Here is a 57,671-nt window from a genome sequence, read left to right as displayed (position 1 = left end):
AGAACCAGAAATGGGTCGAATTGGTAGCGAAACAACAGTTCTACTATACGAATCTGATATTGACGAAGTGGCGATCGCCAAAGAACAGGGATTGAATTAGTTCACGATTTCGTAGGGGCAAAGCACTCAGCAAACATTCTCTCAATAGCTACAAAGATTTGCGCGAATGCTTTGGCTCCTACAGGTGAGTGTTTGCCGCACCAATGTAATTCAACAGGCTCATCTCATTTAGACCGGACATAACAATTTCCCGCAACAAACTTTAAAGGAGATCCCATGTCATTCATAGAATACGCTTTTGTCTTTGCTCTAGTTCTGACCGTACTGCCATTTTCGATCGTGCCAATGGAGGTTTCCCTCAATCAAGACGAAGACGTTGAAGCTTTTTGCCTCTGGGTTTGCCTCGCAGGCTTGATGGCAGGCTTGCCCCTTATTGTGACGACGATGGAGCAGGTTGTTTAGCTTCTTGGCTGAGTTTGTAGTCCAGTAATTTTACTTAACTTAATGAATAAAGTTTGGGTGAAGTACCTTTGGGTTTGGGCATAATTGAGTTTGCTAGCGAGTAACTGGCCGATTCATGACATCCGAACCCTTTTTGACTGTTGACGACCAGCCCATTTCTCTTGGGCAAGCCATTCGATATTTACAGACGGGCAGAAAATTCGACGCATTCATCGGCGAAATCATTCGCCAGTTTGTCGTTGACCAGGAATTACAAACCCGTGAAGACCTTAAAATCAATACGGCCGCAGTTGAGCAGGCTGTGATTGATTTTCGCTTGGAGCAGCAGCTTACTGATCCAAAGCAGTTTCAGGAATGGCTCTCTAGCAATGGGATGGATTATGAGACATTTCACAATCAGGTCTCTTCTGGGTTTAAGCTGCGAAAGCTGAAAGAAGATGTGGCGTTACCCAAGCTGCAAGAATATTTCATTGAGCGCAAAATTTTCTTAGATCGGGTTGTGCTGTCCCGCATCATCGTCGTCGATAAAGAACTGGCTGAGGAACTGAGAAGCCAAATTCTAGAAGAAGGCGCAAAATTTGAACAGCTTGCTAGGGAATATTCCCTGACCGATGACCGCATCGTAAACGGCATGGTCGGTCCAATCAGCCGAGGGACAATGCCAGATACGCTTCGGGCGGCAGTTGATTTGGCGAAGTCCGGAGAAATTGTCGGACCACTGGGAATGGAAGATCGGTGGGGATTATTTCGCGTGGAAGAATTTCTTCCAGCCTCACTTGACGATCTGCAATTAAGGCAAACCCTGATAGACGAGCTATTTGAACAATGGCTGATGGACAAAATTCAGGGATTGCCGATTAAGCTACAGGTGGGCTCATGATTACTGATGACCAGCTAGCCAGCATTCCGTGGGATTCTCCCCCGCTGAACTGGCTATCTGCCGAACAGCAAATTCGACTTAAAGATCAGGCAAGGACTCGCTATTGCGGGTTAGGAGAGGTGATCTGGTCTACAGATACACTTGGAAGCCAGTTTCTAGTGATTTCGGGGAATGTTCGCCTGATTCCTGATCAGGGCAAACCAACGGTGCTGAAGTCGGGTGACTGGTTTGGCGATTTTCCAGAACTAACTGACCAGTGGAAAGCTAGAGCTTCCAGTAAAGAAGTCGTCCTAATTCAATGGGATGCTCAGGTCTGGAAGGCGATCGCTACTCCTGAAATCAAACAATTCTGGCTAACGCTGCGATCGCGCTATCAGCCCGAATTTTCGACCGCACCGCAGCCTGTTTCTGGCTATCCCTTTGTATCGGCAATCAACACCGCTGCTGCCTGTCTGACGATGTTGTGTCAGCACCTAGAGACTCCGGCTCAGTTGGAATGGGTGCAGCGTCAACTCCGAGGACAACGCCCTAAAGATCTGGCGGACACAGGCGAAAAGCTGGGGCTGCAACTGCGACGGGTTTTAGTGAGCAACTGGCAAGACCTGCGGCAGCTTACCCTGCCGGGGCTGATTCGGTGGCGGCAAGAGCGCTGGGTGGTGGTGTATGCAGTGAGGGGCGATCGCCTCGTCATTGCCGATCCAATGAATCCTAGCCAGACCTGCGAAAGCATTCCCAGAGCGATGCTAGAGGAAGTCTGGGATGGGCAGCTCTGGCAGGTCGAACTTGTTCAAAAGCAAGAACAATTCAGCCTGACCTGGTTTTTGCCTGCCGTCTGGCGGTTTCGCAATCTGCTAGGGGAAGTGCTGCTGGCTTCCTTCACCCTGCAACTGCTGGGGCTGGCGACTCCGGTGATCACGCAGGTGGTGATCGATAAGGTGATGGTGCAGGAAAGTTTGGCCACGCTGGATGTGATGGCAGTTGCCCTACTTGCCGTTGCCATCTTCGAGGCGCTGCTGGGCACCCTGCGGATGTTTATCTTCACCCATACGACCAATCGGCTCGATTTGGGGCTCTCTGCCCAGCTTTTCCGGCATTTGCTGCGGCTGCCACTGTCCTACTTTGAGGCGCGGCGGGTAGGAGACACGGTCGCTAGAGTGCAAGAACTGGAGGAAATCCGTCAATTCCTCACCAGCACTGCTCTGACCGTTATCCTCGACAGCATTTTCTCGGTGGTGTACCTGGCGGTGATGTTCTACTACAGCGCTCGCCTAACCGGAGTAGCGTTAGCAGTGATCCCACTATTCGCGATTTTGACGCTGATTAGCACCCCCATCCTGCGAAACTGGCTGAATGAAACCTTTAACCGCAGTGCTGACAGCCAATCTTTTCTAGTGGAGACGGTAACGGGGATTCACTCGGTTAAGGCTCACGCGGCAGAAAAGACATCGCGCGATCGCTGGGAAGGGCTCTACGCCCGCTTCATTCGCACGGGATTCAAAGCCACCACCACCGCTAACATCAGCAACCACATCGGTGACTTCCTCACCAGTTTCTCGGCACTGCTAATTCTTTGGTTTGGTGCAAGGCTAGTGATCAACCAGGACTTCACCATTGGTCAACTGGTTGCCTTTCAAATGCTCTCCGCTAGAGTCACAGGCCCTCTGTTGCGCCTGGTGCAGCTCTGGCAAAACCTCCAAGAAGTGCTGCTTGCCGTTGACCGCATTGGCGACATTCTCAACGTCGCCCCCGAAGCAGAACCCGGAACGGGTTTGGTGTTGCCGCCGCTGAGAGGACAGGTCAACTTTGACCAGGTATTTTTCCGTTATCAGGCGAACCAGGAGCCGATTTTGCGTGGCGTTTCCTTTGACGTAGAACCCGGCATGTTCGTTGGCATTGTTGGACGCAGTGGTTCTGGTAAAAGTACCCTCTCCAAACTGATTCAGCGGCTCTACCAATCTGAGTCAGGGCGAATTTTGATAGACGGGTTTGACATTAAAAGTGCAGACCTGTCCTCGCTCAGGACTCAAATTGCCGTTGTGCTGCAAGAGGATTTCCTATTCAACGGCTCCATTCTGGAAAACATCACGCTGGGAAATCCTGAAGTAACGGCAGAGCAGGTGGTAGAAGCTGCTCGTATGGCTGTTGCCCATGATTTTGTCTGCGATTTACCCGATGGCTATGAAACGGGCGTAGGGGAACGGGGCACTGCCCTTTCTGGTGGACAGCGTCAAAGAATTACCCTGGCACGGCTGTTTCTCTCTCAGGCTCCGATCCTGATCCTGGATGAAGCCACCAGCAGCCTTGACGCAGAAACCGAGCAGCAGGTGCTAGAAAACCTCCAGCGCGTCTCCAAAGACCGCACGATGTTCTTGATTGCTCACCGTTTTGCACCGCTTAAACGAGCTGACCTAATTCTGGTAATGGAAAAGGGTGTCATTGCTGAACGAGGAACGCACGACTCATTGATTCAGCAGAAGGGACTGTACTGGTCGCTCTACCAGCGCCAACAGATGTCTATCTAATCCATTACTTCTTTCCCTCGTTCCCAGGCTCCGCCTCATAATGCTCAACTAGAGGTGCCTCCTCACGAGGCGGAGCCTCGCGACTAGCTGGGAACGAGGTCGAACCTTAACTAAAATTTTAGGAACGTTCGACATATTGCTTCAGCTCTTGCGCCATTCTTCTTAAGCCTTGCTGTTCATCCTGGCGAATGAAGGGAAAAAACAGACGGGTTAACGGTCCAGAAAAGTTTTCTCGGTGAATGTATTTGGTGCGTTTGCCAATATCTAGTAGCTCAAAGACATGCTCGTTGCGAAATCCGGGAGCAGAGGAAAGCCACTGGAGACACACTTCCGGCTGAAGTAGGGTAATCGTAGGTTGAAACTCGGTTTCCTCCTCGCGGGAAACTCGCTTGAGCGATAGCCAGACCATTTTGCCTTGCTCGAAGGGCTGAACCGGATCACGATCATAGAGAAAGGTATTCCACCGAAGCCAATCTTGCTTGTTGAGCAATGCTTGCCAGACTGCTGAGCGGGGCGCGTCAATCTCGATTTCGACGTAGAGACTTGGCATACAGGTGAAATTGATCTACTCGGTGTGACGGAGTACAGTCATGAGTTTATCGCTAGCCTAAGCTGTGAAGGGCTTGCGTACAGCATTAGTCTTTGAGAAATTCCTGGGTAGAGCAATCAGGAACAGGCTCAAAGCTGTAGCATTAAAGTCCTGACTAGATCGACTCGTATTTTTTATCCAAGGAGAGCAGCGGCAGCAGTATGGTCAGCCTGACACCCAATCCTAGTTTTAGTCTAACGATTCGTTTTCAGCTTCCTAATCGGGCAGGAACGCTGGCTTGTGTAACGCAGGCGATCGCCGCTGCTGGAGGCAACATCGGGCAGATTGACCTAATTGAGCAAAATCGTAAAACTCTGGTTCGAGACATTGCAGTTGATGCCTACAGCACTGAACATGCTGAACGGATAGTGGCAGACGTGAAAGCGCTCACAGACATCAAGGTAATCAGCGTTTACGATCGCACCTTCAACCTACATCGCGGCGGCAAAATTAGCGTCCAGAGCCGGATTCCGCTAAAGACTCAGGGCGATTTGGCGATGGCTTATACACCGGGGGTGGGGAGAATCTGTACGGCGATCGCTCAAGATCCAGAACAGGTTTATGCACTGACGATCAAAAGCAATACGGTGGCGATCGTCACCGATGGCAGCGCTGTATTGGGATTGGGCAATTTAGGTCCAGAAGGTGCTTTGCCCGTAATGGAAGGCAAAGCCATGCTGTTTCGCGAATTTGCTGGGATTGATGCTTTCCCCATCTGCCTAGATACACAAGATACCGATGCGATCGTTGAAACGGTAAAAAATATTGCGCCTGTGTTTGGTGGGGTCAACCTGGAAGACATTAGCGCCCCTCGCTGCTTTGAAATCGAAGCTCGACTTCAGCGAGAGTTAAACATTCCGATTTTTCATGACGACCAGCACGGCACCGCTATTGTCACTCTGGCAGCTTTGTTCAATGCGCTGAAGTTTGTGCAAAAGCCGCTAGAGCAGGTCCGAATTGTAATTAACGGAGCAGGCGCAGCAGGGGTGGCGATCGCCCGTCTCTTGCACAAAGCCGGAGCTACAGCAATTTGGATGTGCGACTCACGCGGCATTATTTGCCACAGCCGCACCGATTTAACTGCGCAAAAGCGCGAGTTTGCTGTTGATCAGAGCGGTTCCTTGGCAGATGCAATGGTTGGCGCAGATGTATTTTTGGGAGTCAGTGCGCCTGGAGTGTTATCCCCAGAAATGGTGCGATCGATGGCGAAAGACCGGATTGTATTTGCAATGGCAAACCCGATCCCGGAAATTCAGCCAGAACTCGTAGAAGACGACGTAGCGGTGATGGCAACTGGACGCAGCGACTACCCCAACCAGATCAACAACGTGCTGGCGTTTCCTGGAATCTTTCGGGGAGCGCTGGATTGCCGAGCCGCGGCAATGACCACCACGATGTACCTAGAAGCTGCGATGGCGATCGCCTCTCTGATCAATCCCTCTGAACTTGACTCCGAGCACATCGTCCCCTCGGTGTTTGACGAGCGAGTTGCCCCAACAGTCGCCGCTGCTGTCCAGCGAGCTGCCCGTCAGGAGGGCATTGCTGCCAACTAGCAACGCTGGAAGGGGCGTTCCGCGAAACGCCCCTACGGGATGTCTAGGGGTATGGATTGGGTTGGAAAATTGCTCCTTACCAGCCCCAGGTTCCGGCACTGCCTTTGAATGGACCGACGATATCCTTGGTAATCCAGCCGCCGTAGAAGTCACCGGGCTGGGGCTGCACCTGTTCGCCGTCCACATAGCAAGCTTCCATACGGCTAGGGTAAACCGCTACGTAGTCTTTGAGCGAAGCAAAGCGGGAAGTGGGAGATGGATAAAACCATGCCGCATCCTGAGCCTGCTTATCGTTGACTTGAATCGTGTAGTAAGCTGCCTGTCCCTTCCACTCACAAAAGGTTGAGCGCGAAGTTTGCTTGAAGTACTGCTGCTGAATGTCTTCAGGCGGAATGTAGTAAACCGGCGGGTGACTGGTTTCTAATACCCGCTTGGCGCGATGGGTATCGGCGATCGCCACACCGTTAAAAATAATCTGAATGTGTTTGGTTGAGTCTTCTAGCCGGGGAGGACGGGGATAATCCCAAACAGACTCCTGCCCAGGACCGGGGGCAATACGTTCACGCGACACTGAATTCTCCTCTGCATCATCAAGATCAAAGCTCTGCTAGCTTTTCTTGAATCATAGAAGGCAATCTGTGTCCATCGCCATCTTGCAGCGTGTTCATTTTTTGATTAAGTTCTCGAATCCGTCGAGACAGCAAGCGAATAATGTTCACCGCAATGCCAGGGGTTTCATCGATCGCTTCATAGAGCTGCTGTTGGGTCAGCATCAAGCATTCGCAGGGTTCTAAAGTGGTGACTGAAGCGGAGCGAGGTTCTGCATCAAACAGCGACATTTCGCCAAAACTGTCTCCCTGCTGAAATCTAACAATTTCGTGATTGCCAATGTGAACCCGCACTTGCCCAGACACCAAAATATAGAGCGATCGGCCCTCTTGCCCCTGTGTAAAAATGGTGTGCTTGGTTGGGAAAGATAGCTCATCCATGATGGAAGCTAACCGGACGAGAAAATCATCCCGTAGCTCTGTAAAAATTGGAACTCCCCGAACAAACAGTAGACGATCAACGCTAGTCAGCATAGAAAACCGATATTAAAACTTCCCTGGGCAATCTTGCTTGAACCAAGCCACACCGCTTTCACCTTTCCCTATAGATGCATACCCCCAAAAACGGCAAGTGAGACAAGCGGTCTGCCACTAGCTTGCCCATTTTCAAGCTTTTTTTGTCTGTCAGTCAATGTCGTGGCGATCGCCTAGATCGGCTCAAGCCCAGAATGACCGGGCAACCGTACCGCACCATTTGACTGCCCCTCAACACCAGAAATTGCAGCGTTCAATGGCTCAAGCCCTAATTCTGCCATCATTTGGCGTACTTGAGCTGCAACCAAACGATCTGGATCGTTCTGCAACAGCGGCAGCAGTTCTGGCAGCACTCTGGGTGAAGCAACTTTCAGGTAAGTTAGCACAGCTTCCCGCACAAACCCTGTCGGGTGGCGCAAGCAAGACAGGGTTTGCTCTGAAGTGACGCTCCAGCGAGCTTGACGGGCCAGGTGAAAACAGCAGGATAGCGTCCAGTCTGACAAAAAGCTGCGTAGCTCCAATAAGTGCCGTAACCGCTGACTGGGCGACATCGGCGTGTAAGGCATAATCTCTGCTAAACTTTCCAGCTTCTCAAGTGTAGAGCGGCGATCGAGGATGCTCAACAGGGCTCGTTTACTGGGAATGTCGAGGGTATTATCCAAAATTTCCAGCCCTCTTGCCATGCTGTCGTGGGAGTCAGACTGGAGGTTAAAGGATGCTGCCTGAATTGCGCTAGAAGGATAGAGAAACCGCATCAGCAGAAATAGCCGCTCGAATGCATCGACCTGAGCATCATTCAGCGATCGCCGCAGCAAATCTGCTTCGCGCCCAGACACTCTTTCTGGAGTCAAGTCCAGCAGGGCTGCGTAAACTTGCCCAATGAACAGCAATTCCTGATTAATTAGATTCTCAACCCCGCTTCGCCCTAAGATATCGGCAACTGCATCAATGCCAATCTCTTGCGGTAGCTTTAGCAGAATTCGCAGAATGTTGCGACGAGTTGCTCCCCAGGCAGTCATCAGTTGAGCGACCAGTGCATTCAATGCTTCTATCGTGCCAATTTGACCAATTGCCGTCAGCGCATAGGTTCTGATTAGCTCCGGTTTGCGAACGTCTTCTGCCAGTTCGATTAGCATTGGGATCGCATCATTTTCTAGACGCACCAACGCCCGCATTGCCGCCTCACGGGTAGATTTGTAGTGCAATCCGCGCAGGAGTGAAGGATAGTACTCCTCTAAGTGAGTGGCGGCGATCGCCTCCAGCAAAGCGCACCTCACCCGCAACGACTGATCCTGCAGTAGCGGTCTGATATACAGCCGCAGCGCTTGCAAATAAACTGCCTCACCTAGCGCCCGACAGCCCATCACCCGTTCTCGTTCCCGCATATGGGTCAACATTCGTCGCAGCGTATCCGTTGCTTCTGCCTTTTGACGAGGATTGCCACGCCTGAGCATGAGAGAAGCGGCTGTTCCTCTCACAACTGGATCAACCTCCGACTTCAGATAAGGTCGCAACTCCTGCATATCTGGATCGGGTTCCGTCAGCCAGACATAGCGCAAAGCAACTGCCAAAACTTCTGGCTGCAAGTCAGATTGCTGAATCAGCGCCCTGACTCGATCCAGGTAAATCGGATTGGGAAAGTTGAGCATTGTCTCCAAACTCTGACGCTGCAAAGCAGGAGACATATTTGGCAGAAGCGGAGACAGCACCTCGCCAACATTTTTGGGATCGATATGGGCGAGTAACTCAATGCAAGAATGTTTGTCCGCCTCAGTACCAGGGCGATCGAGCGCTTCCACAACCGCCCGCTTAAATGTTCGCAAATCTACATCTGATAGGCTCAACTGTCCCCGTTCTGCACTGAGTACCAGCAGCCCCAGATATCTAGAGCGCAACAGCAGAACGGCTCCCAGCCAGACCCCTGCAAAAATAAAAATTTGAAATAGAAAGACTCGGCTCTCCAGGTTTTGAAATAGATTAGCGTCTACGTTAGGAAAAAGCCGCTGACAAAGCCAGATGGTAATTAAGATTCCAGCGCCAGTTAAGCCTGAAGAAATCGGTTCAGCAATCCCCCGAACTGTAGACTGAATGCGACTGCGAACCGTATCGGGAATGGGTTGAAAGAGAACCGGGCCAATGCTCGCTAGCAGCGTGTAGCGCAGCAGTTCATCTAAAAACTTGAGAATGATGACGCCCCAAAATAGCCGCAGCAAGTCGATGGAGGAGAGAAAGCTGAGCACCGTGAGCAGGGCCGGGGGGAGAATGGCGATCGCAAACACCCCCAACCGCTCAATTGCTCGCCCTGAAATAAACCACTGTGTAATCAGCTCAAAGATGCCGAGAATGCCGCTAAATAACGCTAAAAAAGCCGCAATATCGGAAACGCTCAAGTTTTGCTCTAGCTGACTGAGATATTGAAAATCAACCAGCAGCGACAAAATCTGCGCCATCACAAAAAAAGCGACGATCAAAATGACATAGCGCTGAAGCGGACCTCGTAGACGACGCGCCGTAAAGTCATGTTGAGTTTCCTGCAATCTACGCTTGGGAGAGTCAGGAAAGGCTTGCTGGTATGCCTCACTGAGATAAAACAAGATCCCCGCCCCAACCAGCAGCATCAAACTTGCCAACAAAATAACGTTAGAGAGTCCGATCCAGGACTGCAAGAGTGGCAAAGAAAATCCGCTCAACACATCAGCCGCCAAAATACCGCTGCTGATTAAAGGATAAGTGCGTTTAATTTCCCGGATGTTAAATAGCTGATTAGCTGTAATGGAAGTGTTGAGTTCATTTAGAACATAGATTGCTTCCAGCCAAAGCCGCATTAAGAAGATGGTATACCCGCCCAAAAAAGCTGGATTCAGCCCTAGACGAAAGACAAACAGCGGCATCGCCATTAGCACCGCAATGATTACGATCACCCGACGCAGCGGCAAAAACTTCTGCATCAGCGAGTAGACAAATCCTAAACCCGTCCCAATTCCGGCACTGGCAATATAAATCCAGGGTAGGGAGTCAGCCCCGTATTCACCCAAAAATAGTGCTGCGGCACTAACCTCCAGCCAGAGAATACCAATAGACGTAGCGGTGTAAAAAGCAAACATGAGGAATGTTCGCTCGCTTTCCTCTGGACGGAGGTTAAACCACTGTAACCACCTCCATTGGGCTGCGTTTTGACTCGCAGCAGACCACCACCCATTCAGATTCATGCAGTCTTGCCCTGCCCTTACAGCTTTTTGTCAATGCTTATCATATAAGCACGCCTTGGAGCTTTCACAGCTATTTTCTGATGAACAAATTTGGACGTGGAAGTCAAACTCCCACGTCCAAAATCCCTATGGTTTCACCACTTCCTGTGTCGCCAGGTAAGCAGTATTCCTACTTCTTGGGAGAGAGCATCATCATCATGTTGCGCCCTTCACGTTTTGGAGCCTGCTGAAGTTCAGCAACTTCTTGCAAATCGGTTGCCATTCTCATCAGCAGGGTTTCTGCCAGGTCACTGTGCTGGATCTCCCGACCCCGGAACATGATCGTAGCTTTAACTTTATCGCCTGCTTTAAGAAACTTTTCTGCCTGGTTTACCCGAACGTGATAGTCGTGATCTTCAATCTTGTATCGCATTTTCACTTCTTTTACGTCAGAAGTGTGCTGCTTCTTCCGGGCTTCCCGCGCTTTCTTTTCCTGCTCAAACTTAAACTTGCCGTAGTCCATGATCCGGCAAACTGGCGGGTCTGCTTTGTCACTGACAAGCACCAAGTCCAGCTCTTTTTCCTCTGCCATTTTCAGGGCATCGCGGGGCACCATAATTCCTAGCTGCCCACCATCTGTATCTATAACCCTAATTTTTGGAAAGCGAATTCGTTCGTTAATAGTCGGTAAGTCTCGGTTTTGCTTGATCAGAGCCATGTGCAATTGTGTTAGCTGTCCTTTGTTAATGTTTTGCGGTTGCGAGAGGGAACTTACTAGGGTTTGCGATAAAACGAGATAACAAACATATTAGATCGCACAGCAGAAAGTGGAACTATAGATTTGTTACCCGCATTCTACTCGGAATTGCAGGGTGTCTGCCTACTACAAATGGGGGAGGGACAGGTGCAGAGTTTGAGCGGATTGCTGAATTTGTTTTTGGAGTTGGGCTGTTCGCTTTGTCAACGGTCTACCCCGGGGGAACTGTGCCAGGGGTGTCAACGGCAAATTCAACGATGTCAGGGCAGTGACGCTCAGTGGCAGGAACCACTGCCCTTGTTTGCGTGGGGGGTGTACGGTGGGGCGCTGAAACGGGCGATCGCCACCCTCAAATATGACGACCAACCTCGTCTAGCACGCCCTTTGGGACATTGGTTAGCTCAGGCTTGGCTAGAGTCATCCCAGCAAAAGATGCTGCGTCAAAAGCCGACGGTCGTGCCTATTCCAATGTACGCTGCCAAAAAGCAGCAGCGGGGGTATGACCAGGCTGAACTGCTGGCAAAACATTTTTGCGAATTCGCAGGTTTGCCTCTGCAGCGGCGAGGTCTAGAGCGGATTCGCTCGACGGAAGCGCAATTTACTCTTTCTGCAACAGCCCGCGAGGAAAATTTGAGCGACGCATTTCGGGTGGGTAAGGAGCTTCAGCGCCATCGCTCATCTGCGGTGCTGTTGCTGGATGATGTCTATACGACGGGGGCAACGGCTCGCTCTGCAATGCAAATCCTGCATCATCATGCGATCGAAGTGGTGGGGTTGGTGGCGATCGCTAAACCCATCATGGAAACCCAAAACAAGCTTGAGCATAAAACTCAAAGCAGCCTATGAGGGGCGCATAATCGGGCGAGTTGGCGGCAATTCGGTAGAGCCAAACACGGGAGTCGGGTCGAGTCCAGCAATTTGCTGAAACTGAGATGGGGTAATGGTGCTAACAATCGGCTGATTTTCCCAAGTTTTGAGTTTGTTATGAGACTGAGTTAAAAACTCAACCCCTCTCAGCATTGGAACGCTTGACCATTGATCGACCAGCGTTTCAACCAAGGCTAGCTCGACCAGGGGCGGTGGATAAATTTGCAGAAGTTCATCCAGATAGGTATTGAATCTATCTACTTCATTGCCGCTCAGCTGATAGCTACTGATGATGTATTTTACGCGCTGCTGGCTTAGCTGTTCCCGAATCTCCATTAAGACCTCAGCCGGAGGGTTTGTCTTTGCTTGTTTGGCGGAGTTGCTATTTCAAGGCGATCGCCAAACCTTGCTTTTAAGATCGTACTCCTAAGTAGATCAAATTGGACTAAATCGACTGAGATTGTACTTGTCTCAATAGATGAAACGTGGGTTTTCTTAAAGTCATGGGCAAGAAAGATAGAGCCAGTCCCACTAAAGCTTTAGGACGAGAAGCAGATTGACCAACCCGCACTAGCGCCTTTCCGGCTTGTGTCTCGCCCGTCTCGATCAGACGCAACCCCAAAAGAAGCTGAGATTCAGCAAGACGCGATCGCCTAATCTGCTCTAGTTTTTCTGACTCAAATTGAAAATTCTCCAGGTATTGGATTTTGTCTTTTAAGTAGGGAATCGCTCGTCCAATGCCCTGTTGCTGAGCATGAAAGCGATATTCCATTAGCCGTTCTGGTAAGTAATAACCCTTTTTACCTGCCAGAGCCAAACGCACCAGCAAATCATTGTCTTCGCAGTTTTGAATATTAGGACGCATGTAGCCCTGTTCTGCTAAAACTTGCCGCCGAAACAAGGTTGCGCCAATTTGAAAACTTTGCTGCACAAATACAACTTCTAGTAAGTTTGGGATGATCCCAGCTGATAAATTGGTGCGCCCCCACTTCTGGGAATTGTCGTCTGTCACTTGCGGATCTCGCGCATTATTAATGTCGATTACCCAGTGATCGGTACCAACAAAATCTACGTCGGGCTGTTCGTCTAAAATCGTCGCAGTTCGTGCCAGGAAGTCAGGCGTGAGGCGATCGTCATCATCAAATTTAATAAAATATTCACCACTGGCAGCTTCAAAACCAGAGCGCATGTTATTGCTCTTGCCAATGTTTCGAGGATGCCGAACGTAGTGAATTCTACGGTCATCGATTTGAGTCACGATCTCAGCCGTGGTGTCGGTTGAGCCATCATCACAAATAATCAGTTCAAAATCCTGGAGAGTTTGCTGAAGCACGCTTTGAATGGCGATCGGCAGCAGTTTCTCTCGATTGTAGGTAGGAATACAAACACTAACTTTAGGCATCTGTTTGAATTGTGGACAGATTAATGAAAGGGGGATCAACAGTCAGACTATGGTTGGTCAATCGCTCTGGTTTTGCAGCTTAAGTCTGATCGCCAGGTTCCTCACGTATATTAGCCAACCCAACAGACCCGATTCTTTAGATGATTGCCGAGAAGCCTTGTGGATTAAGCAACAGAGTTTAATCGGTGCTCGTAAGAATTCTACGGTCGCATAGCCTCGCTCCTAGGCATACAACCCTGGTTGTGCAAACCCAAAATTAAGCTGAGGAACCTTCCCTAGTGGGGATGCGGTCTTAGCAAATGTTAACTAAGTTGAGAAGAATTTAACGTCAGTGGCAGCTTTAAGCCATTCAAGGCAATCAGTTTTTCTAACTAAAGTGAGGTAACTGATGCAGACCCAGGAATTTAAGCACTTTGTCGTCACTCGGATGAACGTGGACTGGCAGATTTCGCGTCCTAGAAGCGATCGCAACGAGCCAGAGTTCCTCAGCAGAAGGTTTGCCTTGTTCGAGCAGATCTGCCTTCCGTCCATCACAGCACAGACCAACAGGAATTTTACCTGGCTGATGCTTCTAGATGCAGCCTTACCGACTCAGTTTAAAGAGAGAGTTGAAAAATATTGCTCGATCGCTCAGCTTGTTCCCATCTACATAGAGAGCCGGGAGACATTGCTAAACTCGGTTAGGCAAGTAGTTAGAGAACACACAGATCAGAATTGCAAGTACTTGATTACGACTAGCTTAGATAGCGACGATGCAATTTCGAAAGATTTCTTGCAGCTAGTTCAAAACCAATTTAGGAAGCAAGAATTCGAATTTATTAACTTTCCGTTCGGCTATTTGTATCGAGTTAGTGAACAGAAGCTTTATCTGAGAGAATGGTTGACTTCGCCATTCCATACATTGATCGAATCCTATCAAGGCGATTTCAAAACCGTTCTTGAATACGGTCATACTGAAATTAGCAACTATAAAACTTACCAGATTGTAGCTGAACCTGTTTGGTTAATGGTGGCTCATGGTAATAATGTGCGAACCAACTTTGATGTCAGTGCTGCATGGCAGCCCGTTAACCGCCTTGGTTCAAATTTTGCAGTTAACCTGGATTTCCCTAAAAGCAGCAGGCTCAAGAGTCTAAAGAGGATGACTGTAGAGATTCTGAATGTTGTGAGAAGCAACAAGGAATGGGATACTTTGAAGGTCAAAACAAGAAAAATTTCTAATATTATTTCTCCCTCTACAGTGCGTACCTTGAGGAAGGTTAAATTCAATTTTTCCAGGCAGGTATAGTACTAGAAGCGTTTACCTGAGTTTTTGAGAAATTTTTTGGATGTAGCGACCCAATTGAGTCGGAAAGTTGACCGCTTGTAAATGTTTGGGCTCTTGATCGGGTTGTTTTAAGAAACGGTAATGTAAAAAGATTTCTCTGTAGCATACATCGACATCCTCTCCTTTGCTCAGGCAGAAAAAGTCTTCTGGAGAGTAATTCATGTAGTGCAAGCGATGAATTGGCTTTAAGCCTTGTTCATTGTAAAGAACGTTATTAATGTTGACGAAAGGATCGGCATCAGCACAGTTGCCAGTCCGTTCCTGCGCGTTGGGACTGAGCGTAAAGTTAAATTGGGAGCGATCGCTTCTCAAGGTCAAATAGTTAAACAGAAAAGCATCATCCCACCATCGAGGAACCCAAGATACTTCCTGGCAATCAATCAGTTTTTGCTTTAGAGCTAATAGTTCTTGCTCCGCAAAAATGCCTCGTTTTGAGCCAAAGAAACTAGAGCAGTGCAGTTTAGTTCTAACCTGAGTTTCAGGGTAGCAACCTGTTTGAGTTGCTAATGCTAAATCAAGGGCAGTCTGCCCCTCTGGTTTGTTATGTTCCCAATCGTTAAATACAAAATCGTAGGTATTTAGCTTTTCAAATATGTCGTCAATCGGCTTCATCGCTAGACTGTCTGCGTCGTAAAATACGAACTGGTCGAACGGTCCGTCAAAAGTAACAAATTTGCGATGCAGCCCTATATTTTTTGCTGGCAAACGAGTTAGCCATTGAGATTGGGCGATAGGATGGGCTGTCCAAACCTGCCGAGCAAAGTCTTCCCAGCGTTGAATTGAGTTCCAGTCTTGAAAAAGTTTTACATTAGGTCTGAATTCTATTTCTTGAGTGATTCTCTCAATCTGATGATCAAAAGGAATAACCAGAATAGGAATATTTGAACTAACGTTTGCTTCGATGCTATTAAGCAGGGCAATGAGTTGGTCATAGACCCGATCATTTGCCAAGGTATAGAGTCCGCGCGATTGCATAAATCCTTTTCTAGAATGCGAAATGCATTAGTTAATTGAAGACTCAAGATGAATTTGAATTGAAAGATTCAAGCTGGTTACTCTTTAAGGTTCCCAATTCTAATTCTGTCTGCTTGTTCAGAAGCTATGGGATGGATTCCTTGAACTGAGGCTAGTTTTTGCTCGTGAGCCGCCAAAGCCAAGTTCTACCTCGTTCTTGATAAGCAGGTTGGACAGATGCCTGCTGCTGTGCTGCGAGTTGCGATCGCAAGGACTGCGAATAGGTCATTAAGAAAACATCACTAAAGCCTGCTCGAACCTGGGGCACGTTCGGATCGACGGTCAGTTGAAGCGTCACGTTTGGATTCAGTAAGCGGCTTAGTGACAAAATTTCACCCGCCCCCATTGAGGTATTTGCAATCAGCAAGGGGCGTGGCGATTGATTGATGATCTTAGCGATAGGCGGATTGTAGTAGCTGATGACTTTGTTCCAGCCGATCGGGGTTTTAGCGCCAATGCTGCAAGAGAGGATGCTGAGGGCGATCGCCCCTGCCAAAACAGCCAGCGCTAACACTTGCTGCCATGAACCAAAAGCATTGGATTCCAGTAGGTTTACCAGGCAATAAGCAACCGCGATTTGAATGCCCAAGTAGCAGGGAATGGCGTATCGCGTAGCGGTGGATCGCTGACCGCCCCAGATCAGATCTGGCAGCAGAATTGTCAAAGCAGTCGTGCCAATTAGAGTGAAAACAAATAGCCAAACCCAAATTGGGGTAGATTGCCAGAGCCAGTAGACTGCACCGATTTCCAACAGCAGCACAAAACCATAGACACCGAAAATACTGGCTGTGTAAGCAAACTGAGAATGAAGTTTGAAGTCTGCATCGAAAAAGATGCGTCTCAAATTCAATGCCCAAACTCTGGCGATCGCCTTCCAGCTAGACGGTCGGTTTGCCCAGGCAGTGGTGGTTTGCACAGAACTGTGGCGGGTGGCGACTGCCCAAATCCAGGGCACGAATGTGAGCAAGGCGACGATTGAAGCCAGCAGATAATGTTCCAGAATTGGAGTCCAGCGAAATTGCTCCACTCCGATCACGTAAATGCCGTTCCCGATCGCCACCAGCCCTGAAAACAGAAATGTATACAGCCCCAGAGAAAGCGTCACAGCGTAAAGCGCCCAGCTGGCAAAGCTATCGACTCGCATCGCGTAAAGCAACGCAGCGCTGGCTGCCAAAATTAGCACTGTCCACAGGCTGTACTGCCTGGCTTCCTGGGCAAAGACGACATGCAGTGGCGAGATCGCAACCAGGGCGATCGCTAACCACGCTACATCCATTGACCCAAATAGCTCCAGGCAAAGCCAGTAGAGACTGGGATACACCAGCAAGCTAAAAATTACAGACAAACTTCTCACTTCTGTTACCGAACTGCCCACCCATTGCGCCCATAACCGGATCAGCGTGTAGTACAGCGGCGGATGCTGTGGCTCTTCTTGGGCGAGTCCTCGAATCGTTCCCCAAATGCCTTTTTGAGCATTGGGATGCTGAAAATTTTGCAACTCTTGCGGCGTAATTTCCTTGCCGTGAAATGCCTGCTGCATCACCTCTGCTTCGCTGTAGCCAGAGATTCGCAGAGACGTGAAAGCTTCGTCGTACCAATAGAGTTTTTGCCCTAAAGCTGTGCATCGAAAGAAGATGCCTAGAGCGAGGATGGCGATCGCACCAAGTTGAATTTCAGTCATGGAAGGTTTGGATTTCTGAAGCATTGCTGTTCACACAGGTGACCCAGTCGCTACGATTAGCTACGATTGCCCTGGTGAAATTGATATCTATCCCAATAATTCCCCTGATGAAGATCCTGATGCTCTCTGCAACGTTCCCTTACCCACCCACACGGGGAGGAACTCAGGTCAGAACGTTTAACCTAATCAAGTATTTGAGCCAGCGTCACGATATCACCCTGATAACACAACGTTCCCCTGATGTAACTGACTCTGAGATAGAGGAATTGCGGCAGGCAATCACAGAATTGGTAGTTTTTCCGCGCCCTCAAGCCGCTGCTAGGCAAAGCATCGGCGGCAAGTTAAAGCGCTTCGGCACCTTTTTGGCTGAGGGAACGCCGCCCAGCGTTCTCTCGATTTATTCGCCTGAGATTCAGAATTGGGTGGATCAGGCAGTACAATCAGGCAAATTTGCAGCCGTGACCTGTGAACATAGTGTAAATGAAATTTACGTGAAGCCAGAATGGCGATCGCAACTTCGCACTATCGTCAACATCCATAGCTCGGTCTACGGCACCTGTAAAAATCAGCTTGAGACGGGCACCTCTGAGAATTGGCTGCGCGATCGCCTTAATCTGCCGCTGCTGCACCGCTATGAACGGCAATATTGCGGCAAATTTTCTACCATCGTGGCGACCACTGAGGAAGACCGAGATCAGCTTCAGCGGTTTAGCCCGAAGACACCGATCGCTGTCATTCCGAATGGCGTGGACTTTTCTGCCTTTCCCTATCGTGCTGCTGATCCGGGAGGGCATCGGCTGATTTTTATCGGCGCGATGGACAACACGCCTAACATTGATGCGGTCTGCTTTTTTAGCCAGGAAGTGTTTCCTAAAATCCAAGCCCTTTACCCCGATGTGACGCTGGAGTTGGTGGGTGCCCGTCCCGTGCCGCAGGTGCAGCAATTGGGCGATCGCTCTGGTGTCACGGTTACTGGGAAGGTTCCCTCGATGGCGGAATACCTGCACCGGGCAACGGTCTGTGTGGTGCCCATGCGAACCGGGTTTGGGATCAAAAACAAGACGTTAGAGGCAATGGCGGCTGGGGTACCTGTGGTAGGCAGCGATCGCGGCTTAGAAGGACTGGCAGTAGATGGCGAAACTAATCCTCTAACGGCTTTACGGGCCAACCAGGTTGAGGAATACGTCAACGCAATTAGCCGCCTATTTGAGAATCCAGAATTGCGGGGTCAATTGTCCAAAAATGGTCGATCGCTGGTCGAGAACACCTATACTTGGGAACAAGCCGGACAGCGCTATGAGCGGGCAATTGTTGAAGGGTAGAAATCTACGCAGTTTTGGATGGCGAAACGACCGCATGACTTAGATTCAGCTTCAGAGGAGCGGCAAAAGCATCAGCCCGTTCCTCCTAAGCGTTCAGGGGGACAGGAGAGAGGCGATCGCGCCTCTCATCCGGTTAAGGTGAATGTGCTGGTTTCTAACCAAAAACGCTTAACTCAGGGAACTCTGTCTGCCCAAAACGGACAATCTACAGAACCAACGAGCAGCACACCTACCCCACCCGCCAAGGTGCCCGTCAAGGTGAACGTGTTGGTGTCGGCTCAATCCAAAAAATCTTCCAAGAAAGCTCAATCGCCCCGAAAGGCAGAACCAGAGTGGCTCGAAGAAGAGGAACTGGACGAAGAGCTAGAGGATGAAGCGGGCCGTCTTGCCATTAACGTCTTAGTTACGCCTAAACCGAAACGAGGATCAAGGATCAAGTCTGCCTTGCTCGTTTCCTTTGTCCTGCTGGGTATGGCGGGAACCGTTGTGGGCGGAGGTTGGCTGGCGGTGCAGCTCATCATCAACCCTGGGTCAGTCAGATGGCTAAGCTGGATGATGCCAGAGTGGAATCGTCACGCACTCCAGCGAGAGGTCATTCAAACGCTGGCTGAGATTGAAGCAGAAGCGACCGAGGCAGGGCGATCGCTAGGCACTCCGCTCTACCTCCCAGCAACGGTAGGGTTGCCGCAGGATTTGCTGATCCCAATTTTGGCGGAATCTGATCACTGTGGTGGCAGGGGGGCGATCACCTCCGTTCCGTCTGGCTGCGGCAGGCTAGTCGAAGTTAGAATTTATCGTCCGCTTTCAGCTAGGGAGGGAGCGCGCCCTGGTTCCTTTCAACTGATGAGCCGGATGTCGGTAAGCGGCCCTGAAGAATTTTTTGTGCTTGACCCGTTTGTTACCTCGCCGACGGCTGTCCCTGGCTCTAATCGGATGATGCCGCTCAGCACTGTCACTCTAATCGAAGGCAATGCTACAGAGCCGGGAATTTGGCTACATCTCAGCGGCGAACGGATGCGGGGCAGCACACGCATCGTCTATGGGCAAGTGGTGCGCTACGATCCGGCAATTCCGCAGCTCTATTCTCTAGTGGAATGGACAAGCCCCGCTGGGAAACTTCCCACCTGGCAGCAGATTACGGGCAGCGAAGCTACAGAACTGGTTGTTAACCAAACGGTTGGGCTGGAACCAAGCTTTAAGGTTTATCAGGTAGAGAGGCTGCAATCGTCCACGGAACCGATTCGCCTGACACCAATTTTGTTGGAACAAGCTGCTCTTGATAGTCGGACTTATGAAAATGGGCTGACTCTGGCGCGAAGTGGGCTGTGGTCAGCGGCACTACAAACGCTGGAATCCCTTAAACAACAGATCGATGCAGCGAGCTGGTCAGCACCAGCGCAGGCTCAGCTAGACCTGATTGCGCTCCATGCCAACGCCACCAAAGCTCAAGCAGAGCGTGATTGGGCTAGCCCCAGCCAGCAGATTTTGGCACAGCTAATTGACGGACGTTGGGGCAACGCACTGCAATTACTGCAAACCACGATTCGCAACGGTTACGATTTGTCGAGTCTGTTGGAGGTTGACTCTGACCGGATTTGGCGACGAGTTAATGCTGCTCTTCAGGTTAACCGCAACCAGCCCGATGTCCAGATTTGGGGCGCTCTAGTGCTAACGGCTCAGCGCGATCGCACCGCTGCGATCGCCTGGTTGCGCCAACAAAACCCGTCTCCAGATACCAATACCCGCGTCCAGCAAGTCCTGAATCTGGTTAATCCCCAATCGGCACCAACGCTTACAGCCAGTCATGACAGCCGCATGATTGGCTCTGCGACCCAGGTTTCTAGCATCAATGCGGTAGATTGGCTGCGCCCCCAAGCTAACAGTCCACTGACCTTAACGGGGCAGCAAGTTTGGTATCAGATCCAGCTTGCTAATTTTCATGATGGGCAGCGCTGGCGGCGATCGCCCTTTTCTGACCTGAACTTACCTTCTACTGGAGCGGCTCAGCGGCTCTGGAGCCTATTGGGGCTAACGAATAATTCGCCCATTCAAATCCTGGTGTGGTCAGCCGATGGTCAGCCTCAAACGATTGAAGCAACCGTCAAAGCGGCTCGTGTTAGCGGCGGCAACCTGCAACTGCTGGCAGCAGGTTCACCGCCATCTAATGCAAATTCATCTGCTGGGCAAGCGCTTTCTCCATTAGCCATTACCCTATCCACCGTCAGTTGGTTGGAGACAGGAAACTTGCTAACGCTGAACGAGTTAAGCCAACAGCAACCCGACGGAGGGTCAGCGCTACTGACCAATCTTTGGCAGGAGTTGCAGCGAGCAGGTCAGGTTCAAGCTACCGATCTGGAAGACCCGGACTTGCTGCAAGAGGTAGGGCAGTGGTCGGTCGAGTTGATAGATTTGACTGGAGATGGACAGCTTGAATCAGTATTTACCTTCAAGCCCAGCCTGCTAGCTGCTTCAAGCTATGTCACCGCTAGCGCTCAGGCGGCAGATCAGAATGAAACTCGAACGCTGATTTTTTCAGCTCAGGGGCAGTTAATTTATAGCGAACTGAGTACCGACGCAGCTCAATTTTTGGTGGCGATCGCCAACCCCGGCGACGGCACAACGGCTTTATTGGTTGCGAATGGTCAAACCTACAGACTACAACGCTGGTCAGCCCAAAATCAGCGGTTTGAATAGAAAAGCTTAGCTGCTTAAGCTACGTTTCCTAGAAAAATTGCCATTGCCATAATTGCAATGGCTCCAGAGGTCAGCAAAACCACAAATAAGGTTGCCTCAATGAAGAAGCTGCCTTCAAAGCTATTCTTGAGAACGGTCACTGCCCCCACTAGCCCAACTAAGAGCAAAATTGAGGCCAGTTGGGTAAAGTCTTCCCAACGATACGCAATCAAAGGATCATGATCCATCACTACGCCATCACTCGTACTGTTAAATTCAATGAGATGTAACCGGATTGTTGAATCCAGTTATTCAACCTGGCAATCTAGTTTTACCAGGTATGCAGATCCTAGATCCTAGTTTGCCTATCGTCCAACTGACTACCTCCAGTTAGTTAAAAAGCGCCTTTACCACCACCGGATCGGGGACACGCTCTCCATCGGTGCGGCGAATTGCGCCAAAGCCAGAGTCATATTCCCACATCGCCCAGCCAATTTGAGATTGCTCTAGCAGCGATCGCACATCTCGCAACCATGCCTCACGCCCCTCTACGGGTGCAGCCCGACGATAAACGCCAAACTCATTACAGGTGACGTGCACCTGATGGGATTGCCCCCACTCTGCCGCCCGCTGGAGGCTTTCCTTCAGTTTTGCTGCATTCCATTCCTCCTCTCCGTAGTCCATCAGCCAGTCCCGAGCCGTTTCGTTTTCGATCTCAGGTAGGATAGCAGCGATCGCCTCTGCATCTGCTGGGTAAGGCACGTTGCGAAAATGTTCCCAGGTGTCTTCTCCCCAGTCTGCTCCCTGGTGAGTAAAAGACATCGGCTGATAGAAATGGAAGTTGTAAACGACGTTAGGGTCTTCCACGGGCGTAATTTGTTGCAGCGCTACGATCGTGTCCCAGTCGTCCTCTACGCGCAGATTTGCTGAAGCAATCAGAGTATGATCGGGTGCGCCAGCCCGCATTTCAGCCAAGAGCCTTTCCTGAATGGCATACCAATCCTGCGGATTTCGGGTTGCAGGCTCATTCATGACTTCCAGAAAAACCTGGTTTGGATTGCGTGAACTTAGGTGTTGAGCAAGCGATCGCCAAAACAAGCCCACTGCTTCAACAAATGATTCTTCCTGATACAGCCGTCGCTTGAATTCCGACCGGGGATGCAAGTCCACAATCACCGCCAAATCTGCCGCCAAAATCTGATCCAGGGCAGCATCAACATAGGGCAAATTTTCTGAATTCAAGCGCTCTGGCTGTTCTTCGTCAAATAGAATTGTCGGATCGAGCGGCAGTCGAATGTGCCGAAACCCAATCTGTTTGATTAGCTGAATGTCTTCAGGCTGGATTCGATTTTGGAAGTTGTCAGCCGTCAACTCTGCCTGAGCAAACCAGTGAGCCACATTGATGCCCTGGGTTAGCCGCTCTAGGCGGGATTGCTCCACGCCAAGCGATCGCATCATCAGAAGAAGCGATAAAAACAGGGCTGCAAACAGCCCAACGCCAAACAAAATCCAAAATTTTCGCTTCATGCAAGCTGTCCGGTTTGGTCTTGCTGAATTTGTCGCTTTTGAGTCGCCCCCGTAATTTTCAACGCCAGGGTCTCCATTTGAGTGTAGAGCGACTGCGGCAAGAGCCACAGCAGATAGGCGGCAGCAGCGGTAATCAACGTGCGGCGCGGTTCGTCAATCACCATGCGCCAGTGAGTTCTAATCGCCTGATGCAACAGCGAAACGGCATCTTTTCTCAGTTGCAGCGTCACGGCTCTGCGGGCTAGATATCTCAAGTGATAGGCTCTAGCAGGGTTCTCCCATTGCGCGACGATGTCCGGTGCATAAGACCGGGTTTTTTCGATGACCTGCTCCCAGGAATCCTGCTTTTTCATCAGATTAGCTGAAATTCCGGCTGAGTTGACTCGATAAAGGGTCAGAGATTCAGGAATTCCTTCAATCTTCCAGGGCGTTTGAATCGCGATCCGAAACCAAAAGTCGAGGTCTTGAGAACCCTGAAGCCGCTCATCCCAGTAAAAATCTTGGGTGATGCCATGCAGGTTATCCTCAAATTTGATGGCGGCGATCGCCTCTCGTCGCAGCACCGCCGCTGACCCGTTGCCAATCGGATTTCGACAAATTAAATGAGAAATCTCAATGTCTTGTAGTCTAGGCATCTGATAAATACCTAAAGCATCGCCCTGCTCGTCAATAAATGCAGAACGGCTAAAACTAACGCCAACTTCCGGTGAGTTCGCGAGGTGCTCAACGTGTTTTTCTAACTTTTCTGGTAGCCATACATCATCTCCATCCAGAAATGCAATGTAGTCGCCTTTGGCAGCACGAATGCCTGCATTTCTAGCTGCATTTGCGCCTTGATTGGGCTGACGGATAATCTGAATGCGCGGGTCTTGAAACTGCTGACAAATACTAACGCTCTGATCAGGAGAACCATCGTCAATGATCAAGAGTTCAAAATCAGAGTAAGTTTGATCTAAAACAGACTGAACGGTTACAGCAATATACTGCTCAACTTTATAAACAGGAACAATTACAGATACTTTCTTCATGGGTTATATCCAGTTAAATTACAAAGTTGGTTAACTCTCAAAACTTCCAAAGCTACTAACACATCGTAGGTTGGGTGAAGCGATAGTCGCTTTGTAGGTTGGGTGAAGCGATAGTCGCTTTGTAGGTTGGGTGAAGCGATAGCGTAACCCAACAGGACCAAAAGAATGTTAGGTTCCACTCTGTTTCACCCAACCTACAGAGGTTAGCTAATTTGATTATGGGGAAGTTGCCTGTTGAATTTGCTCCTTCTGAATGCGGTCTTTTTGAATTGAGCCTGCTGCTTTCGCTGCAAGGGTTTCAATCTTTGAGTAAAGCGATTGAGGTAATAGGTAAAGCAAATAGGCAGCAAACCAGATTCTTAGGGTCCGGCGCGGTTCTTCTAACAGAATTTGTTTAGAAGTAGCGATCGCCCGATGCATTAAATTCACTGCCATTGCCCCATCTTTGAGCCGAACGGCTGTCCGAGCAAGATAGCGCAATCGGTAGGCGATCCCTAAATCTCCCCACTCTCCTACTATCTCAGGTGCATAGGAACGAACCTTTTCAAGCACCTGTTCCCAAGATTCTAACTGCTTTAGCAAGTTAGCAGAAAGCCCTTCAGCATTAACTCGATAAAGCGTTAGGGCTTCAGGAATTCCTTCAATTTTCCAGGATGTTTGAATTGCAATTCTCAGCCAGCACTCAATGTCTTCTGAACGTTGGAAGCGATCGTCGAAATAAAAATCTTCTACTGTTCCATAGAGGCTATCTTGAAAACGAATTTCCTCTAATACTTGTCGTCGGAGCACCGCTGCGGAACCATTGCCAATCGGATTACTACGAAATAGATCTTCTACTGTAATATTTGTCAATTTGGGCATTAAGTAAGTATTTAAAGAATTTCCTGCCGAATCGATTAATGCAGACCGGCTAAAGCTAATACCCACTTCTGGCGAATTTTCTAAATGCTCAATGTGTTTGGCTAATTTTTCTGGTAGCCACAAATCATCCCCATCCAGGAAAGCAATATAATCTCCTTCAGCATGGCGTATTCCGGTATTGCGGGCACCCGCCAAACCTCGGTTTTGCTGATGGATAATTTTGATGCGTGGATCAGAAAATTGCTGACAGATCTCAATACTGCGATCGGGAGAGGCATCATCAATTAAGATTATTTCAAAATTTTGATAAGTCTGTTCTAGGAGCGATCGCACCGTCGCCGCTATATACTTTTCAACTCCATAAATTGGAACAATCACAGACGCTTTTTTCATAACAGATTCCTTAGCGTGGTAGTAACAGTAATTTATGCTTGGGCAAGCGCTCGCTGCTTAGCAAAAACATAGCGAGTTGCCCAAGCAGTATAAAGCGGAATAAAGATGGCATGAGCTAATAGAACGGCGATCGCCACACCTACAACTCCCCAATGAACACCGACCAAAATGCTAACGGCAAAGATAGCCGTAAACATGACATTGCCGATTAAACCGAGACGAGTTTCATCAACAGCTGCTAATAAGCTAAAAGCGGCTGAGTCAAAAGCACGAGGAATTGCAGACAGGCAAATCAGAACCAGAATGGGAATAGCAGGTGTCCACTGTTCACCAAACAGGATAGGAACATAAAAAGGCGCAAGACCTGACTGTAACAAAACGAATGGAGTAATGATTAATCCAATCGTTTTAAGACTCTTGAAGTAGCCTTTCTTGAAGGCAGCAAATTGCGATCGCAGCTTACATAAATGTGGATATAAAGCCGTCATAATCGACTGAATGATAGTCAGACTAATTCCTAATCCTGCATTGTAAGCAAAGAAATAAGTTCCTAGCTGTGTAACGCCTAAGAAACGACCGACTAGCAAATAATCTAAATTTTCTCTCAAGGTTTTTAATAGATTAATCCCAAGAATGTTTATGCCGAAATTAAAGATTATGCCCCACTTCTCGGTCGTAAATCCTTTATTAGGTCGCCAGGGATGATTCATTAGATAAATGACGAACTCGATTGGTGCTGCTAAGAGTCTCGGTAAAACAATTGCCCACATTCCCATGCCCATAAAGGCAAATACTGCGGTCAAAATGTTTGCCGTTCCATAACGTGCTGCTTGGGCGATCGCGATCGTCTTAAACCGATTTTCTCTCTGGATTAAAGCTGACTGTACTCGCCCAAATGGACTAACCAACAATGTTAGAGCCAGCACACAAATAGGTAGAATTAGCTGGTCGTCGTTATAGAACCAGGCAACTGGAAAAGCTGCAATGCACTGAATCAAAAATAATGCTGCGTAAATGATCCAGTTTAGCCAGTATGCGCCAATCGCGGTGCTCTCTAGGCTTTCATCATCAGACTGAATGACTTTGGCAAAGATGCCGATTTTGGTAAAAGTTTGAGTAAATTCGTAAGTGGTTAGAACTAATGCCGCCAAACCGTAGTCATGGGGCGTTAGAAAGCGCGGCAGAATTACTGTTGCCGCCAGGCGAGAAACTCGAATTGCTAATTGGGCAATACTTAACCAGCCTAAGTTGCGAGTGAAATCATTGTTGATTACTTTTTTGAGAATGAACTGTTTCACACTTTCAAGCTGTGGAGGTAAAACAGTTCTGTTCTTAGATTGCTTGAATTTTACAGAGGAATTAAGTAATCGCTTCCGAAAGTTGGATTGGTAGACTCTTCGTTTAATTCCAACACTGAACTGTCTAACGAAACTCACAAAGATAACCCCGACCGCAACGTCAAAAAATAAGTTCCTGTATTCAATTTGCTTTTGATACTGACACCATTGGAAAGTTCTTCCCTAGAAATTGAATGAAACGACGGGCAGTTCCCTGAGGGAGAAATTTTACGGTTAGCAGTTTGAGAACTAAGCGTAGGGTTTCGCGGTTCAACAGAATTTTGGGAGAGAGTTGAATAGCTTTTAAGAGCTTTCGCTGAGCTTGCTGAACTCCCTGGCGATCGCTTCCATTGAACAAACACTGTTTCGCTAAATACCGATAGGCATTAGCCAAACTTTGATTCTTTAAATACTGAAGCTCTGGGGGTGCCGCCTTGAATGCCCTTTCAATCACAGTCAAGTTAGCATTTTCCATGACCTCAATTTTGGAGGTCATCGACTGAGTAGAGCGGCGATACAGAATGTGATATTCAGGAACTACAGCAAAGGGACACAAAGCTGCTAAACGCAGATAGTAGTCCCAATCTTCAACGGATTTTAGATTAGGGTCAAACTCCCCCACAGCTTGAACAAACTGCCTACGAATCAGAATATTGGAACCGCTAGAAATAAAATTGCGAATAAGCAATTTAGGATAAATATTTCCCTGCCAGTGAAGTGGCTCCCAAGCATAAAGAAAATTGCTGTTTTCATCAATAAAAGCTGTCCAGCTATAGACAACCCCTGCTTCTGGATATGCTTGTAATGCTTTAAGCTGAGCTTCTAGCTTGTTGGGTTTCCATAAATCGTCGGCATCAATGAAAGTAATAAACTCTCCTGTAGCCCTTTGAATGCCGCGATTTCGCGCTATAGGCAATCCGCCATTTTCGTAGGAAAAAACTTTAAGTCGAGGATCGTTAATCGTGTTGAGAAGCTCAATGGTGCGATCGCTTGAGCCATCGTTAATCACAATCAATTCAAAGTCAGAAAAAGTCTGCGCCTGAATAGATTTAATCGTCTCAAGTATGGTCTTCTCAGCATTGTAGGCTGGAACGATCACAGACACACACGGCATGATATGAGCCTCTACAAACTAGGAATTAAAGTTTTGTCGCTATAGGGGGCAAACAACCGTTTGCCCCTACTCAAGCTTGAGATTGATTGAGTTGAGGTTTGAGGTGAGAAAAAAGTGCTGGAAATGGCTCCTTAAGGGCGATACCTAGCATGATTAAGCCTGGCCAATAGAGGTAGGCTAGAGTTTCCAAATTCTCGCCAAATGAGAAGAGAAGTAGGATCAGAAGTACAGCTAATCCTGTTTGAGCAGCCTTACTTTTTTGGGCTTTGATAATTAGTTCTACAAAGCTGTACAACATTGGAATCGCTAAGGCAATAAAGCCAACAATCCCATGTACGTAGAGCAGTCCTAGCCAGGTGTGGTGACTACCAATGGGCATAAAGTTTGTTACGGCCGGACCACGCGGAGCTTTGATTCCATGTCCCCAAATTGGGGCTTCTTGCCATTGATAGAATGCCATTCTTGCCAGGAGTCCCCGAAGGCTGGAAGAGGAAGCTCTTTGGCTATCAAAGTAGTCTTTAAAGTCTCTTGCGTAACCAATTAGCTGAGGTCCAAAAAGACCAGCCGCAAAGCTAGAGAGTCCGGCTGCAATTTGTACACTGGGGCGGCTGAGATTAGCGGCGATCGCCTTCAAAAACGGCAAAGTTATCAGGCATAGTAAACCCAGTCGAGAAGCCGAACCCCAAACCATGAGCGCGCTAGAAAACATACCGATCCAGCGCCATTTTTTGTCAGAATCTTGGCTCGCCAGACAAAAGTAAATGTTGCCTGCAAAGGCTAGGGCTGGTGCCCAGGGCGCAAAGATGAGCAAACGAACTTCGCCCTCTTGCCGCAAAAACAAGCTGACATTATAAAAACGTTCGCTGTTTCCGCCGATCTTAGCCATCAGCGAAACGTTATATAGCGGAGTTTCAATTCCTGTTGTGCTCAACAGGTAGGCAATTGGAATCAGCACCAAACATTGCAGACACAAAATGCAAATTGCCCGGTAGATTAGCTGCGGTCGAATGTTGAGGCAGCCAATCAGCGGAAATAACGCCAATAAGGCCCAGGTTCGCAGGAAGAAGTTGATAAATGATTTGATGATTTTGGCGTCATCGTAGTTGAAGTTGATGTGTCCGATGATTAGCGCTAAGCCAATCATTAGCATTGCTCCAATCCACACCCAAACTCCTAGTGGAATTGAAATTCTTTGGTCATCAGGGGTTTCGTCTGTTTGTTGCCAGAGTCGCTTAATTACGTAAAGGGCTAAGAGCCAAGCAAGGGCAGGTCCAGTAACAAACAAAGCTCCGATGAAATACAGCCCCATGCTGCCAATAATGTAGTACCAGATTACGGTTTCTTCAAAGTTTTGGGGTTTCATTGAAGGGGGAGAGAATGGTTTGCAGTCAGGCTATTTGTCTTCAGCATTAACAATGGATACTTCTGGAGCAGACTCATGCTTGGCTGAACCATTTAACTCATGTGGCTTAGGAGCTAGTAATGCTCGCAAGGTTTCAATGTCAATGTAGGGCTGAGGTGCTAATGGCTGGGACGGCTGCCCTGCTGTTGCAACGGTTGCATCTGCCAGCGATCTACGAGGTCTGAGCCAGAGCGCAATAATGGCCATACTAATTAGTAGAGAACCAGCGGCTGTACCCAAGAGAACCAGGCTGGACCGGGGAGAAGCGGCGGATGCAGGCAGGCTGGGCTGGTTGATTAGCTGAACCTGCGGGTAGGAGCCATAAATATCAGACTGGCTCAAATCTAGGCGGGTAATCGTAGAAGAGAAAACAGCTTCGGCGATCGCCACATCACGAGACAGTGCCTCTAGCCTGGAGCCGTACTGGGTCATCTGGCGCAGCCTGCCTTCAAGTTGAGCAATTTGGCGATCGAGTTCTGCGGCTTGTGCGCTCAAGCCCTGACTGTCAACCTGGGCAGAGACAGTTTCCTGAAACAGGTTTTCTCGCGCTGAGGAGCGCTGCTCACCCTCACCCAGGTTGAGCTGTGCCAGGGTGGTCTGGTCGACGGGTCGCCCTAAAACGGTGCTGCCTCGCTGTAGCATGGCGGTTCTGGCAGCTTCTTGGCGAGTTCGCTCTCGCACAATCATGGGATGGTTGGGACCAAACTGGTTTGACAGCACACTTAGAGCAGCGCTGGCTTCGCTATAGTTGAGCAAATTTCTTTGAAAAAGCTGGTCCGCACTCAGGCTAAAGGCATCTGCCGCTTGTCGGGGAGAGACGTTTAGATTGCGAGAAAGCTGCCCCAGACGGGCGTTGGACTGCTGCTGCTGGGCCGCGATCATGGCGCGTTCGCGACGCAATTCTTCCAGGTTGGTGGAAATCTGGTCAATTTGCATGTTTGAGCTTAAGCCCGATTCAGCCTTAAACGCCGACAGTTCGTTTTGGGCTAGCTCTAGTTTTGCCTGAGCATTTGCCAGTGCCGTTTGCACGCCTGCATTTTTTTGTGAAACTTCTTGAATCCGAAGCTGGCTCAGGCTTTCTTCCAGGGACTCATACAAAGCTTGAGCTTTGCGTTGAGCCTGTTCGGGCGAGTCGCCCTCCATCGTGACTGAGATCAGGGTAGTGTTATCGACGATTTGCACTTCTGGTGTGCCAAACTCGCCTCTGGTTAGCCCGATTTTTTCGGCTGCGGCTTCAATCACAGCACTGCTTGTGAGAATGAACTTATAGTTTTCGCGCGGGTCTTGAATGTCGGGGTTGTTGTAGGGCGATCGAATCTCAGAGGTGGTGTCACCAATGTCGGGCAGAGCGACGCGGGTAGTGGTGCCAGCAGAGGGTAGGGCGATCGCCCACTTGCTTGCGTAGTCTGGCTTTGCCATCTTTAGATAGGCGAATGCCAGTCCCCACAATAGTGCATTAGCTGCCAGTCCTATCAGCAGATAGCGCAGCCAGCGACCGTGAGAGGGGGTCGTTTCAGGAACATAAGCCGGAATTGCAGGAGACGTTGTCATAATGTTCAACTCATTTAGCTAAAGGGTTAATCAAAGAATGGGGCTGCAAGAATTTAGTCAAAGAAGATTGAGCGGAGGGTTCTAAACGGGTTAAGGATGTTGCCAATAAAGTCGAGTACACCTGTTGTGTTGGTCACGGCTGAGTCGTAGCAAACGATGCTGTCTTCAGGCATGAGGTAGGGGTTAATCTCGGTGTCGTTAGAGTTTCGCAGCAGGTCTTCAACTTTGCGATCAAAGACTTCAGTTTGCCCTGTACTGCGGTTGGTTTGAATGAGCGTGACGCGCCGATTGGCATTGGTCGATCGCGTTCCACCCGCACATTGGGCCGCCACAACTGCCTGAGAAAAGCGTGAACCGTAGGCAACTTGAGTCACTTCGCCATTACCACCGCTGCCACCTGGGGTGGTTTGGTTGGAGAGGAAGATGGCGATCGCTGAAGGGGTCACCTGCGAGGGGCGCACTAGTTCTGGCTGGATTTGGGTCAGTTCCGGCACAACAATCTGATCGCCTGCAATCAGCGCAATGTCTTCGACGGGTTCGCCGCTCAGCACGCCCGACAAATCGACGACTATTTCTTCATCGCCGCGAATTAAGCGAACGTTTTCGATGTCAGCTTTGGGAGTCAAGCCACCTGCCCGCCGCAGCACAGAGGTGAGATAGCGCCCAACCGGATATTCTCCCGAAATGGTGAAGGGTTCAGTTTGAGTTTCTTCCACAACTACATCGCGGGGTGCCGCTTCGGAGGGGGTTTGATCGGTGACCAGAATGCGACCCGGTTCAAAGGTTGCGCCTGCTACTGTCACCTGCACGGGGCCCCAATCCACAACCTGAGCCGTCACCTGAAGGAACTGAGGCTGAAATAAACCGCCGCTCACTAGAGAGTCGGTTAGTTGCTCTTGCACTTGAGCGACCTCTAAGCCCGCTGCTGGCATTGGCTCCAGGAAGGGGACTTGCAGCGTTCCGTCTAGGTTGACCTCATAAATGCCGCTGAAGCGGTAGGTTTCAGGAATGGCATCGTCAGCCGGAACCGAAATCCGAATGCGATCACCTGGTGACAGCGGTAGCGCCCAACTGAGCGCCGGAACTGCCAGCATTGCTGCCGTTGCAACAGATGTAAGTAGAGAGAACCTCAAACCCTTAATCATGGAATTCACCTGACTTGAAAAAATTAGATTGTCCAGACCGATCAACCTGTTTGACTTAGCCGACTGATGAGTAGCTCAGCCTTTGGAATCTCAAGCGTCTGGAGTGTTTAGCCTGTTTAGGCGTTTGCTCTCGCTGTGAAACCACTTTTGCAGGCACACCCACAGCCACCGAATAGGGTGGAACGTCTTTGGTGACAACGGCTCCTGCGCCAATCACGCTGCCCTGGCTGATGGTGACTCCGTCCATCACCTTGGCTCCATAGCCCAGCCAGCAGTCGTCTTCAATCACAATGCCTTCGTAGGAGTGCCCTTGCTCGACGATGAGCTGAGTTGGGTCGGCATAGACGTGATTGTTGGCAAAGATGCCGACGTGTGGCGCGATCAAACAGTTTTTGCCAATTTTGATAAACAGACCCGATAGGCAACTGTAGGGTCCAATGGAAGTGCGATCGCCAATTTCGATTTTGCCGCCTTCACCGGGATGTACTTTGACATTTACACCTCGACCCAAACAGGCGCGATCGCCCAAGCAAATTTTGGTGTTTCGCCTGACGTTTCTCAAGCGAACATCGCGGTCAATTCTGACTCCATACCCCAACTCGATTGAATTCGCGTTAATCAATTCAACTCCCGTTTCAATTTTGGTAGACTTTCCGATTCGCCCTAAAATGCTGCGGTACACCAGATTTCGCAATATCCTTCCTGGGGAAAGAGGTATCCACGAAAAGAGGACAACGACTAAAACTTCTTTCCAATGAGTGAGTTGTGCTAAAAGCTTTTCAGTGTTCATGCGGACTTCGTTCCTAACTGCAAATCATTAAATGTGAATTAATAGCGACACTGACTAGCACTGGTGTTCCTAAGCAGTTTGATCCGTTAAGGGGGACTGATTAGGGCTGTAATTGCACTCAACTCAGATGTATGAAGCTTGGTGTCGTTCTCATTAACCCTACGCCGAACGACCTTGGCGGGTATTCCAGTCGCAATTGAATACGCTGGAATGTCTTTTGTGACCACTGCATTTGCGCCAATGATGCTGCCTTCGCCAATCGTGACTCCGTCTAGCACTTTGACCCCGCTGCCCAGCCAGCAGTTGTTTTCGATTACGATGCCTTTGTAGCTTTGTCCTTGCTCTCGAATGCTGCGGGTGAGGTCAGTAAACACATGACTGCTAGCAAAAATGCCAACTTGGGGAGCAATTAAGCAATCGCGTCCGATGCTGATCTGGCGGCCTGAGAGGCAGGTGTAGGGTCCGATCGCCGTCTGCTGCCCGATCTCAATTTGCCCGCCGTTGCCGGAGTGCATTTTGATATCGACTCCACGGTTGAGGGTGACGCGATCGCCAATTCGAATCGTGTTTTGCCCAATGTTTCTGATCCGGACGTGGCGATCGATTTTGACGCGATCGCCCAACTCCAAGCAATCAGCATTGATTAGCTCAACCCCCGGTCGAATCTCAACCGCAGCACCAACTCGCGCCAAAATCGCTCGATACAGCAGTCGCCGCAGCACCGTACCGACTGAGAGTGGCACCCAGCCCACTAGTGTTGTCAGAATTGCTTCTTTGTAGTGTGTCCAGCGAGATTGAGGAAGTGGGTTTGCAGCAGTCATCACGTTCACCCGTATGTTCAAAGTTTTGTAAGTTGGGAAGATCCAGCGATTTAGTGATTTATCCGGCTAAGCCTCGTACTGGAGCGCGATCGCCTGCTCCCATTGAGGTTGTATCAGCCCAGGAATTACCCGCCGCAGACTGTTTTGCCAGCACGCTCTGGTAGACCATCAGCGACTCTGCTGCCTCCATGCTGATCGTGCGGACAGGCTGAATTCCGGCTCGTAGCTGATTTAAGTAGCCTTCGTCCAGCGTCAGTCGCGCAAATGCCTCTGCCCAAGCGCCCGGATCGTTAGCTGCAACCAACAGACCATCTACCCCGTGGTTCACCTTTTCAGCAATGCCGCCCAGGTCAGAACCAATCACGGGCAACCCGTGTGCATGAGCTTCCAACACCACAACTGGTCCCGTTTCTAGCCACTGTGAGGGAACTGCCAGCACGTCAAATCCAGCCAACGCCTGGGGCAATTCTGACCGCGACAGTTCTTTCGCAACGCGAATACGCGAATCGTCGCCAATCCGGGCAGTGATGCGTTCTCGATAGGCAGCATCTTGCGGTACGCCGTGCAGAATGAGTTCGATCGGAAAGTCTTCTGGTAGTCGTTTGATTGCTTCTACTAGAACGTGAATGCCTTTGTCGTGTGCCCAACGTCCCAAAAAACCGACCCGCAGGCGATCGCCCCGTTTTACATGAGCCACTTTTTGCTGAGCAAACGTATCCGAGATGCCGTGCTTCAGCAAAAACAGCTTCTCTTCAGGAATGCCATTGATCATCAATGCCTGCCGCACCCATTCGCTCATGACGATGATGCGATCGGCAAATTGCGCCATTTCCTGTAGCCCGTACTGACGCGCTGCCACAAACGCAGGAATGGCGAGCGGTCGCAGCGTCGCTTCTGCTACCGGGCGAAAACTTCCTGAGTTGAGCCGCCGCAAGATTCCTGCTGCTGCCACGCTAATCGGCATTGGCGTATGGCTCAACCCCTTAACAATTGCGGGTGGCAAATCAGACGAAACACCACAGCAGCGGCTACAGCGCACCACGTCAATTTTGCCGTCACAGGCTGTTTCCCCATGCAGCATCATGGTTTGGCGCTGACAAATTGGTTGGGGCAGCCGCACCGACACCACCGTCGCCATTCCCAGTTCCTTCGCCAGGCGCAGATGGGGTAAGCCACATTTGGGTGTCCACTGGTGCTGGTGATACACGTCCGCTTGTTGCGCTTTGAGCCATTGAGCAAAGTAGTCGAACCCACCATGGGCGATCGCCCCATGATTGGGCTCAGACTTGGGCTGCGGAGACACTGGATAGCGATAAACTTCCGTGTCCCGGTAAGTGTAGTGATCTTCGGTTGGTAAATCCTGCGATGCCGCAACTTTGCTCTCCACACCGAGGGACTTCAGCACAGGTAGCAGTTCGCTCAGGTGAATGTGAATGCCACCACACTTCTCTGGAAAATATCGAGCAACGGCTTGAATCGTTTTCATCAGAACGCACCAAATCAGTTATCGAGGAGGGGAGAGGAAGCTGAATCTAAGTCCCTCTCCCCAAGAAGACGGATTTAAGGAAGCAGGACTACTTGACTAGAGGTAAACCTACTAGCGGTTTGCCGTCTGCATATTCCAGTGGCTTTCCGTCCAGATGTTGAGGAAGCGGTGCTTCCATCATTTGCAGAATCGTTGGAGCCAAATCAACCGCATGTCCTTCTGTCAAGCTGGTTCCAGCCGGAATGTCTGGACCCTGCGCCATGACAAACCCTCTCGCTCGATGTGCGCCGCTGCGGTTGTAGAAGACGGGTCCAAAACGACCGTAGGTGGGGCTATCAACCGTATCGACCGCAGAGTCTTCCCACATCACAGCCAGGTCTGCGTCGGGCAGCTTAGGATCGGGGTCAAGCGGATTTTGTCGGGTCCGCACGATACCTTTGACGACGGGCTTACCTGTTCTTGCATCGGTAAGTTCCTTCAGTTGCTCAATTAGCTGATCGCACACTGCATCATACTCAGCCAAAGGCACTACACCGTGTGCTTCCCGTCCTGCCAGATTGATCCGAATGTAGCCATCTGAGAAACCAGGTAGATAGAAGGCTTTCATCTGCGGCCAAAACGGCTTGTACCAATGTGCTGGATGCCAGTCGTACAGGTTTGTCTGAGCTGAACCGCGCAGTTTGGCTAACTGCTTGTATGCCTTCATCAGCAACCGCGTTGGCAAGATTGGTTCTAAGGCTCTAAACAGTCGGGCGATGGGGTCAGGGTCGTCCTTGAGCTGGTGAATTTGCTTGTACCAGTGTTCAGATTTTTTGGGGGCGATCGCCTCCGACAAAGGCGCACCCATTGCCTGCGACTTCAACATCGACTTACCCGGAAAGCTAAACCGATAGAGAAACTCAGGCAGCATCACCATACTGAGCAAGTCAGCAGAATTCGTCCCCATTCCATGCACTGAGAAAATCAGCACATAGGCATCCTTAGGAACTTCAGCCAAAATTGCTCCTAGAGATTGGTCAATCGTTTCAAAAACATCCAGTAGCGGATCAGTTGCACTTGGCTGATAAAGCGGATGATCAGGCTGGCTCAAATGCCACAGATAATGCTGCGCCGTATGAGGTTCCCCAATATCCGTTAAAAACAGATCCCACGTTTCACGCCCCAGCAAGTCCCGAGTGATTGCAGTTCGACGCAGAATGCCATCTGTGAGCGATCGCCGCAAATGCTCTACCGAGTCTGAGTTGTACCAGTCCGAGCGATCCTGGTGGTGCAAAACATCAATCGGATAGTCCCCATACTTTCTGATCAGCTCTTCTCTCAATCCTTCAGGTTGAGACGCAGGAGCCACCATGGGTGCATGCGCACCCCAGGCCAACACCTGCAACCCATTCACCTGATCTGACAAAGCCGTTTGAGGCATGTCAAACATTGCCACCCGATGATCAGACCCAACGGCGTAAAAGGGAGGATATTCCGCATAGTCGTAAGCACCGTAATCACCGATCTTGCTAGCCTCATAAGTTTGAGGATTGAACTTGTATTTAGACCAGTAGCCCGTCTTGTGCGGCAAACAACCCGTCAAGAAGTTTGTCCAGGCAGATTCGCCCTTGTAATACTCCATGTTGACCAGCCGCCCATATGCCCCCTGCTGCTGAAACTGTCGCAGGTTTTTCAAGTACCCCTGAGACATCCATTTCTCCAACAAAACCGGATCCGCCGAGTCTAGACCAATTGCAACAACCGGATGCTTCATAGCTTTGTTCTTACCTAGTGATGAATGAATGAACGTAGCGTTACTTCGCTAAAATCAACGTCTCAATCAACGGTCTTCCCTCAAAGTGAGGAGGGATCGATGCACCCATCAGGCTTAAAACGGTTGGAGCGAGATCTAGCGCATGTCCTTCTGGCGCACTAGAACCTGGCTCAATTCCTGGGCCCTGCGCCATCAAGAATCCATCGCTGCGATGGCTCCCGGTGCGGCTGTAGGGAACGGGCCCAATTCGTCCCAATTCAGGACTATCTACAACATCAGTGACATGCTCTTCCTGCCAGATGATTACCAGGTCGGCATCAGGCAGCTTGGGGTCACGCTGGTCTGGCTGCTGGCGCGTGCGGACAATCTGCTTCACCATGGGCTGCCCTGTCCGCGCGTCTTTCAGGTTGTAAAGCAGTTGGCTCAGTTCATCACATAGCGCTTCATACTCGGATGGTTCAACAATGCCTTCTGGCTCACGACCTTTGAGGTTAATGCGAATGTAGCCTTCAGAGTAGCTAGGCAGCGCAAACGCCCGCATCTGCGACCAAAATGGCTTATACCAAACCGCAGGTTGAAAGAACAGTGCGTCGCCCTGCTCAATTAATTTGAAGGGGGAAACCAGATCAGGCTGTGAATCTTTGCCAAATAGCGGCTCCACATGTTTGAACAGCTTATTAGGCAGCTTTTGCCGCAACCAGCTTCTAAGCCGATTTGCATCGTGCTTTAAGCCCCAGACTGCACCAATCCAGCCACGCTCAACTCGCCCTTTAGTAATCGGTTCTGATGGCGGAGCACCTAGCTGCCCAGGAGCCAGAGCCGGTTTGCCAAAGTTAAACCGATAAAGCAGTTCCGGCAAAAACACCATGCTGGGCAGATCCATCACGTTGTTGCCCATGCCATGTGCTGCAAAGACGACTACTTGAGCATCTTTGGGCGCTTTGTCTAAAATCTCTCCGATCGCCCGGTCTACCGACTCAAATACCTCTAGCAGCGGATCGCCAGAAACTTGATCTTTGTAAGTTTCATACAGAGGGTGACTAGGTTGGCTTAGATGCCAGAGATAGTGTCCCGCAGAGTGAGTTTCACCAAAAATCGTAAGAAACAGATCCCAGGGTTGGCGCTGCAACAAGTCCTGACAAATGGCTGAACGACGAGCAATTCCCACCTGAATGTCCGACTGTAATCGCTTCAATGCTGCTACATTCATGCAGCTCGCGTGGTCCTTCCGCAATCTGGGATGTTCGCCGTGTTTCTGTATCAGTGCTTCTAATAAACCTGCGGGTTTTGAGTGGCTAGGTGTAAGTGGTGAATGGGCACCCCAAGCTAAGACCTGTAACCCGTTAACCTGCTCTGAAAGAGTGGACTGCGGCATATCAAATACTGCAACCTGATAGTCATCTCCTAGGGCATAAAAAGGAGGATGTTCAGAGAAATCGTAAGCTTCGATTTCTTCCACTTCGTAGGTGCCTTCGTGGAATTTTACAGGTGCCCAATAGCCTGTGTTCTGGGGGGAACAGCCTGTTAGGAAAGTTGTCCAAGGCGTTTCAGCACGATAGTAATTGAAAGTTTTGAGGCGAGTGTAGAGTCCGCGATCGCACAATTGCTTTAAGTTCTTCAGATGCCCTTGCGACATCCAAGTTTCGATTAACAATGGGTCTGCAGCATCAAGTCCAATGGCGATAACAGGATGATTCATAGGTGTCCTCACAGCGGTAATAAAATCAGATAAAACCAGACCAAAAAATTAACTCTAGCTATTGTGAAAAGCCAAGCCAAGTTATTCGATATTCCCCAAAAATCTAAACCTTGGCTGAAAGGTTACTAGTTTGCTTTGGAGATTTGTACTGCTCTGATTCCAACCCCAAAGCGATTGGAATTTTGTAAAGGTTGAATCTTTGCTGCAAAATTAGCCAAAAGAAATAAACATCATCCACCAGATACCGTTTCCAGAGTCTTCTCGGCTCTGAGATAAGTCGGTAAAGCCATTCAAACCCAACTTCACTCATCCATTTGGGCGCTCTACGCTTATACCCTGCTTCAAAGTCGATCGTTGCCCCAATCGCCAGAAAAATCTTGACCTTAGGCAGCTGATCTTTATATTTGCAAATCCATTTTTCTTGTTTGGGTGCACCTACTCCAACTGCCAAGACCGTTGCTCCTGAACGGTTGATGATATCTATAATTTCTTGGCACTCTTCCTCATTCTTCTCAAAACCAAAAGAAGGAGAATAGGAACCTACAATAATCTGTCTACCAATTCTTTTATTGATTCTATTTTGGGCTTTGCTAGCTACACCAGCAGCAGCACCTAGCAGAAAAATTTTGATTTCTTGATTTTTTTTGTGGTACTCGTAAAATGCAGGAAAAAAATCAGAGCCGGAAATCTTTTCTTTGATAGGACTCCCCAAGAACTTGGATGCAAATAACAGAATTTTGCTATCGCAAATTTTATAATCCGCAGCAGCATAAACCTTAAGGAAATCCGAATCGCTTTGCAGCTTGATTAAGTGATCTACATTAGGCGTAAAAACAACACCCAGTTTTAATTGATTTAGCAATTCTGTCCTAGATAAATTGCTAATAGACAGGTTTAGAATTTTGACCTCTTCCGTCATCTGGAATTTACCCCTTTTGACCTCACGACCCATGTTCTTTTCTACTTGAATAACTTCAACTGCTGACTAATTTGATCTTTCACGATAGCTGAGGCAAAGCTTTAACTTGCAGCACGAGATAGCCTATGAGAACTTACAGTTCTCTCAAGCAATCATCACTATCGCAGAATGAAGACTCTGGAAACTCCTGAACATAGCCTAAAAGAGCGATTCATCTGAATCAAATTTCTTCAAGGCAGCAGTTTGAGAAAAGCCTATGCTATTGGGAGGAGTCATGAGATGGTAATGTCGCCCTGTCCTCGCCTCTTGACCGCTTAGAGTTTGGTGAAGAAGATTCTGGAAACTTTTAGTTAGAAGTTATCGGGGGACAAGATCATGAGTCCTAAAAACTCTTGAGTTCAGCGTGATGTGCTCTTAATTTGCCTTTGCACATATGTAGAGAACACTCTAGTAACTTTGCTTGCTCCAGGTTAGAACTGCTCAAATCAAGAATTTGTTTTGAAACCAGTTGTGGAGTAATTACTAATTAAGTGTATCTACGCAAGGTATTAAGAGGACATGCGAAGAAATATCGCACAGTTTTTATTACTAGATCAACGATTCTGCGCAACTTCACCGAACACTCATATTACCTTTACAGATTAATACTACGTATACGGAGAGTGGGATGTGATCAATTCTAGTTGGCTTGAAAATAATTCCCGATTCTTCTAATAATACTTCCGTAAATCCTTGTAATTTGGATTGTTTTCCTTGTTTCAAAGATTACAAAAGCAGGAGGTTAACACGATGAAGCTAACTCGAGAAGCTAATTTTTTTTCTCGCTTCCACCTTTGGATAGATTGTAGACGATCGCCCGATATAATTTTCCACTCTGAACTGAAACAGCATTGCTTCTAGGACTGCCCGTAGAAGGTCTGAGATGCCCAAATGCCTGGTGAGAGAGACTTACAGCAATTTGCTAGGCTTCTACAAACAGCTCAAATAGCACCTTAATCGTCTTCACGCTGAGAATTGGAAGACCCGAGTTCTTCTAATCTATGTCTATAGATAGAAGACGGCTTGATGGAGTTTGTATTCCTGATTAACGCTCTTTTGTGCAAAAGGAAAGCTGTTTCATCTGCCTACTTCATTCTCAGCAGCATCTACCTAAAGGAAGTGAAACAACAGTTTTTCTTCCACTTTATAAATAATTTAAACAAGCTGGAAAATACTGATCCCGCAATAAAGTTTTGGATAAGTCGTCTTGGAAACTGTTTTGTCTTCAAGAAGTGAATATATGTTTAGGTAATTAAACCTGAGTGAATACACGCTTTATCTCAATACGACAGCGATAGCAAGGAAATAAACTATGCAATCTACACTTTCACCTACGATCGCCGATTCCTCTCAATCCCAAGCGTTAAAGCTCAGTTCTCTTCACCCTTCTGTAACCTCTAACTTCAAGCGGATACTCGACATTGGTGGAAGTCTTATTGGGTTATTGGTTCTAGCCATCGTCTTTGTACCCATCGCGATCGCCATCAAACTCGACAATCCTGGCCCCATCTTTTTTGTCCAGAAGCGTTGCGGTCTACAAGGGCAGGTATTTCACTTAGTGAAGTTTCGCTCAATGGTCACGAATGCAGACGAGCTAAAGGCGCAGATTAAGAATGAGGCAAAAGGGCTAATCTTCAAAAATCGTCAAGACCCTCGCATTACCAGAGTAGGTAAGTTTCTACGTAAAACCAGCCTGGACGAACTGCCCCAGTTCTGGAATGTGCTGATGGGTGACATGAGTTTGGTTGGAACTCGTCCTCCCACCATTGATGAAGTATCTCAATATAGCGATCGCCATTGGCAACGCCTGAATGTCAAGCCTGGAATTACCGGCGAATGGCAAGTCAATGGTCGTTCTGCCATCGAAGATTTTGAGCAGATTGTAGATTTGGATCTGCGCTACCAGAGCCGTTGGACTCCCCTTTACGACCTGTTCGTGATCTTTAGAACTCTCTACGTGGTTTTCGCGAGGGTAGGAGCATTCTAAATAAGTTTAAGTTCGTCTCTCTAATAGGCAGCAAATTTGTATTACGAATAAGTAGATTGTTACGGGGGCTTATGCCCCCATTTTTGTTCATAGCGTTTCTACGTGAAACTACATGTTTTGAAGAGCGAAGAGAATTAGTATCAATTGATATCATTTGACAGGCAGACATTAGAGTTTTTAGAAATACATCTCTAGGGAGATGTAGTCAGTCTGCCTGGGGAACGATGTGTCTCTATTATTCAAAGTGTTATTCTTCAAATCGAAAGGTTAACTTTACATCATTTATAAAGGAGTACAAACATGAGTATTGAAGATAGAGCAAAAGCGATTGCAAAAAATGTCGAAGGTAAAATTCAGGAAGCAACCGGCGATGTAACCGGTAATCCCAGAGATAAAGTTGAGGGTCAAGATAAGCAAAGCCAAGCAGCAGCAATGCATGCTGTAGAGGATGTTAAAGATGCAGCAAAAGACGTAATCGACAGAGCTTAGACAGAAAAAATTTAGCTTTGCTGATTAGTACAAAAGGTTGCTAAGTCGTCTTAGACCACACTTTTCACACCTCACCTTAAAAGCCTAATTTCTAATGTGTAATGCCCAAAGCGTTACCGGCTCAGAGATTAGGCTTTTTCCTTTACATAAAGTATTTAATATCAATCTTCTCTAAGGCTGTCCGTTGAAGAAATAGTTTTGAAAAAGGTAGTAGACAGCAGAGTTTCTCAAAATATCGCTGTTTGTCATATCAGGTCCTAGCCCTACTCCAATCCTTGATGTAAAAACTCGTTATTTGCTTTCGTCCCTCAACCTTGGGGTTTGACTCAAGGTTAAACACTTCCTGTAATGTTTGCTTTACTTGATGTAAGGGTTGGCATTAGCTTGCCATTTAGCAGAGAATAACAAGCAGACTGAACAACCATCAGAGCGGTTACGTCTATCATCCAGCATCTACTAATTGTCCAAATTGTGAATCCTTAGGGCTGCCAGTTGCGTAATGCTTCTGTGCAATGCCTTTGCTTTCGCTTTCTAAGGAGGTGCGTACTGTGGCGGATAACGACTACCTCAAGTTGATTGAGCAAGGAATAGAAGTTTGGAACCGCTGGAGAAAGGAAAACCCTGCGGTTAAACCAGATTTCAACAGAGCATACTTTTTTGAGGCAGATTTAAGTAAAGCTGACCTGAGTGATGCTAACCTCAGTCGCGCCTGCTTAATTGGGGCAAATCTGAAAGGTGCAAACTTATCTGGAGCAAACCTGAGTGCTGCGTATGCTAACGGAGCAAATCTGCAAGGTGCAAATCTCGCGAGCGCAGATTTAAGTGATGCTAAATTTAGCGAAGCTGACTTTACTCATGCCGATTTGACCAAGGCCCAGGCAGAAGGAGCTGACTTTACTGCTACTCGGTGGACTGGGGCTTGCCTGAAGAATTTGAAAATTAATGCTGCTACTCAGCTTCATAAAGTAGAGGCAGAGTATGTTTACTTGCAAAACCACCAACAGGAACGCCGTCCCGAACAGGGAGAATTCAGTTCAGCAGAGCTAGCTGAGTTGTTACACTCCTTGCCCAACATTTCTATTCCCGACCTTGAGGGCGCGGAGAATCTGAGCATCGTGATAGCGTTGCCAGGACTGCAAAACACCGTTTCCTCAGCAGTATTACCAGCTGTTGAGTTGCCTCCCTCAGAGCAAGAGGTTCAGCATCACCTCCAGCCAGCGTTACAGAGTTCAACCGTTTCAACAGCAGGCGATTTACAGCTCATTCTTGCTAAGGAAGTAACGGTAACTGATATTGCTCAGCTACCGTTACTTCCTTGGGCAAAGCCGATTGAAGAAGCAGAAATTTCGCCTCGAAGCCCTAGACGGCATCGCTCCCCACTGCTGATGTTTGGCGCTGGGGTTCTACTGGGTTTGGCACTTGGAGCTTATTATTACGGGCTACCGCTTTCGGTGTCCCCTGCTCCAATTGAGTCACAGGAAGCATTTCCAGAGCCAGATTTCTCCTTGACAAACTTCCTGAGTCAAACTTCAGATACTATCTGGGCAGTTGCTGTTAGTCCTAATGGTCAAACCTTGGTAAGTGGCAGTTATGACAGCAATATTAAGCTTTTGGATCTTTATAGCGGTGAAGTTCTCCGCTCTTTTTCAGGACACTCAGATGCGATTCGAGCAGTTGCTATTAGCCCCGATAATCAAACGCTGATTAGCAGTGGTGGGGACGGAACCATCAAAATTTGGAATTTACAAACTGGTGAGCTGCGTGGAACGCTTTTAGGTCACCTGAGTCCAGTGTGGACGATTGCGATTAGTCCCGATGGCAGTAGGTTTGTTACCGGTGACTACGATGGCACAGTCAAAATTTGGGACTTGCAAGATTGCGAACTGCAACATACGGTCACTGGCCATTCAGAGTCGGTTTGGTCAGTGGCGATCGCCCCCGACAACCGCACTTTTGCCAGCAGCAGCAGCGATAAAAGTATCAAGGTTTGGGACTTGCAAACCGGGAAAGAACTACGCACCCTCAAGGGACACGCCAACGCTGTCAGGTCGATCGACCTCAGCCCTGATGGTAAAACCTTGATCAGCGGTAGCTGGGATCAAACCGTCAAAATCTGGGACTATCAAACCGGAGAACTCACCAAGACGCTATCCGGTCATTCAGAACAAGTTGTTGCCGTTGCCGTTAGCCCTTCTGGAAAAACGGCCGCCAGTGGCAGTCTCGACAAAACAGTTCGCGTATGGGACTTGCAAACTGGGGAACTCGTGAATACGCTAGCTGGACACTCAGATTGGGTGATCTCGTTGGACTTTAGCCCCGATGGGAAAACCTTGATTAGTAGCAGCAAGGATAGAAGCATCAGACTTTGGCACTAACAGGCTGAAGGTGATTTGCTGAATGTACTACTCTTGACAGAGCGATCGCCTCGCTATTCATGCCTATTTTGAAAGAGTTACAGCCTGCGGCAGATAAAACGTTAGCCGCTGTAGTAGTAAATCGAATCGACAGAAAAGGCATTTTAGATGACCCAAAAATTTGACTTGATCGTCATAGGCACCGGAACAGCGGGTTCCATTATTGCCAAAAAGTGCCGATCAGCAGGTTGGAGCGTTGCCATCATCGACTCTCGTCCCTTTGGTGGAACTTGCGCCTTGAGAGGTTGCGATGCCAAAAAAGTGTTAGGTGGTGCCGCAGAGGTGATCGATTGGGCAAAGCGGATGCAAGGCAAGGGCATAACCTCAGCAGACCTGCAGATTAATTGGCAGGACCTTATGCAGTTCAAACGCACTTTTACTGAACCCGTTCCCCAAAAACGTGAGAAAACCTACACCGATGCTGGGATCAAGACCTTTCACGGTCTTGCCAAGTTTGTAGATGAAACAACTGTTCAGGTTGGGGACGAACGCTTGAGCGGACGCTATGTGGCGATCGCCGCTGGTGCAGAACCTGCCCCTCTGGGTATTTCAGGCGAAGAATATTTAACCTACAGTGACCAGTTTCTAGAGTTGGAAACATTGCCCCGCCAAGTTGCCATGATTGGAGGCGGCTACATTTCAATGGAATTTGCCCACGTTGCAGCACGGGCTGGCGCTCAGGTGCGAATTTTGCATCAAGGCTCAAGACCACTGGAACCCTTCGATCCAGATTTGGTTGAGCGGCTTGTTGAAGCAACTCAGAATCTAGGTATAAATCTGCAAGTCAATACACAAGTCAAAGGCATCCAGAAGCAGGCAGACCGCCTAGTGGTGCAGGTCGAGACAGAGCAAGGTGAAGAAACTTTTGATACGGAGATGGTGGTTCATGGAGCAGGACGCGTTCCCACCACTCAAGACCTAGATTTAGAAAAGGCAGGGATTAAGTATGAGAAAAAAGGCATTTCGGTAAACGACTACCTTCAAAGCATCTCAAATCCTCAGGTTTACGCAGCCGGTGATATTTCAGCGAGTGGTGCGCCGCCTTTGACGCCTGTGTCTAGCATCGAAGGCCATGTGGTAGCTGATAACTTGCTCCAGGGAAATCATTACAAACCTGACTTCACAGAAATTCCTAGTATGGTGTTTAGCATCCCCACACTGGCGTCGGTGGGTTTACAAGAAAAAGCGGCGAGAGAGCAAGGCTTGAAGTTCAAGACCCTCTATGAGCCGGATACTTCAGACTGGTACTTTTCACGCCGTATTAATGAACCCTACTCAGGGTTTAAGGTATTAGTCGAAGAAGGGAGCGATCGCATTCTCGGAGCGCACCTGCTAGGATCTTATGCTGAAGAGCTAGTCAACATTTTTGCGCTGGCAATCCGATACAAGTTGTCTGCAGAAGATCTCAAAAGAACAACTTTTGCCTTTCCAACGGCTGCATCAAACTTGATTGATATTGTGTAGTCAGAGAAGCTAACCTGCTGCTGCGGTTTGACGACCAGCCAGCGTCCCGTCTTAGGATCACGATAGGTGAGAAAAGGATTTTGCTGTAGGGATTTGGTAGAGGACTGACGCATTCAGCTTGAGTTCCAGACGATACCGTACTTCTAGAATGGACCAGACATCTCCTATTCTTCTCAGCTATTTTGCTGAAGTTAGGATCATGTTTGCTCAAATTGCTAAATGCTTTACAGTTTGATGTTGAAGTCGATCATCAAAAGGGGATGAAGCGATGGAAGGTCAAACTGTTCCAAGTTCAGTAAAAGTCTTTGGTATTTTAAATATCGTATTTGGTAGCTTTGGACTGGTTACTAGTCCGCTCGGACTGCTTAGTCTAGATCAATCAATTGAATTTTTTGAGAACTTTGGAGCAAATTCGGCGACTATCGGATGGTTCAGGGCTTCCGCGTGGTTTGCTCCGTTAATGGCTCTGGCGTTGCTGATTCTGGGAATTGGACTGCTGATGAAAAAGCCCTGGGCAAGGTCAGGCTCAATTATTTACGCCTACATTGCGATCGCCATCGGCATTTTGAACATGATTTTTATCGTCGGAATCTTTTCTGGCGGTCTTGCATCCAGTGATCCGGCTGCCATAGGGGGTATTGTTGGCGGTGTGGTTGGTGGCTTAGTAGGTTTAATTTACCCTATTCTGACTATTATTTTTCTAAGTAAACCCAACGTCAAAGCTGCTCTGGAGCGACGCAATAGGGTTTAGGTTTTGTGTTCTGTGACTAGAGTCAAGCTAACCCAGCCACCTTGAGCGTCATAGCTGCGAATGAGGCGTTGACGTAAACCAGGCTGAACCAGCCATCCCGCTTCGAGGAAAAAGGGTTTACCTTTGGGAATTGCCAGCGGTGTATTAGAAGAAGCTCCGTCAGGCAACAAAAGTACCTGTATAGGATAACTTCCCTGGTCAAACAGCAGCAGGTTTGGCTGAATTTGTGCGCTTGAATTCAGTTCTAAATTAGGGGCAATCAGTTTTTGGTGTAAGCGATCGCCCTCTCTCTGCACAATCAACTGGCTGGCGTAACAGTCGGGCGATCGCCAATCTGAATAAAGTGTTGTCGCTTCCCCGTGCCATTCACCGATCAACTGCTCGACAGTCAGAGTAGGACGTTCTGCTGCTTCAGTGCTAGCCCGATGTTCGCGAATTAGCGTCAGGCTAGAGAGACTGCTGTGGGTGTCAAAAAGCTGCACGAGACGCAAACGGCGATCGCCCCGAATGAAGCCTAGCTCTGCTCCAAATTCTGAAAATGGTCCAAACTGTATTGACCCCTGCGAAAAAGCACCGTCTTCAAAGAATAGTGTGCTGCGGTTAAGAGAACTGTACTCCAACACCTTCTCCTGCGACACCTCACCCGCCTCCGAGAAATGCCGGATGACCTGGCGAATGGTTTGATTTTGGTTCAAGCCTTCCAGTGTTACTTGGGTCGGGATATCTTCTTTGACGATTCCTTGAGGAGAGAGTCGGGTAAATGAGCCTCGCCAGTCTCCTAGGTTGCAAAGCAGATTATCCCATTGAGAACGAGTCGGTTGGGTCACAGAGAATCACCCTCTAAAGATGCAGAAGAAAGTTGACGTGCGGCAGAGGCTATGGATTGCTATGTTTGCGAAGCTTGAGTCGTTAATAAAGATTCACAGCTTGTTTGATTTTTAGTAAGAGTTGAATATGAATACTCCAAGATTTAAGCCAGGCGATCGCGTCAAAATTCAGATTAACAGGTTGCTTAAGCCTCACCACCTCAATGGCAGAACGGGAGTGGTTGTACGTAGCCCGGATGTGACGACCCTGTGGGGCGCTTCCTACACCGTGGAGCTAGATACAGGTGATTCAATCAAGCCCAAAATTCGTGAGTTTGACTTGATTCCAGTAGATTAATCAAACTTTCATAAATCCTGTCCGCATTCAGCCATGCTAGCTTAAGATTGCAAGCTTCTAACTAGACTAGCGATCGCCTGAAGCACCTGTCGAAACCACCCTCCTGGCTGGGATAGACTCGCTTCTCCATCTGCCTGATCGGATGGTAGTTGAAACGTTGCTTCAATAGGACGGTGATCGCTAGTTATTTCGTCATCAGGACAATAGTTTGAGGTGGGATCAGCAAACAGCACCTCAGAGGACTCTACCGTCCAGGTTTTAGCAGCATTGGCGACGAAAACAAAATCCAGGATGCTGTTGTATTTAGTACTGCAAAAAGTTGCAACCAACTCTTTAGGGCGAATCCACACGAAAGCTTCGTTTTGGGTAAGTAGATCAAATCCTGCATCGCGATCGCCCTGGTCGCCGTCTGTCACATTGAAGTCAAAGTTGTAATCTCCAACAGCAATGACTGGAAGAGATTGTTCTTGTACCCAGGCGTTGAGTAGCCGGGACTGTTCATGGCGCAGCTCAGTTTCACTGCGATAGAGATGATTCACCACAAACAGAAATTCCTCGCCTGTTTGCCGCAGGCGAAACTGGGCAACTAGCGCGGCTCGAACATTGCCACCAAGATTCAGTTCGTCTAATTCTTCGTGGCGAACTGCTTCTAGGAGAGTGCTGTTATAAAGAATGGCGAGGCGATCGCCACCTCCCGTTGTACCCAAGATTGAGTCGAAGTCAGCTTGTTCTCCTGCTTCTGCTCCGGTTTCTAAAGCATTGACCCAAGCTTCATTTTGTACCTCAGACAGACCCCACACATCTACGCCGTCCAGGGGTGCCATCTGCTGAGTCGCCATCACGATTGGGTCAGAACCTCCCGACTCTACATTAAAGCTGACTACAGTTAAATCTTCAGCAGACGCGGCGCGACTAATGGTAATCGAGGAAATAAGCGTCACTAGCACAGAGCCGATTAACCCTGCACGAATCTGACTAAAGCTATTCATCTTGCATCCCTGAACGAAGTTCTCTGGAGGGTGCTAACGACCAGAAGATTTACGTTATCTAGCAATCCCAAATTGATTGTGAGAGTTCCGCAGTGACACGATTCATTGGGTTTCTACAAGCCGTCTGGGATTGCTACAGATGATTTGAGAATTGCGATTCGCTTGCACTCTCCTGGGTCAAATTCGCAATTAAATCCAGGCGAAAGTTTTTAACCAAAGTAGTTAAGGCTGACTTTAAAGATGAATCTGGATCAGGAATGTAGTCCAATAAGGTGTAAATTTGTTGGCGATCGCCCCTCAAAGCTGCCTCATTCAGCTGCTCTAGCCAGAGCGACGGCATCGCCAGCAGTGCTTCGTGTTTGGGCATTTTGATTTCTGTCAAATGCTCGGCTTCTGTAGTTTGAAGCAAGGGCGTTTGAGAGGAACTTTCATAGAGATAGCGCACTCCCAGATGTTGAGCAATTTTACTTAGGAGCAAAGCTTCTCGAATGGGTTTGCGAACAAAGTCGTCACAGCCTGTTGCCATAATCTTGGCGCGTTCTTCGTCAAAGGCACTGGCAGTGATTGCAATGACGACTGTTGACTGCCCTTTAGGATTGGCTTTAATGCGTCGAGTTGCTTCATAGCCGTCCATGATAGGCATTCGCATGTCCATCAAAACCAGGTGGGGTTCCCAATTTTGCCAGAGGGTGACTCCTTCCTGCCCATCGTTTGCCTCAAGCACCTCAAAGCCGATGTTGCTGAGCATTCTCACCAGCAAGCTACGATTTTCCCAACGGTCTTCGATTACCAGAATGCGGTAGGTGGGCTGTTCGGGAGCCATCCCAATTACCCGTTCTCCTGAGAGGTTGGCATAGCTGAGTGGGGCTGGGGTTAGTTCAACGGGTAGGTCAAAGGCGATCGCCGTTCCCTCTCCTAGCTTGCTGTCAACCATTAGCTTACCGCCCATCATGTCCACAAATCGATGGCTAATCGCTAATCCCAATCCTGTTCCCTCTTGAGATTTGCGTCCTGTCTCAGTTTGTACAAAGGGGTTGAACAAGGCTTCAATCTCGTGGGGAGCGATGCCAGGACCGGTGTCTGTCACCTCAAAGTAGAGAATTTGATCTGGTGAAGAATCACCATCGTTTAGGGCTGTTTTAGCTGCTACATGCAGTTCAACGCTGCCGGTCACGGTAAATTTGATGGCATTACTCAGCAGATTGAGCAATACCTGACGTAACTTATTTTCATCTGCTTGAATGTATTGCGGCACATCCGGGGCGATCGCCGTAATAAACTGCAAGCCTTTAGACTCAGCCTTGAGTTGCAGCATCTCTTTCAGTCTGGCAATCAGTCCGCATAGATCAAAGCTGTTGGGATTGAGCGTTGTCATGCCTGCTTCAATCTTCGACATCTCCAGCACATCGTTGATCAGCGACAGCAGATGTTCGCCGCTGCGGTCAATGATGCGGAGTTGTTCGTGCTGGTCAGTGGTGAGGTTTGAGTCACAGGTCAACAGTTCTGTAAAGCCCAAGATTGCGTTCAAAGGAGTGCGTAGCTCGTGGGTCATGTTTGCTAAAAATTCGCTCTTTGCCCGATTGGCTAAATCTGCCTCTAGCTTTGCTTGCTCCAGTGCTAAATTTTTTTGCTTGAGTTCTGCCTCAATTCGCTGGCGTTCCCTAATCTCGTCGTTGACAGCTTCTAGCTGAGCCGCACTGGGAATTGCCATCGCCACAGGAAGCAACTTTACCAGTGCGATCGCTGTGTAGAGAGAAATAGCAGCAGTTCCCAATTTGGTCATTCCAGAAATCCAGTAGACAGGATGCCAAAGTGTCCAGATTTCTAATAAATGAGTGGTGCCGCAGGAAACAATGAATGCCCCAAACAGCAAAAAGATCCAGTTAAAGGGAATGTCTCGCCGCTTTTGGACAAGGTAGATCAGAGTCAGGGGAATCGAATAGTAGGCGATCGCGATTAACGCATCTGACACAATGTGCAAGCCTACTAAATCGGGCTTCCACAGATAGCAGTGTCCGTGAGGAATAAAGTTTTCCGTGAACATTCTTGGGTTGTTGGATAGCTACAAATTAATCTAGTCAGTCTTTAACATTAAGCAACTATTACCTAATTAAGTTTCCCAAGGATTCCGCTAAACAAACTGGTTAACACAAGAACGTTAATTTAATGGAACTTGTTGTTAATGTTTGCCGAAAGTCTATTAATTGAAAGACACAAATTAAGTTGATTGGTCTACTAATGCAGTCTAATAAAACACCTAAAGGTAATGCACCAAATTAAAGCGCAACGTAGACCACTGGAGGATGCTGTAGTTGTTATAGCATGAGGATTCCTAGAATCTGCGATGCTCAACACTTTCTAGGAATTTGAGCAAACTCCTAGAACGATCGATACATTTCTCAACTTAACAATTCTGGGGCTGCTAAAATTGAAGTGTCGTCATCTACCCAAAGGCAGATCGTAAATTAATATTTATTAATGAGAAGTTTAGATTCTGTGAGCGCAACTTTTTACTGCCACTTGGTGAAAATTCAGTTTCGTAAATCTATTTTCTCCTTGCAGGTCAATAGCTCGGCAGCTTGACTAGCGTGAGTGACTTGCCAACTTCAGGTGATCCTGACTTGCTCGCTCTCGCAAAGTATTAGTAGACTGTTCGTCTATCAGGCTCTTCGGACTAGCTGCTTACGAGAGATTTCTCTTTAATCACTAAGTAATTCTTCACTTAGTTGGGATAGCTGACGCTAAATCTCTTACTAAGTGAAAATTGCAAATTAACCACGCAATTTAAGCGCCGGAACTCCTATTTTTAGCAAGTTACTGCTATGGCTATCCCAATTCAACATGAGAATTAAGTTGAATAATTCATTCGTAGGAAATTTACAACAAGTTCATAGCAGGTTGTTGTGACCGTTTAGCAACTGCGCTATTAACGTATTGTATAAAAAGAATTAAAGTTTAACTAAATTAAGACTGAATACTGTATGCCCATGAAAGTAAATGGTAATCATTCTTGCCTAAGTGATATCTTACGGTGAATTGCTAGCTGTAAAGTTGGGACAGGAGTGATAAAAAGAACAGCTTCTCAAAGCAAGTAAGTTTTTGTCGAGGAGAGGTGAATTGAAGCACGATGAAAACCCAATTTCCAAAGCGTAAGGATTGCTGAGAGCCTATATAGAAAAGGCAGGTACGGAGATGGCAACAGATTCGGTTGAGCGATTGATGTCGCTAATGGGTAGCAATCCTTACCTGATTCAGCTAGCGTTGCATCATCTAAGTGGAGAAGAAATTACGTTGGATGAGCGTGCAAAATCAGAAGGTTTTACCGAGATGCGATCTGTACGCCCGTTATTTTAAGTTGGCTTTGGCGATTGCTTGAAGGGGCGTGACCCGACGGATTTAGCCCCAACAGCAAAGTGAATTGCCTCTGCTGGGCGTGACCAAACTATTCACCTTTGGGGCCTGGAGCAAATTCTGAATTTGGACACGCTCAAATATGCCTGCAATTGAATGCAGGATTATTTGAGAACGAACGCTGAAATTAAGCTAAAAGATCAGCATTCGTGCGATCGCTCCCAATAACACAGCATTTAGAACGGAATGTCGTCGTAGTCTGCCGTCTCAGCAGGTGCAGAGTAGGCAGCAGACTTGCTAGTTTCCGGAGCAGCAGAGCGGGTTGCCGAGCGACTCGCCGTTTTAGCAGGTGCCTGACTACGAGGTGCGGATGCAGGTGCAGATGTAGGTGCGGGTGCAGCGGCAGTTGCAGGATTAGAAACTGCGCTGGCGACTACGTCTCCGCTAACGCTGTGAATTTTTTGGGCGGTCAGCTCAGCCCGCTTTTCCTTGAACCCTTCAGGGCGATCAATGGTATTCATGCTGAGGCGACCCTCAATAATGACGCGATCGCCCTCATGAAAGCGCTCCTGAATCTCTTGGGCTAAATTGCCCCAGCCCACTACCTTCATGGTTGCTAGTGGGTCATCATCCCGTATTCCTGGAAATTGAACGATCATTTCAGTGATCGGCGTTTGATTATCAGAGGTATAGCGAAGCTGAGGTTCTTGAATAATCTCCGCCATCAAAATACAGCTATTCATCTCAACACTCCTGAGCTCAAATAATAGTTTTAATCTAAAAAGCCCCAACTCTGCATTTTTTGGGGTAGATTTTTCGCGTTAGTTCTGTAGAGACGCGATTCTCCACATTGTTGAAGGCGATCGCTCTCCTTCTGAAGTTTCACAAAATAGTACACTTGACCTACCGTCTACTAGTATAAGATCTGACAGAAGAAGTTGACAGCCTCTACTTCCTCAATGCTCAAACGCCTATTTTGTCGAGATCAATTCGAGGTTCCTCAGTGCCCTGCTCGTGATCGACAAACTCTTGCACTTGAGCGCGATATTCTCTCAAAGTTTCATCGACCCAGCCGCGATCGCTGCTATCTGCAAATAGATGCACCAGCGGCTCTCCAGCATCTGGCAACACCAAAACCCAACTGTCATGCTGCGGGTTGAGAATCTTTACCCCGTCCGTCAAGTCGAGATCCTCAGCCGGATGGGTTTCGACTAGATGCCGCATCAATGCCCCTTTTGCCGTCCAGGGGCAACGCACCGTGATCGTTTTGTGGCAAACGCGAGGCAGTTCTGCTCGAATTTGACCTAGTGTGCGTGGTGCGTTGCCAAACATCTCCTGTTCTCGCAGCGTCAACATTTCGATCAGTTTAGCGATGCAAAACATTGCGTCAAAGCCAGGATGCAATTGGGGGAAGATAAAGCCCATTTCCCCGCTGCCACCCAAAACCACATTGCTGTTAGTGTGGCAGGCTTCCATCAGCGCAGTCGGGTTTGCTTTAGTGCGAATCACCTTACCATCATGACGACGGGCAATCTGCTCCACTGTGCTGGAGGCATTCACTGGTACAACCACCGTGCCTCGTGGATGCTCTGTCAAAATCATATGAACCATCAGCGCGGTCAGCAGTTCGCCGCGAATGGCACTGCCTGACTCGTCTACCAAAATCAACTGTTCGCCATTTGCAGACACCTGTACGCCCAGGTTGGCTTTTAGTGCTTCTACCACATGTCCCAGTTGGCTTAACAGCACTTCCCGGTCTGCTACCGAAGGAACGTTAGGGCTAAGGCTCGCGTTTAGCACTACGGCATCGCAGCCAAATTTACCCAAGAGAATGGGTAAAACGGCACCTGACACGGCATACACGTAGTCGATCACCACTTTAGAATTACTGTTGCGAATCGCTTCTGCGTTGAGGTGGCGCTCAAAGCTAGTGCTATAGATGTCGATTACCTGTCCCGGATAAACGACATTGCCAATTTCCTGAATCTGCGCTCGGCGAAAATCTTCCTTAAAGTAAGCGCCTTCAATCTTCTTTTCTCGCCCTTTGGAAAGGTTGATTCCCTTGGCGTCAAAGAACTCGATCAAGATATGGTCAGAGCGATCGGAGCCAACCCGCACATGAATTCCCCCGGCAACCGATAGTGTGGGCAACACCGCACGGGCAACCGGAATGGCGGTTGCTTCTAAATTTTGCACATTGATGCCCACGGACATGAGCCCAGCAATCAGCGATCGCGACACCATACGCGAAATGCTGCGCTGGTCACGAGAGACAGTCACATTAGAACCCGGTTTGAGCGTTGAGCCATAGGCTGCACCCAACCTGACTGCAAACTCTGGCGTGATATCTACATTCGCCAGTCCTGAAACGCCGCGTTGTCCAAATAGGTTGCGATGGGCGGCATGTCCCCAGATTAAATTCATGTTGAGTGTTGCGCCCGGTTCAATTTTTTTGCTTGGCCAGACACGTACTGCTGGATTAATCAACGCCTCCTCGCCCACCGTCGAAAGTGAACCGACGATCGCCCCTTCTAATACATGAGCACGGCGATCGATGCGAACACCCCGCGCTGCAACACAGGCTCTCAGGTGAACTTCATCCCCCACAATTGCTCCATTCCACACAATCGGTCGCTTCAAATCTGCATCAGAACCAATCGTCACATTATCGCCAATTACCGTTCCGGCATCGATTTGCACCCGTGCCCCAATCCGGCAATTGCTACCAATGAGTGCTGGAGTCTCAATCTGAACAGTCGGGTCAATGTAAGTGTTTTGTCCTACCCACAAATTGGGCGATCGCTCTTCATAGCTACTATCCAGCTTTACCTTGCGATATAGTGCGTCATACTGTGCCTCCCGATAAGCATCGAGATGACCCACATCACACCAGTAACCCTCCGCCACATAACCATACATAGGTTCCCCCTTCTCTAGCAGCAGCGGGAATAGTTCCTTAGAAAAATCTGATTCCTGATTAACAGGCAGGTAGTCCAGCACCTCTGGTTCCAGGATGTAGGTACCTGTATTCACCGTGTCTGAAAAAATTTCGCTGCTAGAAGGCTTTTCTAGAAACCGGCGAATTCGCTGATTTTCATCAATGATGACCACTCCAAAATCGATTGGGTTAGGAACATGAGTCAGCACTAGTGTGGCTTTTGAACCGCGCTGCTTGTGAAACTGAATCGCCGCACTCAAGTCAAAATCTGTAATGCTATCGCCACTGATCACGAGAAACGTTTCATCTAACAATTCAGCAACATTTTTGACACAGCCCGCAGTGCCCAAGGGTTGATCTTCCTCAACGGCATAGGTCATTTGCACCCCAAAGTCGCTGCCATCCTGAAAATAGTCGCGCATCACATCTGGTAGGTAGTGCAGAGTTGCGATCACTTCTGTAATTCGATGCCGCTTGAGCAAATTGACGATGTGTTCGGCTATCGGACGATTTAGGATAGGGACCATCGGCTTTGGCAAGTCGCAGGTTAGCGGCCTGAGCCGTGTTCCCGATCCACCGGCCATCAGCACTGCTCGCATAAATCCTCCTTAGTTGTTGCCAACCGTCTCTCTGTAATTTTGCGGTTAAGACTGAACCGCATATTTGTATAACTTATCTGCTTATGCAGTCTCCTATGGGCAAGAAACTCTGAATATCCCCACTAGAGGTGATTTGTGAGAATCTTCACAGTTGCTTCGTTGAACTCAAATATTTTTCATTGCTCAAGAGAATAGTAACGATATCCCGCAAATTGGAACAGGGTATTAAGCATATTAAGGGGTGTAGCAGGAATTCGGTTCGCTACTCTACACTTGGATTAAAGCGTCTGACTTCAAACTGGAGTTTAAGCGATGACTGGATTACTTGGTTTTGTGCTGTTAGCTGTTTATCTAGGCGGTGTATGGAAGTTTTGGACAGGATTTCACCGCACTAACTTCAGCCAGGGAAAGCTTTATCTAGCGGCACTGTGGCCAGTTTTGTTGATTTCTAATAGGTCCTATCGTCAAAACTTTAACCGAGCGCTGAAGGGGTAACAGAACGGAATGCCCCAGGAACGGAAACGCAATTCTCAAGATCTAGCCAATTTTTTGGGCGATCGCTCCAACAGCAGCCCAGATTGGCAGACCCAACTTGCAGTAGTAGCACGTCGATTTAATCAGGAATATCGACGGGAATCGTTTGATTTGCCGCCCGAAGTCGAGGCAATGCCAATTTTTCGAGAATGGGCTTCCGGTTCTCTCGCTGCCAAGATTGCCTCACCGTTCTGGGAAATTGCCCAACCTCGTAAGCAGCAGCGCTGCCTGGATATTGGCTGTGGAGTGAGTTTCCTGATCTATCCCTGGCGTGATTGGGAAGCATTTTTTTACGGTCAGGAGATTAGTGAGGTGGCACGAGACACGCTGAACGCGCGCGGACCTCAGCTGAATTCAAAACTGTTTAAGGGTGTGCAGCTTGGCGGGGCGCATCGATTGAGCTACGAAGAAAACCAGTTCGATCTGGCGATCGCCACTGGATTTAGCTGCTACTATCCGCTGGATTATTGGAGTACCGTCTTGTCAGAAGCAAAGCGAGTGCTCAAGCCAGAGGGACTGTTTGTGTTTGACGCAATCGATCCTGATTCAGCGATCGCTGAGAACTGGGCAATCTTAGAAACTTATTTAGGTGCTGAAGTATTCCTGGAATCGCTGACAGCTTGGCAGAAAATGATTCAGTCGGCTGGTGCAAAAATTGTGAAACAGCAGCCAGGAGAACTATTTCAGCTTTATAAAGTGCGCTTTTCCTGATCCTCATGTTTGGGCAAATCTGGCTGATTGGCGGTACTCAGGAAAGTGTGCAACTAGCACGGGTGATCGCCCACTCTAATCTGCCCTGCATCGTCACCGTAACGACCGAATCAGCGCGATCGCTCTATTGCTCAACTCCATCACTACAAGTTTGGGTGGGTCGCCTGTCCGAGGTGCAGCTCAAAGATTTTTTGCAAACTCACCAGATTAGCTGCATTTTGGATTCGTCTCATCCATTTGCAGTGGAAGTGTCCAGGATGGCGATCGCCGCTGCTGCTAAATTTCAACTTCCCTATCTGCGCTATGAACGACCAAGCCTGGACGAAAACAGTAGCTCAAACCAAATAATTTTAGATAACTTTGGAACCCTGGTAGCTGGGGATTATCTGAAGGGACAAAGGGTGCTGTTAGTTGTGGGCTACAGACCGTTGGAACAGTTTCGCTCGTGGCAATCTCAAGCAACTCTGTTTGCCCGCATCTTACCTTCCGTTACAGCACTGGAGGCAGCACTAGCAGCAGGCTTTACGCCCGATCGCCTAATTGCTTTGCGTCCGCCTATTTCAGCCGATCTCGAACGGGCACTCTGGCAACAGTGGCAAATTTCAATGGTTGTCTCTAAGGCTTCTGGGGTTGCCGGAGGCGAGGATGTAAAGCGGCAGGTGGCGGTTGAGCTAGGGGTGAAGTGGGTAACGATCGCTCGTCCTCCAGTCTCCTATCCCCAACAAACGGGTGAGGTGGCGATCGCCCTAGAGTTTTGCCGACAGCACTACACTTCCGGATCTATCCCTAACTGACGCAATCGCTCAGCCAAAGCCTCAGCCCGTTGGCGTTCCTGTTCAGCCCGTTGGCGTTCTTGTTCAGCCCGCTGACTTTCCTGTTCAGTGCGCTCTTCAGACCAGAGCAACATTTCTCCATCGGAATTCCACCAGCGCAGCCAATAGCCCATTCGTCCTCCGTGAGGGCCTTCCCAAACACCTAACAATACGTGAGTTCGGGATAAGGAGGGGCGAAATAGATAGAGTTGAAAGTACCTAATTTTTAACTCATCTAACCGCCCCATGCTTAGTCTAGAATCCCTGTTCTGTCATGTCGATGA

General features: G+C 48.6%; 49 protein-coding genes (1 of these 49 running past the window's edge). 19 read left to right on the top strand and 30 right to left on the bottom strand.

The window, feature by feature from the left end; translation table 11 throughout:
* The 4 genes from H6F88_RS33665 to H6F88_RS27100 form a co-directional block, all read left to right on the top strand.
* Positions 1 to 100 carry the end of a hypothetical protein gene (locus tag H6F88_RS33665; RefSeq protein WP_242050735.1) on the top strand. It extends 209 nt beyond the left edge of the window, so 100 of the gene's 309 nt are visible here — the last part of the coding sequence; its start codon lies beyond the left edge, outside the window; it ends in the stop codon at positions 98 to 100.
* A gap of 176 nt (positions 101 to 276) precedes the next feature.
* Complete coding sequence (locus H6F88_RS27110; protein ID WP_190645934.1) at positions 277 to 462, top strand: hypothetical protein; 186 nt, start codon at positions 277 to 279, stop codon at positions 460 to 462.
* 115 nt (positions 463 to 577) lie between these two features.
* On the top strand, positions 578 to 1,342 hold the full coding sequence (locus tag H6F88_RS27105) for a peptidylprolyl isomerase (RefSeq protein ID WP_190645933.1): 765 nt from the start codon (positions 578 to 580) through the stop codon (positions 1,340 to 1,342).
* On the top strand, positions 1,339 to 3,864 hold the full coding sequence (locus H6F88_RS27100) for a peptidase domain-containing ABC transporter (protein ID WP_190645932.1): 2,526 nt from the start codon (positions 1,339 to 1,341) through the stop codon (positions 3,862 to 3,864). The genes H6F88_RS27105 and H6F88_RS27100 overlap by 4 nt, the downstream gene beginning before the upstream one ends.
* A gap of 118 nt (positions 3,865 to 3,982) precedes the next feature.
* Here H6F88_RS27100 and H6F88_RS27095 read toward each other — a convergent pair whose 3' ends face one another.
* Complete coding sequence (locus H6F88_RS27095) at positions 3,983 to 4,414, bottom strand: SRPBCC domain-containing protein (RefSeq protein ID WP_190645931.1); 432 nt, start codon at positions 4,412 to 4,414, stop codon at positions 3,983 to 3,985.
* Between the two features lie 200 nt (positions 4,415 to 4,614).
* Here H6F88_RS27095 and H6F88_RS27090 point away from each other — a divergent pair, with 200 nt between their 5' ends.
* Complete coding sequence (locus tag H6F88_RS27090; protein ID WP_190645930.1) at positions 4,615 to 6,006, top strand: malic enzyme-like NAD(P)-binding protein; 1,392 nt, start codon at positions 4,615 to 4,617, stop codon at positions 6,004 to 6,006.
* Positions 6,007 to 6,082: 76 nt separating this feature from the next.
* Here H6F88_RS27090 and H6F88_RS27085 read toward each other — a convergent pair whose 3' ends face one another.
* The 4 genes from H6F88_RS27085 to infC all read right to left on the bottom strand — a co-directional run bounded on the left by H6F88_RS27085 (position 6,083) and on the right by infC (position 10,994).
* Positions 6,083 to 6,577: a DUF427 domain-containing protein gene (locus tag H6F88_RS27085; protein ID WP_190645929.1), complete on the bottom strand. Its 495-nt coding sequence runs from the start codon at positions 6,575 to 6,577 to the stop codon at positions 6,083 to 6,085.
* A gap of 25 nt (positions 6,578 to 6,602) precedes the next feature.
* Positions 6,603 to 7,088 (bottom strand): cyclic nucleotide-binding domain-containing protein, encoded by a 486-nt coding sequence (locus H6F88_RS27080; RefSeq protein WP_190645928.1) that lies wholly within the window; start codon positions 7,086 to 7,088, stop codon positions 6,603 to 6,605.
* A gap of 173 nt (positions 7,089 to 7,261) precedes the next feature.
* Entirely contained in the window at positions 7,262 to 10,297 is a 3,036-nt protein-coding gene (locus H6F88_RS27075) for an MFS transporter (RefSeq protein ID WP_199333812.1), read from the bottom strand.
* A 169-nt stretch (positions 10,298 to 10,466) separates the two neighbouring features.
* Positions 10,467 to 10,994: a translation initiation factor IF-3 gene (infC, locus tag H6F88_RS27070; RefSeq protein WP_190645927.1), complete on the bottom strand. Its 528-nt coding sequence runs from the start codon at positions 10,992 to 10,994 to the stop codon at positions 10,467 to 10,469.
* Positions 10,995 to 11,180: 186 nt separating this feature from the next.
* On the opposite strand from infC, the gene H6F88_RS27065 reads away from it, so the two are divergent.
* The gene (locus tag H6F88_RS27065; RefSeq protein WP_242050734.1) at positions 11,181 to 11,879 is read left to right on the top strand and encodes a ComF family protein; all 699 of its coding nucleotides are present in this window, start codon (positions 11,181 to 11,183) and stop codon (positions 11,877 to 11,879) included.
* Here the strand turns inward: H6F88_RS27065 and H6F88_RS27060 are convergent.
* Positions 11,874 to 12,236: a hypothetical protein gene (locus H6F88_RS27060; protein WP_190645925.1), complete on the bottom strand. Its 363-nt coding sequence runs from the start codon at positions 12,234 to 12,236 to the stop codon at positions 11,874 to 11,876. The two genes, H6F88_RS27065 and H6F88_RS27060, sit on opposite strands and share 6 nt — an antisense overlap.
* Before the next feature lie 109 nt (positions 12,237 to 12,345).
* On the bottom strand, positions 12,346 to 13,302 hold the full coding sequence (locus tag H6F88_RS27055) for a glycosyltransferase (RefSeq protein ID WP_190645924.1): 957 nt from the start codon (positions 13,300 to 13,302) through the stop codon (positions 12,346 to 12,348).
* Between the two features lie 433 nt (positions 13,303 to 13,735).
* On the opposite strand from H6F88_RS27055, the gene H6F88_RS27050 reads away from it, so the two are divergent.
* Positions 13,736 to 14,590, top strand: a complete 855-nt coding sequence (locus H6F88_RS27050) for a glycosyltransferase (protein ID WP_190645923.1) — start codon at positions 13,736 to 13,738, stop codon at positions 14,588 to 14,590.
* A 12-nt stretch (positions 14,591 to 14,602) separates the two neighbouring features.
* Here H6F88_RS27050 and H6F88_RS27045 read toward each other — a convergent pair whose 3' ends face one another.
* Positions 14,603 to 15,604 (bottom strand): Npun_R2821/Npun_R2822 family protein, encoded by a 1,002-nt coding sequence (locus H6F88_RS27045; RefSeq protein WP_190645922.1) that lies wholly within the window; start codon positions 15,602 to 15,604, stop codon positions 14,603 to 14,605.
* Between the two features lie 151 nt (positions 15,605 to 15,755).
* Positions 15,756 to 17,324, bottom strand: a complete 1,569-nt coding sequence (locus H6F88_RS27040) for a glycosyltransferase family 39 protein (RefSeq protein WP_190645921.1) — start codon at positions 17,322 to 17,324, stop codon at positions 15,756 to 15,758.
* Between the two features lie 107 nt (positions 17,325 to 17,431).
* On the opposite strand from H6F88_RS27040, the gene H6F88_RS27035 reads away from it, so the two are divergent.
* Both H6F88_RS27035 and H6F88_RS27030 read left to right on the top strand, forming a co-directional pair.
* Positions 17,432 to 18,646 carry a glycosyltransferase family 4 protein gene (locus H6F88_RS27035; protein ID WP_190645920.1) on the top strand — a complete coding sequence of 405 codons (1,215 nt, stop codon included), beginning with the start codon at positions 17,432 to 17,434 and terminating at the stop codon, positions 18,644 to 18,646.
* A gap of 18 nt (positions 18,647 to 18,664) precedes the next feature.
* Entirely contained in the window at positions 18,665 to 21,340 is a 2,676-nt protein-coding gene (locus tag H6F88_RS27030) for a hypothetical protein (protein ID WP_190645919.1), read from the top strand.
* Positions 21,341 to 21,354: 14 nt separating this feature from the next.
* Here the strand turns inward: H6F88_RS27030 and H6F88_RS27025 are convergent, their stop codons facing one another.
* The 15 genes from H6F88_RS27025 to H6F88_RS26955 all read right to left on the bottom strand — a co-directional run bounded on the left by H6F88_RS27025 (position 21,355) and on the right by H6F88_RS26955 (position 39,178).
* Positions 21,355 to 21,567 carry a hypothetical protein gene (locus H6F88_RS27025; protein WP_190645918.1) on the bottom strand — a complete coding sequence of 71 codons (213 nt, stop codon included), beginning with the start codon at positions 21,565 to 21,567 and terminating at the stop codon, positions 21,355 to 21,357.
* Between the two features lie 142 nt (positions 21,568 to 21,709).
* Entirely contained in the window at positions 21,710 to 22,846 is a 1,137-nt protein-coding gene (locus H6F88_RS27020) for a cellulase family glycosylhydrolase (protein WP_190645917.1), read from the bottom strand.
* Positions 22,843 to 23,874 carry a glycosyltransferase family 2 protein gene (locus tag H6F88_RS27015; protein ID WP_190645916.1) on the bottom strand — a complete coding sequence of 344 codons (1,032 nt, stop codon included), beginning with the start codon at positions 23,872 to 23,874 and terminating at the stop codon, positions 22,843 to 22,845. The genes H6F88_RS27020 and H6F88_RS27015 overlap by 4 nt, the downstream gene beginning before the upstream one ends.
* A 216-nt stretch (positions 23,875 to 24,090) precedes the next feature.
* The gene (locus H6F88_RS27010) at positions 24,091 to 25,128 is read right to left on the bottom strand and encodes a glycosyltransferase family 2 protein (protein WP_190645915.1); all 1,038 of its coding nucleotides are present in this window, start codon (positions 25,126 to 25,128) and stop codon (positions 24,091 to 24,093) included.
* 32 nt (positions 25,129 to 25,160) lie between these two features.
* Complete coding sequence (locus tag H6F88_RS27005; protein ID WP_190645914.1) at positions 25,161 to 26,426, bottom strand: oligosaccharide flippase family protein; 1,266 nt, start codon at positions 26,424 to 26,426, stop codon at positions 25,161 to 25,163.
* Positions 26,427 to 26,607: 181 nt separating this feature from the next.
* Positions 26,608 to 27,579 (bottom strand): glycosyltransferase, encoded by a 972-nt coding sequence (locus H6F88_RS27000; protein WP_190645913.1) that lies wholly within the window; start codon positions 27,577 to 27,579, stop codon positions 26,608 to 26,610.
* A 70-nt stretch (positions 27,580 to 27,649) separates the two neighbouring features.
* Positions 27,650 to 28,942 carry an O-antigen ligase domain-containing protein gene (locus tag H6F88_RS26995; protein WP_190645912.1) on the bottom strand — a complete coding sequence of 431 codons (1,293 nt, stop codon included), beginning with the start codon at positions 28,940 to 28,942 and terminating at the stop codon, positions 27,650 to 27,652.
* A gap of 30 nt (positions 28,943 to 28,972) precedes the next feature.
* Positions 28,973 to 30,532 carry a hypothetical protein gene (locus H6F88_RS26990; RefSeq protein WP_190645911.1) on the bottom strand — a complete coding sequence of 520 codons (1,560 nt, stop codon included), beginning with the start codon at positions 30,530 to 30,532 and terminating at the stop codon, positions 28,973 to 28,975.
* A gap of 53 nt (positions 30,533 to 30,585) precedes the next feature.
* Positions 30,586 to 31,677 carry a polysaccharide biosynthesis/export family protein gene (locus H6F88_RS26985; RefSeq protein ID WP_190645910.1) on the bottom strand — a complete coding sequence of 364 codons (1,092 nt, stop codon included), beginning with the start codon at positions 31,675 to 31,677 and terminating at the stop codon, positions 30,586 to 30,588.
* Positions 31,678 to 31,732: 55 nt separating this feature from the next.
* Positions 31,733 to 32,467, bottom strand: a complete 735-nt coding sequence (locus H6F88_RS26980; protein WP_190645909.1) for an acyltransferase — start codon at positions 32,465 to 32,467, stop codon at positions 31,733 to 31,735.
* 86 nt (positions 32,468 to 32,553) lie between these two features.
* On the bottom strand, positions 32,554 to 33,288 hold the full coding sequence (locus H6F88_RS26975; protein ID WP_190645908.1) for an acyltransferase: 735 nt from the start codon (positions 33,286 to 33,288) through the stop codon (positions 32,554 to 32,556).
* 58 nt (positions 33,289 to 33,346) lie between these two features.
* Complete coding sequence (locus tag H6F88_RS26970) at positions 33,347 to 34,774, bottom strand: glycosyltransferase (RefSeq protein ID WP_190645907.1); 1,428 nt, start codon at positions 34,772 to 34,774, stop codon at positions 33,347 to 33,349.
* Positions 34,775 to 34,862: 88 nt separating this feature from the next.
* Complete coding sequence (locus H6F88_RS26965) at positions 34,863 to 36,527, bottom strand: alkaline phosphatase family protein (protein WP_190645906.1); 1,665 nt, start codon at positions 36,525 to 36,527, stop codon at positions 34,863 to 34,865.
* Positions 36,528 to 36,567: 40 nt separating this feature from the next.
* Entirely contained in the window at positions 36,568 to 38,226 is a 1,659-nt protein-coding gene (locus H6F88_RS26960; RefSeq protein ID WP_190645905.1) for an alkaline phosphatase family protein, read from the bottom strand.
* 103 nt (positions 38,227 to 38,329) lie between these two features.
* Positions 38,330 to 39,178 carry a WecB/TagA/CpsF family glycosyltransferase gene (locus H6F88_RS26955; RefSeq protein WP_199314149.1) on the bottom strand — a complete coding sequence of 283 codons (849 nt, stop codon included), beginning with the start codon at positions 39,176 to 39,178 and terminating at the stop codon, positions 38,330 to 38,332.
* A 1,318-nt stretch (positions 39,179 to 40,496) separates the two neighbouring features.
* Between H6F88_RS26955 and H6F88_RS26950 the strand changes: the two genes are divergently transcribed.
* The 5 genes from H6F88_RS26950 (at position 40,497) to H6F88_RS26930 (ending at position 46,289) form a co-directional block, all read left to right on the top strand.
* Positions 40,497 to 41,171 carry a sugar transferase gene (locus tag H6F88_RS26950; protein WP_190645904.1) on the top strand — a complete coding sequence of 225 codons (675 nt, stop codon included), beginning with the start codon at positions 40,497 to 40,499 and terminating at the stop codon, positions 41,169 to 41,171.
* Between the two features lie 300 nt (positions 41,172 to 41,471).
* The gene (locus tag H6F88_RS26945; RefSeq protein ID WP_190645903.1) at positions 41,472 to 41,660 is read left to right on the top strand and encodes a CsbD family protein; all 189 of its coding nucleotides are present in this window, start codon (positions 41,472 to 41,474) and stop codon (positions 41,658 to 41,660) included.
* Positions 41,661 to 42,208: 548 nt separating this feature from the next.
* Complete coding sequence (locus H6F88_RS26940; protein WP_347277751.1) at positions 42,209 to 44,035, top strand: pentapeptide repeat-containing protein; 1,827 nt, start codon at positions 42,209 to 42,211, stop codon at positions 44,033 to 44,035.
* Positions 44,036 to 44,182: 147 nt separating this feature from the next.
* A complete protein-coding gene (locus tag H6F88_RS26935; RefSeq protein WP_190645901.1) occupies positions 44,183 to 45,538 on the top strand; it encodes an NAD(P)/FAD-dependent oxidoreductase in 1,356 nt (451 codons plus the stop codon).
* A gap of 268 nt (positions 45,539 to 45,806) precedes the next feature.
* Positions 45,807 to 46,289, top strand: a complete 483-nt coding sequence (locus tag H6F88_RS26930; protein ID WP_190645900.1) for a hypothetical protein — start codon at positions 45,807 to 45,809, stop codon at positions 46,287 to 46,289.
* Here the strand turns inward: H6F88_RS26930 and H6F88_RS26925 are convergent.
* Complete coding sequence (locus H6F88_RS26925; RefSeq protein WP_190645899.1) at positions 46,286 to 47,116, bottom strand: DUF3598 family protein; 831 nt, start codon at positions 47,114 to 47,116, stop codon at positions 46,286 to 46,288. The genes H6F88_RS26930 and H6F88_RS26925 overlap by 4 nt on opposite strands.
* Positions 47,117 to 47,243: 127 nt before the next feature.
* On the opposite strand from H6F88_RS26925, the gene H6F88_RS26920 reads away from it, so the two are divergent.
* Positions 47,244 to 47,453, top strand: a complete 210-nt coding sequence (locus tag H6F88_RS26920) for a hypothetical protein (protein ID WP_190645898.1) — start codon at positions 47,244 to 47,246, stop codon at positions 47,451 to 47,453.
* Positions 47,454 to 47,494: 41 nt separating this feature from the next.
* Here the strand turns inward: H6F88_RS26920 and H6F88_RS26915 are convergent, their stop codons facing one another.
* Both H6F88_RS26915 and H6F88_RS26910 read right to left on the bottom strand, forming a co-directional pair.
* A complete protein-coding gene (locus H6F88_RS26915) occupies positions 47,495 to 48,442 on the bottom strand; it encodes an endonuclease/exonuclease/phosphatase family protein (RefSeq protein WP_190645897.1) in 948 nt (315 codons plus the stop codon).
* A gap of 133 nt (positions 48,443 to 48,575) precedes the next feature.
* Positions 48,576 to 50,486, bottom strand: a complete 1,911-nt coding sequence (locus tag H6F88_RS26910; RefSeq protein WP_190645896.1) for an ATP-binding protein — start codon at positions 50,484 to 50,486, stop codon at positions 48,576 to 48,578.
* A gap of 1,112 nt (positions 50,487 to 51,598) precedes the next feature.
* Here H6F88_RS26910 and H6F88_RS26905 point away from each other — a divergent pair.
* Positions 51,599 to 51,796 carry an AAA-like domain-containing protein gene (locus H6F88_RS26905; protein WP_277881907.1) on the top strand — a complete coding sequence of 66 codons (198 nt, stop codon included), beginning with the start codon at positions 51,599 to 51,601 and terminating at the stop codon, positions 51,794 to 51,796.
* Positions 51,797 to 52,029: 233 nt separating this feature from the next.
* Here H6F88_RS26905 and H6F88_RS26900 read toward each other — a convergent pair whose 3' ends face one another.
* Both H6F88_RS26900 and H6F88_RS26895 read right to left on the bottom strand, forming a co-directional pair.
* Positions 52,030 to 52,536, bottom strand: a complete 507-nt coding sequence (locus H6F88_RS26900; RefSeq protein ID WP_190645894.1) for a single-stranded DNA-binding protein — start codon at positions 52,534 to 52,536, stop codon at positions 52,030 to 52,032.
* 220 nt (positions 52,537 to 52,756) lie between these two features.
* Positions 52,757 to 55,330, bottom strand: a complete 2,574-nt coding sequence (locus H6F88_RS26895; protein WP_190645893.1) for a mannose-1-phosphate guanyltransferase — start codon at positions 55,328 to 55,330, stop codon at positions 52,757 to 52,759.
* A 312-nt stretch (positions 55,331 to 55,642) separates the two neighbouring features.
* On the opposite strand from H6F88_RS26895, the gene H6F88_RS26890 reads away from it, so the two are divergent.
* The 3 genes from H6F88_RS26890 to H6F88_RS26880 are packed head-to-tail and all read left to right on the top strand — an operon-like array spanning position 55,643 to position 57,369.
* Entirely contained in the window at positions 55,643 to 55,825 is a 183-nt protein-coding gene (locus H6F88_RS26890; protein WP_190645892.1) for a hypothetical protein, read from the top strand.
* Between the two features lie 9 nt (positions 55,826 to 55,834).
* Positions 55,835 to 56,575: a class I SAM-dependent methyltransferase gene (locus H6F88_RS26885; protein ID WP_190645891.1), complete on the top strand. Its 741-nt coding sequence runs from the start codon at positions 55,835 to 55,837 to the stop codon at positions 56,573 to 56,575.
* Between the two features lie 5 nt (positions 56,576 to 56,580).
* Complete coding sequence (locus H6F88_RS26880) at positions 56,581 to 57,369, top strand: cobalt-precorrin-6A reductase (RefSeq protein WP_190645890.1); 789 nt, start codon at positions 56,581 to 56,583, stop codon at positions 57,367 to 57,369.
* Here H6F88_RS26880 and H6F88_RS26875 read toward each other — a convergent pair.
* Positions 57,342 to 57,635: a hypothetical protein gene (locus tag H6F88_RS26875; RefSeq protein ID WP_242050740.1), complete on the bottom strand. Its 294-nt coding sequence runs from the start codon at positions 57,633 to 57,635 to the stop codon at positions 57,342 to 57,344. The two genes, H6F88_RS26880 and H6F88_RS26875, sit on opposite strands and share 28 nt — an antisense overlap.
* Between the last annotated feature and the right edge of the window lie 36 nt (positions 57,636 to 57,671).

This window comes from Oculatella sp. FACHB-28, assembly GCF_014696015.1.
GTDB lineage: Bacteria > Cyanobacteriota > Cyanobacteriia > Elainellales > Elainellaceae > JAAUTN01.
Note: the sequence above shows the minus strand (reverse complement) of the source record. Positions and strands in the feature narration are given on the sequence as shown.

What these genes read in the sequence shown, in the direction of transcription:
- H6F88_RS26955 (WP_199314149.1), bottom strand. Translation starts at nt 39,178, where the DNA reads ATGGGTCGTGAGGTCAAAAGGGGTAAATTCCAGATGACGGAAGAGGTC.
- H6F88_RS27045 (WP_190645922.1), bottom strand. Translation starts at nt 15,604, where the DNA reads ATGCAATCGCGCGGACTCTATACCTTGGCAAATGATCGGGTCTATGAC.
- H6F88_RS27095 (WP_190645931.1), bottom strand. Translation starts at nt 4,414, where the DNA reads ATGCCAAGTCTCTACGTCGAAATCGAGATTGACGCGCCCCGCTCAGCA.
- H6F88_RS26930 (WP_190645900.1), top strand. Translation starts at nt 45,807, where the DNA reads ATGGAAGGTCAAACTGTTCCAAGTTCAGTAAAAGTCTTTGGTATTTTA.
- H6F88_RS26880 (WP_190645890.1), top strand. Translation starts at nt 56,581, where the DNA reads ATGTTTGGGCAAATCTGGCTGATTGGCGGTACTCAGGAAAGTGTGCAA.
- H6F88_RS26895 (WP_190645893.1), bottom strand. Translation starts at nt 55,330, where the DNA reads ATGCGAGCAGTGCTGATGGCCGGTGGATCGGGAACACGGCTCAGGCCG.
- H6F88_RS26915 (WP_190645897.1), bottom strand. Translation starts at nt 48,442, where the DNA reads ATGAATAGCTTTAGTCAGATTCGTGCAGGGTTAATCGGCTCTGTGCTA.
- H6F88_RS27010 (WP_190645915.1), bottom strand. Translation starts at nt 25,128, where the DNA reads ATGAAAAAAGCGTCTGTGATTGTTCCAATTTATGGAGTTGAAAAGTAT.
- H6F88_RS26900 (WP_190645894.1), bottom strand. Translation starts at nt 52,536, where the DNA reads ATGAATAGCTGTATTTTGATGGCGGAGATTATTCAAGAACCTCAGCTT.
- H6F88_RS27055 (WP_190645924.1), bottom strand. Translation starts at nt 13,302, where the DNA reads ATGCCTAAAGTTAGTGTTTGTATTCCTACCTACAATCGAGAGAAACTG.
- infC (WP_190645927.1), bottom strand. Translation starts at nt 10,994, where the DNA reads ATGGCTCTGATCAAGCAAAACCGAGACTTACCGACTATTAACGAACGA.
- H6F88_RS26980 (WP_190645909.1), bottom strand. Translation starts at nt 32,467, where the DNA reads ATGAACACTGAAAAGCTTTTAGCACAACTCACTCATTGGAAAGAAGTT.
- H6F88_RS26975 (WP_190645908.1), bottom strand. Translation starts at nt 33,288, where the DNA reads ATGACTGCTGCAAACCCACTTCCTCAATCTCGCTGGACACACTACAAA.
- H6F88_RS26965 (WP_190645906.1), bottom strand. Translation starts at nt 36,527, where the DNA reads ATGAAGCATCCGGTTGTTGCAATTGGTCTAGACTCGGCGGATCCGGTT.
- H6F88_RS27020 (WP_190645917.1), bottom strand. Translation starts at nt 22,846, where the DNA reads ATGAAGCGAAAATTTTGGATTTTGTTTGGCGTTGGGCTGTTTGCAGCC.
- H6F88_RS26960 (WP_190645905.1), bottom strand. Translation starts at nt 38,226, where the DNA reads ATGAATCATCCTGTTATCGCCATTGGACTTGATGCTGCAGACCCATTG.
- H6F88_RS27040 (WP_190645921.1), bottom strand. Translation starts at nt 17,324, where the DNA reads ATGACTGAAATTCAACTTGGTGCGATCGCCATCCTCGCTCTAGGCATC.
- H6F88_RS26985 (WP_190645910.1), bottom strand. Translation starts at nt 31,677, where the DNA reads ATGATTAAGGGTTTGAGGTTCTCTCTACTTACATCTGTTGCAACGGCA.
- H6F88_RS26970 (WP_190645907.1), bottom strand. Translation starts at nt 34,774, where the DNA reads ATGAAAACGATTCAAGCCGTTGCTCGATATTTTCCAGAGAAGTGTGGT.
- H6F88_RS26945 (WP_190645903.1), top strand. Translation starts at nt 41,472, where the DNA reads ATGAGTATTGAAGATAGAGCAAAAGCGATTGCAAAAAATGTCGAAGGT.
- H6F88_RS27025 (WP_190645918.1), bottom strand. Translation starts at nt 21,567, where the DNA reads ATGGATCATGATCCTTTGATTGCGTATCGTTGGGAAGACTTTACCCAA.
- H6F88_RS26935 (WP_190645901.1), top strand. Translation starts at nt 44,183, where the DNA reads ATGACCCAAAAATTTGACTTGATCGTCATAGGCACCGGAACAGCGGGT.
- H6F88_RS27100 (WP_190645932.1), top strand. Translation starts at nt 1,339, where the DNA reads ATGATTACTGATGACCAGCTAGCCAGCATTCCGTGGGATTCTCCCCCG.
- H6F88_RS26885 (WP_190645891.1), top strand. Translation starts at nt 55,835, where the DNA reads ATGCCCCAGGAACGGAAACGCAATTCTCAAGATCTAGCCAATTTTTTG.
- H6F88_RS26990 (WP_190645911.1), bottom strand. Translation starts at nt 30,532, where the DNA reads ATGACAACGTCTCCTGCAATTCCGGCTTATGTTCCTGAAACGACCCCC.
- H6F88_RS27000 (WP_190645913.1), bottom strand. Translation starts at nt 27,579, where the DNA reads ATGCCGTGTGTGTCTGTGATCGTTCCAGCCTACAATGCTGAGAAGACC.
- H6F88_RS26950 (WP_190645904.1), top strand. Translation starts at nt 40,497, where the DNA reads ATGCAATCTACACTTTCACCTACGATCGCCGATTCCTCTCAATCCCAA.
- H6F88_RS27105 (WP_190645933.1), top strand. Translation starts at nt 578, where the DNA reads ATGACATCCGAACCCTTTTTGACTGTTGACGACCAGCCCATTTCTCTT.
- H6F88_RS26920 (WP_190645898.1), top strand. Translation starts at nt 47,244, where the DNA reads ATGAATACTCCAAGATTTAAGCCAGGCGATCGCGTCAAAATTCAGATT.
- H6F88_RS27035 (WP_190645920.1), top strand. Translation starts at nt 17,432, where the DNA reads ATGAAGATCCTGATGCTCTCTGCAACGTTCCCTTACCCACCCACACGG.
- H6F88_RS26890 (WP_190645892.1), top strand. Translation starts at nt 55,643, where the DNA reads ATGACTGGATTACTTGGTTTTGTGCTGTTAGCTGTTTATCTAGGCGGT.
- H6F88_RS27030 (WP_190645919.1), top strand. Translation starts at nt 18,665, where the DNA reads ATGGCGAAACGACCGCATGACTTAGATTCAGCTTCAGAGGAGCGGCAA.
- H6F88_RS27075 (WP_199333812.1), bottom strand. Translation starts at nt 10,297, where the DNA reads ATGAATCTGAATGGGTGGTGGTCTGCTGCGAGTCAAAACGCAGCCCAA.
- H6F88_RS26910 (WP_190645896.1), bottom strand. Translation starts at nt 50,486, where the DNA reads ATGTTCACGGAAAACTTTATTCCTCACGGACACTGCTATCTGTGGAAG.
- H6F88_RS27015 (WP_190645916.1), bottom strand. Translation starts at nt 23,874, where the DNA reads ATGAAGAAAGTATCTGTAATTGTTCCTGTTTATAAAGTTGAGCAGTAT.
- H6F88_RS27110 (WP_190645934.1), top strand. Translation starts at nt 277, where the DNA reads ATGTCATTCATAGAATACGCTTTTGTCTTTGCTCTAGTTCTGACCGTA.
- H6F88_RS26875 (WP_242050740.1), bottom strand. Translation starts at nt 57,635, where the DNA reads ATGGGGCGGTTAGATGAGTTAAAAATTAGGTACTTTCAACTCTATCTA.
- H6F88_RS27080 (WP_190645928.1), bottom strand. Translation starts at nt 7,088, where the DNA reads ATGCTGACTAGCGTTGATCGTCTACTGTTTGTTCGGGGAGTTCCAATT.
- H6F88_RS26995 (WP_190645912.1), bottom strand. Translation starts at nt 28,942, where the DNA reads ATGAAACCCCAAAACTTTGAAGAAACCGTAATCTGGTACTACATTATT.
- H6F88_RS27090 (WP_190645930.1), top strand. Translation starts at nt 4,615, where the DNA reads ATGGTCAGCCTGACACCCAATCCTAGTTTTAGTCTAACGATTCGTTTT.
- H6F88_RS27060 (WP_190645925.1), bottom strand. Translation starts at nt 12,236, where the DNA reads ATGGAGATTCGGGAACAGCTAAGCCAGCAGCGCGTAAAATACATCATC.